The 57029-nt window shown below is 68.4% G+C and carries 52 protein-coding genes and 1 tRNA gene (1 of these 53 only partly in view); 27 read left to right on the top strand and 26 right to left on the bottom strand.

Annotated elements, in window-relative coordinates:
• Positions 1 to 838 carry the 5' portion of an alpha/beta hydrolase gene (locus ACTWP6_RS12275; protein ID WP_443187817.1) on the bottom strand. 116 nt of this gene lie to the left of the window's left edge, so the window shows 838 of its 954 coding nt (coding positions 1-838); the start codon lies at positions 836 to 838; the stop codon falls past the left edge of the window.
• Positions 839 to 1079: 241 nt separating this feature from the next.
• On the opposite strand from ACTWP6_RS12275, the gene ACTWP6_RS12270 reads away from it, so the two are divergent.
• The 8 genes from ACTWP6_RS12270 (at position 1080) to ACTWP6_RS12235 (ending at position 9872) form a co-directional block, all read left to right on the top strand.
• Positions 1080 to 1631 carry a TetR/AcrR family transcriptional regulator gene (locus tag ACTWP6_RS12270; RefSeq protein ID WP_443187816.1) on the top strand — a complete coding sequence of 184 codons (552 nt, stop codon included), beginning with the start codon at positions 1080 to 1082 and terminating at the stop codon, positions 1629 to 1631.
• A gap of 226 nt (positions 1632 to 1857) precedes the next feature.
• On the top strand, positions 1858 to 3087 hold the full coding sequence (locus ACTWP6_RS12265) for an MCE family protein (protein ID WP_443187815.1): 1230 nt from the start codon (positions 1858 to 1860) through the stop codon (positions 3085 to 3087).
• A complete protein-coding gene (locus ACTWP6_RS12260) occupies positions 3084 to 4109 on the top strand; it encodes an MCE family protein (protein WP_443187814.1) in 1026 nt (341 codons plus the stop codon). Before ACTWP6_RS12265 ends, ACTWP6_RS12260 begins: the two co-directional genes overlap by 4 nt.
• Positions 4109 to 5203, top strand: coding sequence for an MCE family protein (locus tag ACTWP6_RS12255; protein WP_443187813.1), 1095 nt, complete (start codon positions 4109 to 4111; stop codon positions 5201 to 5203). The genes ACTWP6_RS12260 and ACTWP6_RS12255 overlap by 1 nt, the downstream gene beginning before the upstream one ends.
• Positions 5200 to 6567: an MCE family protein gene (locus ACTWP6_RS12250; RefSeq protein ID WP_260751013.1), complete on the top strand. Its 1368-nt coding sequence runs from the start codon at positions 5200 to 5202 to the stop codon at positions 6565 to 6567. Before ACTWP6_RS12255 ends, ACTWP6_RS12250 begins: the two co-directional genes overlap by 4 nt.
• 14 nt (positions 6568 to 6581) lie before the next feature.
• On the top strand, positions 6582 to 7757 hold the full coding sequence (locus tag ACTWP6_RS12245) for an MCE family protein (protein WP_443187832.1): 1176 nt from the start codon (positions 6582 to 6584) through the stop codon (positions 7755 to 7757).
• Positions 7757 to 9325 (top strand): MCE family protein, encoded by a 1569-nt coding sequence (locus tag ACTWP6_RS12240; RefSeq protein ID WP_443187812.1) that lies wholly within the window; start codon positions 7757 to 7759, stop codon positions 9323 to 9325. The genes ACTWP6_RS12245 and ACTWP6_RS12240 overlap by 1 nt, the downstream gene beginning before the upstream one ends.
• Positions 9326 to 9362: 37 nt before the next feature.
• Positions 9363 to 9872: a hypothetical protein gene (locus tag ACTWP6_RS12235; protein ID WP_443187811.1), complete on the top strand. Its 510-nt coding sequence runs from the start codon at positions 9363 to 9365 to the stop codon at positions 9870 to 9872.
• A 180-nt stretch (positions 9873 to 10052) separates the two neighbouring features.
• Here the strand turns inward: ACTWP6_RS12235 and ACTWP6_RS12230 are convergent.
• The 6 genes from ACTWP6_RS12230 to ACTWP6_RS12205 all read right to left on the bottom strand — a co-directional run bounded on the left by ACTWP6_RS12230 (position 10053) and on the right by ACTWP6_RS12205 (position 20223).
• Positions 10053 to 10126 (bottom strand) — tRNA-Met (locus ACTWP6_RS12230).
• 146 nt (positions 10127 to 10272) lie between these two features.
• Positions 10273 to 11661 (bottom strand): FAD-binding oxidoreductase, encoded by a 1389-nt coding sequence (locus ACTWP6_RS12225; protein ID WP_443187810.1) that lies wholly within the window; start codon positions 11659 to 11661, stop codon positions 10273 to 10275.
• A gap of 194 nt (positions 11662 to 11855) precedes the next feature.
• Positions 11856 to 12476, bottom strand: a complete 621-nt coding sequence (locus tag ACTWP6_RS12220) for a hypothetical protein (RefSeq protein ID WP_443187809.1) — start codon at positions 12474 to 12476, stop codon at positions 11856 to 11858.
• A gap of 178 nt (positions 12477 to 12654) precedes the next feature.
• Entirely contained in the window at positions 12655 to 16080 is a 3426-nt protein-coding gene (locus ACTWP6_RS12215) for a BTAD domain-containing putative transcriptional regulator (protein ID WP_443187808.1), read from the bottom strand.
• Positions 16081 to 16092: 12 nt separating this feature from the next.
• The gene (locus ACTWP6_RS12210) at positions 16093 to 19113 is read right to left on the bottom strand and encodes a UPF0182 family protein (RefSeq protein ID WP_443187807.1); all 3021 of its coding nucleotides are present in this window, start codon (positions 19111 to 19113) and stop codon (positions 16093 to 16095) included.
• A gap of 87 nt (positions 19114 to 19200) precedes the next feature.
• Positions 19201 to 20223 carry a YlbL family protein gene (locus ACTWP6_RS12205; protein WP_443187806.1) on the bottom strand — a complete coding sequence of 341 codons (1023 nt, stop codon included), beginning with the start codon at positions 20221 to 20223 and terminating at the stop codon, positions 19201 to 19203.
• Between the two features lie 113 nt (positions 20224 to 20336).
• Here ACTWP6_RS12205 and ACTWP6_RS12200 point away from each other — a divergent pair, with 113 nt between their 5' ends.
• The 3 genes from ACTWP6_RS12200 to ACTWP6_RS12190 all read left to right on the top strand — a co-directional run bounded on the left by ACTWP6_RS12200 (position 20337) and on the right by ACTWP6_RS12190 (position 24189).
• Positions 20337 to 21743 carry a zinc-dependent metalloprotease gene (locus ACTWP6_RS12200; protein WP_443187805.1) on the top strand — a complete coding sequence of 469 codons (1407 nt, stop codon included), beginning with the start codon at positions 20337 to 20339 and terminating at the stop codon, positions 21741 to 21743.
• 247 nt (positions 21744 to 21990) lie between these two features.
• Positions 21991 to 22809 carry a cyclodehydratase gene (locus ACTWP6_RS12195; protein WP_443187804.1) on the top strand — a complete coding sequence of 273 codons (819 nt, stop codon included), beginning with the start codon at positions 21991 to 21993 and terminating at the stop codon, positions 22807 to 22809.
• A 42-nt stretch (positions 22810 to 22851) separates the two neighbouring features.
• Positions 22852 to 24189, top strand: coding sequence for a macrolide-binding ATPase MABP-1 (locus ACTWP6_RS12190; protein WP_443187803.1), 1338 nt, complete (start codon positions 22852 to 22854; stop codon positions 24187 to 24189).
• Between the two features lie 20 nt (positions 24190 to 24209).
• Here ACTWP6_RS12190 and ACTWP6_RS12185 read toward each other — a convergent pair whose 3' ends face one another.
• From ACTWP6_RS12185 to ACTWP6_RS12175, 3 genes are all read right to left on the bottom strand, one after another.
• On the bottom strand, positions 24210 to 24485 hold the full coding sequence (locus ACTWP6_RS12185; protein WP_260757767.1) for a WhiB family transcriptional regulator: 276 nt from the start codon (positions 24483 to 24485) through the stop codon (positions 24210 to 24212).
• Positions 24486 to 24615: 130 nt separating this feature from the next.
• A complete protein-coding gene (locus ACTWP6_RS12180) occupies positions 24616 to 24789 on the bottom strand; it encodes a hypothetical protein (protein WP_443187802.1) in 174 nt (57 codons plus the stop codon).
• 107 nt (positions 24790 to 24896) lie between these two features.
• On the bottom strand, positions 24897 to 27002 hold the full coding sequence (locus ACTWP6_RS12175) for an ATP-dependent DNA helicase UvrD2 (RefSeq protein WP_443187801.1): 2106 nt from the start codon (positions 27000 to 27002) through the stop codon (positions 24897 to 24899).
• Positions 27003 to 27084: 82 nt separating this feature from the next.
• Between ACTWP6_RS12175 and mrx1 the strand changes: the two genes are divergently transcribed.
• Positions 27085 to 27336, top strand: coding sequence for a mycoredoxin Mrx1 (mrx1, locus tag ACTWP6_RS12170; protein WP_260757764.1), 252 nt, complete (start codon positions 27085 to 27087; stop codon positions 27334 to 27336).
• A 25-nt stretch (positions 27337 to 27361) separates the two neighbouring features.
• Here the strand turns inward: mrx1 and nudC are convergent, their stop codons facing one another.
• Together nudC and ACTWP6_RS12160 are read right to left on the bottom strand one after the other, a co-directional pair.
• Positions 27362 to 28288 carry an NAD(+) diphosphatase gene (gene nudC / locus ACTWP6_RS12165; RefSeq protein WP_260757763.1) on the bottom strand — a complete coding sequence of 309 codons (927 nt, stop codon included), beginning with the start codon at positions 28286 to 28288 and terminating at the stop codon, positions 27362 to 27364.
• 126 nt (positions 28289 to 28414) lie between these two features.
• Positions 28415 to 29494 carry a potassium channel family protein gene (locus ACTWP6_RS12160; RefSeq protein WP_260757762.1) on the bottom strand — a complete coding sequence of 360 codons (1080 nt, stop codon included), beginning with the start codon at positions 29492 to 29494 and terminating at the stop codon, positions 28415 to 28417.
• A 46-nt stretch (positions 29495 to 29540) separates the two neighbouring features.
• On the opposite strand from ACTWP6_RS12160, the gene ACTWP6_RS12155 reads away from it, so the two are divergent.
• On the top strand, positions 29541 to 29945 hold the full coding sequence (locus ACTWP6_RS12155) for a DoxX family protein (protein ID WP_443187800.1): 405 nt from the start codon (positions 29541 to 29543) through the stop codon (positions 29943 to 29945).
• Here ACTWP6_RS12155 and ACTWP6_RS12150 read toward each other — a convergent pair.
• Positions 29930 to 33220, bottom strand: a complete 3291-nt coding sequence (locus ACTWP6_RS12150) for an ATP-dependent helicase (RefSeq protein ID WP_443187799.1) — start codon at positions 33218 to 33220, stop codon at positions 29930 to 29932. The two genes, ACTWP6_RS12155 and ACTWP6_RS12150, sit on opposite strands and share 16 nt — an antisense overlap.
• Positions 33217 to 36336, bottom strand: coding sequence for a PD-(D/E)XK nuclease family protein (locus ACTWP6_RS12145; protein WP_443187798.1), 3120 nt, complete (start codon positions 36334 to 36336; stop codon positions 33217 to 33219). Before ACTWP6_RS12145 ends, ACTWP6_RS12150 begins: the two co-directional genes overlap by 4 nt.
• A 78-nt stretch (positions 36337 to 36414) precedes the next feature.
• On the opposite strand from ACTWP6_RS12145, the gene ACTWP6_RS12140 reads away from it, so the two are divergent.
• Together ACTWP6_RS12140 and ACTWP6_RS12135 are read left to right on the top strand one after the other, a co-directional pair.
• Positions 36415 to 37197 (top strand): alpha/beta fold hydrolase, encoded by a 783-nt coding sequence (locus ACTWP6_RS12140; protein ID WP_443187797.1) that lies wholly within the window; start codon positions 36415 to 36417, stop codon positions 37195 to 37197.
• A 2-nt stretch (positions 37198 to 37199) separates the two neighbouring features.
• Complete coding sequence (locus ACTWP6_RS12135) at positions 37200 to 37496, top strand: MGMT family protein (RefSeq protein WP_443187796.1); 297 nt, start codon at positions 37200 to 37202, stop codon at positions 37494 to 37496.
• Positions 37497 to 37575: 79 nt separating this feature from the next.
• On the opposite strand, the gene ACTWP6_RS12130 is transcribed toward ACTWP6_RS12135, so the two are convergent.
• The 3 genes from ACTWP6_RS12130 to ACTWP6_RS12120 all read right to left on the bottom strand — a co-directional run bounded on the left by ACTWP6_RS12130 (position 37576) and on the right by ACTWP6_RS12120 (position 40799).
• A complete protein-coding gene (locus ACTWP6_RS12130) occupies positions 37576 to 38430 on the bottom strand; it encodes a TIGR02569 family protein (RefSeq protein ID WP_260757756.1) in 855 nt (284 codons plus the stop codon).
• A 36-nt stretch (positions 38431 to 38466) separates the two neighbouring features.
• Entirely contained in the window at positions 38467 to 39645 is a 1179-nt protein-coding gene (gene moeZ, locus ACTWP6_RS12125) for an adenylyltransferase/sulfurtransferase MoeZ (RefSeq protein WP_443187795.1), read from the bottom strand.
• A 122-nt stretch (positions 39646 to 39767) separates the two neighbouring features.
• Positions 39768 to 40799 (bottom strand): DUF3152 domain-containing protein, encoded by a 1032-nt coding sequence (locus ACTWP6_RS12120; protein ID WP_443187794.1) that lies wholly within the window; start codon positions 40797 to 40799, stop codon positions 39768 to 39770.
• A 186-nt stretch (positions 40800 to 40985) separates the two neighbouring features.
• Here ACTWP6_RS12120 and ACTWP6_RS12115 point away from each other — a divergent pair, with 186 nt between their 5' ends.
• Complete coding sequence (locus ACTWP6_RS12115; protein WP_443187793.1) at positions 40986 to 41660, top strand: TetR/AcrR family transcriptional regulator; 675 nt, start codon at positions 40986 to 40988, stop codon at positions 41658 to 41660.
• 81 nt (positions 41661 to 41741) lie between these two features.
• Here the strand turns inward: ACTWP6_RS12115 and ACTWP6_RS12110 are convergent, their stop codons facing one another.
• Positions 41742 to 41990: a DUF3107 domain-containing protein gene (locus tag ACTWP6_RS12110; RefSeq protein WP_260757753.1), complete on the bottom strand. Its 249-nt coding sequence runs from the start codon at positions 41988 to 41990 to the stop codon at positions 41742 to 41744.
• A gap of 238 nt (positions 41991 to 42228) precedes the next feature.
• Here ACTWP6_RS12110 and ACTWP6_RS12105 point away from each other — a divergent pair, with 238 nt between their 5' ends.
• Positions 42229 to 43026, top strand: coding sequence for a hypothetical protein (locus ACTWP6_RS12105; protein ID WP_443187792.1), 798 nt, complete (start codon positions 42229 to 42231; stop codon positions 43024 to 43026).
• An 84-nt stretch (positions 43027 to 43110) separates the two neighbouring features.
• Here the strand turns inward: ACTWP6_RS12105 and ACTWP6_RS12100 are convergent, their stop codons facing one another.
• Positions 43111 to 43824 (bottom strand): ferritin-like fold-containing protein, encoded by a 714-nt coding sequence (locus ACTWP6_RS12100; protein ID WP_443187791.1) that lies wholly within the window; start codon positions 43822 to 43824, stop codon positions 43111 to 43113.
• 248 nt (positions 43825 to 44072) lie between these two features.
• Between ACTWP6_RS12100 and ACTWP6_RS12095 the strand changes: the two genes are divergently transcribed.
• Complete coding sequence (locus ACTWP6_RS12095) at positions 44073 to 45566, top strand: DEAD/DEAH box helicase (protein ID WP_443187790.1); 1494 nt, start codon at positions 44073 to 44075, stop codon at positions 45564 to 45566.
• Positions 45567 to 45575: 9 nt separating this feature from the next.
• Positions 45576 to 46787, top strand: coding sequence for an Rv3212 family protein (locus ACTWP6_RS12090; protein ID WP_443187789.1), 1212 nt, complete (start codon positions 45576 to 45578; stop codon positions 46785 to 46787).
• Here ACTWP6_RS12090 and ACTWP6_RS12085 read toward each other — a convergent pair.
• Complete coding sequence (locus ACTWP6_RS12085) at positions 46784 to 47587, bottom strand: ParA family protein (RefSeq protein WP_260757748.1); 804 nt, start codon at positions 47585 to 47587, stop codon at positions 46784 to 46786. The genes ACTWP6_RS12090 and ACTWP6_RS12085 overlap by 4 nt on opposite strands.
• Positions 47588 to 47668: 81 nt before the next feature.
• Between ACTWP6_RS12085 and ACTWP6_RS12080 the strand changes: the two genes are divergently transcribed.
• Genes ACTWP6_RS12080 through ACTWP6_RS12070 form a run of 3 tightly spaced genes read left to right on the top strand, consistent with a single transcriptional unit; the run spans position 47669 to position 49868 of the window.
• A complete protein-coding gene (locus ACTWP6_RS12080; protein ID WP_443187831.1) occupies positions 47669 to 48280 on the top strand; it encodes an acid phosphatase in 612 nt (203 codons plus the stop codon).
• Positions 48277 to 49374: an isochorismate synthase gene (locus ACTWP6_RS12075; RefSeq protein WP_260757746.1), complete on the top strand. Its 1098-nt coding sequence runs from the start codon at positions 48277 to 48279 to the stop codon at positions 49372 to 49374. Before ACTWP6_RS12080 ends, ACTWP6_RS12075 begins: the two co-directional genes overlap by 4 nt.
• On the top strand, positions 49371 to 49868 hold the full coding sequence (locus ACTWP6_RS12070; protein WP_260757745.1) for a GNAT family N-acetyltransferase: 498 nt from the start codon (positions 49371 to 49373) through the stop codon (positions 49866 to 49868). The genes ACTWP6_RS12075 and ACTWP6_RS12070 overlap by 4 nt, the downstream gene beginning before the upstream one ends.
• Here the strand turns inward: ACTWP6_RS12070 and ACTWP6_RS12065 are convergent.
• Both ACTWP6_RS12065 and aroQ read right to left on the bottom strand, forming a co-directional pair.
• Positions 49805 to 50254 carry a hypothetical protein gene (locus ACTWP6_RS12065; RefSeq protein ID WP_396885302.1) on the bottom strand — a complete coding sequence of 150 codons (450 nt, stop codon included), beginning with the start codon at positions 50252 to 50254 and terminating at the stop codon, positions 49805 to 49807. The genes ACTWP6_RS12070 and ACTWP6_RS12065 overlap by 64 nt on opposite strands.
• Complete coding sequence (gene aroQ, locus ACTWP6_RS12060) at positions 50251 to 50694, bottom strand: type II 3-dehydroquinate dehydratase (RefSeq protein ID WP_260757744.1); 444 nt, start codon at positions 50692 to 50694, stop codon at positions 50251 to 50253. Before aroQ ends, ACTWP6_RS12065 begins: the two co-directional genes overlap by 4 nt.
• 49 nt (positions 50695 to 50743) lie before the next feature.
• On the opposite strand from aroQ, the gene ACTWP6_RS12055 reads away from it, so the two are divergent.
• Complete coding sequence (locus ACTWP6_RS12055; RefSeq protein WP_260757743.1) at positions 50744 to 51700, top strand: diacylglycerol/lipid kinase family protein; 957 nt, start codon at positions 50744 to 50746, stop codon at positions 51698 to 51700.
• Between the two features lie 277 nt (positions 51701 to 51977).
• Positions 51978 to 52232, top strand: a complete 255-nt coding sequence (whiB1, locus tag ACTWP6_RS12050) for a transcriptional regulator WhiB1 (protein ID WP_260757742.1) — start codon at positions 51978 to 51980, stop codon at positions 52230 to 52232.
• Between the two features lie 103 nt (positions 52233 to 52335).
• Here the strand turns inward: whiB1 and ACTWP6_RS12045 are convergent, their stop codons facing one another.
• Positions 52336 to 53826 (bottom strand): sensor histidine kinase, encoded by a 1491-nt coding sequence (locus ACTWP6_RS12045; protein ID WP_260757741.1) that lies wholly within the window; start codon positions 53824 to 53826, stop codon positions 52336 to 52338.
• 47 nt (positions 53827 to 53873) lie between these two features.
• On the bottom strand, positions 53874 to 54089 hold the full coding sequence (locus tag ACTWP6_RS12040; RefSeq protein WP_006245864.1) for a biotin/lipoyl-binding carrier protein: 216 nt from the start codon (positions 54087 to 54089) through the stop codon (positions 53874 to 53876).
• Between the two features lie 172 nt (positions 54090 to 54261).
• Between ACTWP6_RS12040 and ACTWP6_RS12035 the strand changes: the two genes are divergently transcribed.
• Complete coding sequence (locus ACTWP6_RS12035; RefSeq protein ID WP_006245863.1) at positions 54262 to 54357, top strand: 50S ribosomal protein bL37; 96 nt, start codon at positions 54262 to 54264, stop codon at positions 54355 to 54357.
• A 66-nt stretch (positions 54358 to 54423) separates the two neighbouring features.
• Here the strand turns inward: ACTWP6_RS12035 and rsrA are convergent, their stop codons facing one another.
• On the bottom strand, positions 54424 to 54690 hold the full coding sequence (rsrA, locus tag ACTWP6_RS12030; RefSeq protein WP_260757996.1) for a mycothiol system anti-sigma-R factor: 267 nt from the start codon (positions 54688 to 54690) through the stop codon (positions 54424 to 54426).
• Between the two features lie 38 nt (positions 54691 to 54728).
• The gene (locus tag ACTWP6_RS12025) at positions 54729 to 55391 is read right to left on the bottom strand and encodes a sigma-70 family RNA polymerase sigma factor (protein ID WP_260757740.1); all 663 of its coding nucleotides are present in this window, start codon (positions 55389 to 55391) and stop codon (positions 54729 to 54731) included.
• A 228-nt stretch (positions 55392 to 55619) separates the two neighbouring features.
• Here ACTWP6_RS12025 and ybaK point away from each other — a divergent pair, with 228 nt between their 5' ends.
• Both ybaK and ACTWP6_RS12015 read left to right on the top strand, forming a co-directional pair.
• Positions 55620 to 56111, top strand: coding sequence for a Cys-tRNA(Pro) deacylase (gene ybaK / locus ACTWP6_RS12020; protein ID WP_260757739.1), 492 nt, complete (start codon positions 55620 to 55622; stop codon positions 56109 to 56111).
• 9 nt (positions 56112 to 56120) lie between these two features.
• On the top strand, positions 56121 to 56966 hold the full coding sequence (locus ACTWP6_RS12015) for an SDR family oxidoreductase (RefSeq protein WP_260757738.1): 846 nt from the start codon (positions 56121 to 56123) through the stop codon (positions 56964 to 56966).
• The last annotated feature ends 63 nt before the right edge of the window (positions 56967 to 57029 follow it).

Genomic DNA, 57029 nt, shown 5'->3' with positions numbered 1-57029 from the left:
AGGTTTTGGGGACAATTGCATCAAAGCCGTGAAACGCTCCGCCGATCACCTCAAGCGCAGCGGTGACGCCGGCGGCGCGCAATCGCTGTGCGTAGGCGACGCATTCTTCGTAGAAGAGATCCAACGACCCGACTCCGATCCACGCGGGCGCGACGCCGGCGAGATCTTCGTGACGGGCGGGTACCGCTTCGGCGGGGTCAGCCCCGGCGAGGTAGGCGCGCCAGGAGAATCGGTTCGACGTCTGATTCCAGAAGCGGTACCGCGAGGCCAGAGGGTGCGGCGCGGCAGAGGAGCGGTCATCGAGCATCGGATACGCGAGCAGTTGCAGTACCGGAGCGGAAGCGTCGTGGTCGCGGAGACGGAGCGCCAGCGCGGCAGCCAATCCCGCCCCCGCGCTGAGACCACCGATCGCCATACGTTCCGGATCAACGTCGGGAAGAAGGGCAAGACGATTCCACGCGGCGTGGCAGTCGAGTAGTGCGGCGGGGTAGGGATGTTCCGGTGCGAGGCGATAGTCGACCGAGGCCACCGTGATGCCCAACGCGGCGGCAAATGATCGGCAGAGCCGGTCGTCGAGATCGGCGCGGCCCATCACGTACCCGCCCCCGTGCATCCACAACAGTGCTGGGGCAGGCACGTCGCTGGCACCTCGGTAGATACGCATGGTGGCGGCGGTACCCAGTCGCTCGATGCTGACACCATCCCCGCGCGGCCTCCGCATCGTCGTCAATCGACGCATGATCTTGAGGGCTACGGCGTTGGGGATCGTGCCTCTCGGCGCCACGCGCGCAACGCCGCGCAGTTCCGGATGGATGACCCCCCGGTCGACCTTCGTCACATCCGTCGAACGCCAGGGCGGGGTCGCAGTGCGCAATCACACATGCCGTCAGGCTGCGGGGTGTGACGCCGCTGCGTCAATACGCGAGGACCAGGTTGAGAAGGCCGTGTCCGACAGTCGGGTTAGCCCGCTTCTCTTGGCAGCTACCCGAACTCGCGTTACTGTGAGAATTTCTGCCCTGAAGTTCTCACGTCGATAATTCAATGATCGGTGTGATCGTTCGCAGAAGGAGTCCGGTGACATGGTCCGGCAAGACTGGCTGGTCGGTACGGATCGCCGCGCGGAAGCCGTCGAACGAATCCACACGGCCGCCGCAGAACTGATCTCGCGACACGGGTTCGAGGCTTTCAGCATCGATGCGCTCGCGGCCAAGGTGCACTGTTCACCGGCGACGATTTATCGCAATGTCGGTGGCAAGTCGGTCATCATGGAGGGCGTCATGCGCCGGATGTCGGTGCGCATCGTCGAACGGGTGAAGACGGCAATCGACGGTCTGGAGGGAGCGGAGCGCGTCGAGAAGGCCGTCCTCGTCGCGCTGGACCATATCCGCGCCGAACCGCTGGGCCCTCTGATCATGGGCACTATCCGGCCCCACCACGACACCGGGTGGCTGACATCATCTCCGCTGGTGGTGGCACTCGCCGAAGAGATGATCGGTCGGAGCGACCCGATCGCGGCGCAGTGGCTCCTTCGTGCCACGCTCGCGCTGTGGTACTGGCCGGTCAAGAACCGCGACGACGAGCACGCCATCGTCGCGCGATTCATCGGTCCCTGCTTCGCCGCAGCGGAGTAATGGTCGGGTCCGGCTCATCGGTTTTTGCACGGTGAGACAAATAGAGGAGTTTTTCTCATCAATCCCGGCTGGTGGTCCCGGTGCGACCCTGTATCGCACATCGAAGGGGCGTCTTCAGGACTTGTCGACTTGCGCAAAGCGGATTGACCCCGTACCGCGGCGACTTCAAGCTGACCCTGTGTGCTCGACAGCGGTGTGCCTGCAACCTGTCGGCTCGGGCTGAGCAGTGGCCGCGCACCAGAGGTCTCGCAGACCGGGGCGGCTCCACGCCTCGGCAGTCAGACCGTTGACCGGGCTCATCTCCGTGCTGGCGTTGGGCGCGGTGATCGCGTTATGTGTCGGATTGTTTCGGGGCACGTTCACCGAAACGGTTCCGGTGACGGTGCTTTCGCCGCGCGCCGGCCTCGTGATGGATCCCGACGCCAAGGTCAAGATGCTTGGGGTGGAGGTGGGGCGCGTCGCGTCGATCAAGTCGACCGCTCACGGCGACGCAGTACTTCATCTGGCGCTCGATCCCCGACAGCTGGCGACCATTCCGGACAATGTTGAGGTCGACATCGCCTCCACGACCGTCTTCGGCGCCAAATACGTTCAACTGATCCTTCCCGAAGTTCCCTCGTCGCAACCACTGCGGCCGGGACAGATCCTGGCCGCCCAACAGGTCACCGTCGAGATCAACACGCTGTTTCAGAGATTGACCTCGCTGCTGTCTTCCGTCGAGCCAGGAAAGCTCAACGCGACGCTGGCCACAGTGTCCACCGCCCTCGTTGGTCGCGGGGAACAGATCGGCCAGACCTTCGTGGACCTCGACACCATGCTCGCACGCCTGGAACCGAGCCTGCCGACGCTTGAACACGAATTGTCAGTAGCGCCCTCAGTTGTCGGAGCCTACGCTGACGCAGCACCGGACCTCATGACGGTCGTGTCGACGACGACGCGAGTCGGCCGCACCCTGGTCGACCGGCAACGCGACCTCGACACCATGCTCATGTCAGCAGTGGGTTTGGCCGATGTCGGTTCGGAGGTGGTGGGGGCCAATCAGCAGCCACTGACCGAAGTACTGGATTTGTTGGCGCCAACCACGGACCTGACGAATCGCTACCGCGAGGGAATCCATTGCGGTTTGGCGGGTTTGATCCCGATCACTGAGAGCCCGCCGTCTCCGGTGCCCGGCGTGGTGGCCAGCCTGGGGTTCTCGTTCGGACTCGACCGCTACCGCTACCCGTCGAACCTGCCGAAGGTGGCTGCCACCGGCGGCCCCTACTGTGCCGATATCGGGCTGCCGGACATGCCGGCCGGATTCAAGCCGAAGTTCGTCCTCGGCGACATCGGCGCCAACCCCAATCAATACGGGAACCAGGGCATCATCCTGAATTCCGACGGGCTCAAGCAATTCCTGTTCGGACCACTGGACGGGCCCCCACGCAACACCGCTCAGATCGGGCAACCCGGATGACGCGATCGACAAGGACGCTGATCAAATTCGCGGCGTTTGCCACCGTCATGACGCTGCTCACCGCCGCGTTGTTCCTCGCCTTCAGCGAGTACCGCGGCGGTTCAGCCAACAGTTATTCAGCGGTGTTCACCGACTCGTCAAGCCTCAAAGAGGGCGATTCGGTCCGTGTGTCGGGCATCCGCGTGGGTGCGGTGTCGTCGATCTCGCTACAGCCCGACAAAACCGTCGTCGTGGAATTCGACGCCGACCGCGACGTGGTTCTGACCACGGCGACCAAAGTGGCGGTGCGTTATCTCAACCTCGTCGGTGACCGCTATCTGGAGCTTCTCGACTCCCCCGGACAGATGCAGATCCTTCCCCCGGGCGCCCAGATCCCGCGGGAGCGTACCGAACCCGCACTGGACCTCGATCTGCTCCTCGGTGGGCTCAAGCCGGTGATCCGCGGATTGAATCCGCAAGACGTCAACGCGTTGACTTCCTCGCTGATCCAGATCTTCCAAGGACAAGGCGGCACGCTCGAGTCCATCCTGTCGAAGACCTCATCCTTCTCAGAAACCATTGCCGACCGCCACGACGCCGTCGAGCGACTCATCGACAATCTCAACACCGTCGCCAAGGCGCTCGCCGACGACGGTCCTGCGTTCTCCGCGACGATCGACAAACTTCAGACGCTCGTCGCCGGCCTGACCGCCGACCGCGACCCGATCGGTACGGCCATCGAAAAGCTGGATCGCGGCACCGCCTCGGTGGCTGACCTGCTCACCCATGCCCGGCCGCCGCTGAAGGGAACCGCCGACGAACTAAACCGTCTGGCACCGCTTCTCGACACGGACAAGGAACTGATCGACACAGCGCTTCAGAAGGCGCCCAACAATTACCGCAAGCTGGTGCGTCTGGGGGCATACGGCAGCTTCATCAACTACTACATCTGCGCGGTTCAGTTTCGGGCCAGTGACCTGCAGGGCCGCACCGTGGTCTTCCCGTGGATCAAGCAGGATACGGGGAGGTGCGCGGAGCCCTGATGCTGAAATACCGTGGAACGCAGCTCGTCCGCGCCGGGTTCATCGGTGTGGTGCTGGTGGTGTTGACGATCGCTGTGGGGCTCAACCCCGAACGTCTGCTCACCTGGGCCACCAGCGTGCGCTACCAGGCGCAGTTCACTCACGCCGGCGGGCTCGTTGCAGGCAATGAGGTCAAAATCTCCGGAGTCACGGTCGGGTCGGTGTCCGACATCGTGCTGCGGGACGGTGCAGCGCTCGTCACGTTCACCGTAAGGGGCAAGGTCGGTCTGGGCTCAGAAACCATCGCCCACATCCGCACCGGATCTCTCTTGGGCCAACGCGTCATGACCTTGGAGTCCAGCGGCACCTCGGCGCTGTCGCCCAACTCGGTCATTCCGGTGTCGCGCACCGGTTCGCCCTACTCGCTGACAGACGCCATCGGCGAGCTGACCAGCAACACCGCCGCTACTGATACGTCGACCCTCAACCAGTCACTGGACACCCTCTCGGCAACGCTTGACCAGATCGCTCCGCAGCTGGGACCCGCCTTCGACGCGATCGCGCGGCTGTCACGGTCGATCAACAGCCGCGACCAAACCCTCGCCGAGCTGCTGCGCCACACCAGCGCAGTCACCGATGTGCTGGCAGACCGCAGCCAAGCGCTCAATGCGCTCATCCTCAATGCCAACGATCTGGTTGGCGCCCTCACCGAGCGCCGTCAAGCCATCGTCGACCTGCTGGCCAACACCACCGCTGTGGCTCAACAAGTCTCAGGTCTGGTCGCCGACAACGAAGTTCAGCTAGCACCCACTCTGGAGAAGCTGAACTCGGTGGCAGCCATGCTGGAGAAGAATCGCGACAACATCGCCAAAGCGCTGCCGGGGCTGGCGAAGTATCAGGTGACACAGGGCGAAACCGTCGCCAACGGCTGGTACTACAACGCCTACATTCCCAACCTGGCGCTGCCCGAGGTGTTGCAGCCCTTCCTCGACTACGCGTTCGGATTCCGGCGCGGCACCGACCAGGGACAACCCCCCGACGACGCCGGTCCACGCGCAGAAATTCCGTTCCCCTACAACGGAATACCCCAGCCAGGAGACCTTTCGCCGCGATGAACCGACGACGACTGCTCACCCTCACCGCACTCGCGCTCGTAGCCGGCTTGGTCGGCGGCCCCGCCGTGCTCGTCCACCACACCTTCTTCGGCGCGCATACCCTCACCGCATACTTCACCAAAGCGATCGCCATCTACCCCGGTGACACCGTACAAGTCGCCGGTGTCACCGTTGGGCGCATCGACGCCATCGAGCCGGACGGAACCCGGACGAAGATGACGATGACCGTGGACCGCGACGTCCCGATTCCGGCCGACGCCCAGGCGATCATCGTCTCGCAGAACCTCGTCGCAGCACGTTATGTCGAGCTCACTCCGCCCTACGCTCCCGGAGACGGACCTCTGCTGCCCGACGGCGGGCAGATACCGATCAACCGCACCGCAGTGCCCGTGGAGTGGGACCAAGTCAAAGACCAACTGATGCGGCTGGCCACCGATCTGGGCCCCCGCGCCGACGCTCCACCGTCGATCTCGCGCTTCATCGACAGCGCCGCCACCGCACTGGAGGGCAACGGCCCTAAACTCCGCGAGGTCCTCACCCAACTCTCCGGCGTCACGCGGATACTCGCCGAAGGCAGCGGCAACATCGTCGACATCATCGCCAACCTGCAGACCTTCGTCACGGCACTGCGGGACAGCAACACTCAAATCGTGCAATTCCAAGACCGTTTCGCGACACTGACCAGTGTCCTGGACGAAAGCCGCTCCGACCTCGACGCCGCCGTCACCACCCTCTCCGAGGCCGTCACCGAAGTTCAGCGCTTCATCGCCGGCAGCCGCAACCAAACCTCCGAACAAGTTCAACGGCTGGCCAATGTCACCCAGAATCTCGTCGACCACCGCACCGATCTTGAGAACATTCTCCACGTCGCACCGAACGCCGTCGCCAACGCCTACAACATCTGGAACCCGGACTCCGGTGCCGTCAACGGCTCCTTCGTCTTCACCAACTTCTCCAACCCGGTGCAGTTCATCTGCGGGGCCATCGGCGCGGTGGAGAACACCACTGCCCCCGAGACCGCGAAACTGTGTGCCCAATACCTCGGCCCCGGCCTGGACCTGCTGAACTTCAACGGGCTGCCCTTCCCGGTCAACCCGTTCCTGGCGCCCTCCTACGCACCGGAAAACATGATCTACACCGATCCCAAACTCGCCCCCGGCGGTACCGGTCCCACCCCCACCGCGCCCGAACACCCACCGACCTTATCGGCCTATCCCCCGGCGAACCCCACCTCGCTCCCCGGATTACTGTTACCCGCCGCCTCACCCCCCCTCCCCCCGCCGGCACCTGCTCCCGCTGCGCCGTTGCTGCCTGCCGAAATCCCCGGCGCCGCAACACCCGTCGCCTCGGGAGCCGGAGGATGACCCTCCGCGGCCCCCTGGTGCGCGTGCTGACACCGGTCACCTTCGCCCTGACCGTTGCCGGCTGCGCTTTCGGTGGGGTGACATCCCTGCCGCTTCCCGGAACACCCGGACGTGGACCCGACGCCGTCACCTACCACGTCGAAATCGGCAATGTCGGCACGCTGGAATCCAACGCGCCCGTCCTCGTCAACGACGTTGTCGTCGGAAGCGTCTCGACGATGCGCGTCAACAACTGGCACGCTGACGTCAAGGTCACGATCAACCCCGGCGTGGTCATCCCCGCCAACGCCGTCGCGACCGTCGGGCAGACGAGTCTGCTGGGCTCGATGCATCTGGCCCTCGATCCGCCCCCCGGCGAGGTCCCGACCGGAAAACTGGCCCCCGGTACCACAATCGGCCTGAGTCGTGCATCGACGTACCCCTCGACCGAACAGACCCTCTCGGCCCTTTCTCTGCTGATCAACTCAGGCGGCCTCACCCAAATCGGCGACATCATCCACAACACCAACGCCATCCTCGACGGCCGCCAAACCCAGATCCGTGACGCGCTGACCCGCCTGGACACCTTCATCAGTGCCATGGATCGCCAACGCGACAACGTCGCGGCCACCATCGGCACACTCGACCGCCTCACCGGCATCCTCGCCGGCCAAACCGACACCATCACCGAGGCCCTGCGCGACATCCCGCCCGCCCTCGACGTCCTCGAGCAGGCACGTCCGCGCCTCACCGAGGCACTGACCAAGCTGGGCGCGTTCAGCGACGTGACCACGACGCTGATCAGCCAAAGCCAAGACGACCTCGTGACCAACCTGCGCAACCTGCAACCCACCCTGAAGGCCCTGGCCGACATCGGGCCCAAACTCGATGCCGCCCTGGCCCTGGCACCGACCTTTCCGTTCCCGCAGAACGTCATCGACCGCGGCGTACGCGGTGACTACCTCAACCTCTACGCTGTGGTCGACCTGACGTACCCCCGCCTCAAGCGCACCATCTTCCGTGGCACCCGCTTCGCCGACATCGACGCCGACCTCATTCCGGCCCCCGGGGATCCCTACTACCTCCAATACACCTACGACCCGCTCAACGCACCGCTGACCAAGACACTGCCCACCGGCGCCCCCGGATCCGGACAACCAGCGCCCACGGCCCCGCCAGTCCCCCCGGCGCCCTCGAATGGGGGCGGCTGATGTTGACCCGATTCGTTCGTATCCAGCTCGCGATCTTCACCCTCGCGTCGGTGGTCGGCATCGCGGTGATGGTGCTGAACTATCTCCAGCTGCCCACGCTGCTCGGCGTGGGTCGGATAACGGTGACCGTCGAGTTGCCCAACAGCGGTGGGCTCTACCGTTTCGCCAACGTCACCTATCGCGGCGTCAGCGTCGGCAAAGTCAGCGAGATAACTCTCGATCCGGGACCACCCCGGCACGCCAAAGCCGTTCTGTCGCTTGACGGCTCCACACAGATTCCGGCAGCACTGACCGCCGAGGTCCACAGCATCTCCGCCGTCGGTGAACAGTACGTCGACCTCGTCCCCCGCACCGACAACGGACCCTACCTGCGCGACGGCTCGACCATCGCGATGGCGAATACCACCGTCCCGCAACAGGTGGGCCCCGTCCTCGACCAGACCAGTGCGCTACTGGCGAGCATCCCCAAAGACAAACTCAACACACTGCTCGACGAAACATTCAGCGGCCTCAACGGTGCCGGCTACGACCTCGGTTCACTCGCAGACTCCACCTCCCGACTCTCGGCAGACCTCAACAGCGTCGCCGATCGCACACGCACCCTCATCGACGACTCCGCACCGCTGCTCGACGGACAGGCCGCCACCACCGACGCGCTACGCACCTGGGCCCGCAGCCTCGCCGGCGTCACCACCCAGCTCGACGACAACGACCCACAGATGCGGCAGCTGCTCGCGGCCGGTCCCGGTGCCTTCGACGAGGTCTCCGCGCTGCTGACACAACTCAAACCCACTCTGCCGGTGCTTTTGGCCAACCTCACCACGGTCGGGCAGATCGGCCTCACTTACAACCCGTCGCTCCAACAGGTTCTCGTGCTGCTACCGCCGTTCGTGTCGACCATCCAGGCCGCCATGCCCCGCAACAACGCCACCGGCATCCCGACCGGCGGTGAATTCGCCATCACTGCAGGCGATCCCAACCCCTGTACAGTAGGGTTCCTGCCGCCGTCCCAGTGGCGCTCGCCGGGCGATCTCACCGAGGTCGATACCCCCGACGGTTTGTACTGCAAACTCCCGCAGGATTCACCGGGAACGGTGCGCGGCGCCAGAAACTACCCGTGCATCGCCCATCCCGGCAAACGCGCACCCACCGTAGAGCTTTGCAACGACCCGCGGGGCTTCCAACCACTGGCCGCCCGCCCCCACATTCTGGGCCCCTACCCCTTTGACCCCAACCTCATCGCCCAAGGCGTCCCACCCGACTCGCGAGTCTCCCGCGACGAGAACATTTTCGCACCACCGGCCGGCACCCCGGCGCCGCCGCCCGCCCTACCTCCACCGTCGCCCCCAGCACAGCAGCCCGCCGCGCCACCTGCTCCCCCGGTCCCCGCGTCGCCGGCTGCGACCCCCAACGCGTTCACCGGGAGTCCTTCGACGCCCAAAGCGGCAGTCGCGCAATATAATCCGCGAACCGGAAGCTACGTCGGCGCCGACGGGAACCTGTACACCCACACCGACTTCGCCGACAAACCCGCTCCCGCCTCGTTCGCGGACCTTCTGCCCCACTAATCGCCGCCAACGTCCCCGCGAACATGAAGGAGCCACGGTGAAGACCGTTTCGATGGCCGCAGCCACCACGGCGCTGGTCCTGGCCGGCGGAGCCACCGCCGCCGCGGACTCACCCGAACTGAAGGGCGCCCTCAACGGCACCTTCCGCGCTGTTTCCAACGGCGACTTGGCCAAGAGCAACGAGATGTACTACAACCAACCAACCGTCACCGCGACGTGGACGATCACCAGCACCTGCACGAACCCCACCGACTGCACCGGAACCGTCATCAGCGACCAAGGATGGAGCGCACCGATCTACAAGATGTCGGGCCTGTGGAACGTCAAGCACGTCGTGCCGAACTGGGCGCCCTGCCCCGACGGGACCGCCCCCGACGGCCTCCAGCACTACCGCTTCTACGCCGTCAACGCTCACACCGGGCAGGCCGACAACAGCCAAGACGATCTGTTCGCCGGCCTCGACGACACCACCGGCCCCAGTGGAGCATGCGGGGTCAACAAACCGCTCCTCATCTCGATGCCCTTCAAACTGAGTCGCATCCCTTAACAACCAAGCTGCCCTGCGAGTCCGTGCTGATAGCGAAGCACCCCGACTCGCGGCGCGGGACCAGACAGCGTGAGCCTTAGCTTTAGGGCGAGCGACGCCCCAGCGGGAGTATTAGGCTGCGACGTCTCATCGGCAACGAAAACGGCCCCCGGAGTGTCCTCCGAGGGCCGTTTCACCTAGTAGCGGGGACAGGATTCGAACCTGCGACCTCTGGGTTATGAGCCCAGCGAGCTACCGAGCTGCTCCACCCCGCGATGGTGAACGCTACGTTACCGGGGCGGCCGCTTCGGCTCCAAATCGCCTGCTCAACGCCACTGTCGGCCTCCCGCGAGCGTGCGCTTTCTCCGGCTTTCTCCCGGTGTGGCGGCCGCAGACACGCACGCTCGCGGCGAGGGGGCGTCTACCGGGGTGTGCGGATCACCTGGCCGGTGGCCAGGACACCGGCGGGGTCGTATCGGTCGGCGAGGGCAGCCAGCCAGTGCAGCGTGTCCTGGTTGTACACCCGCGCCGGGCGGGCCGGGTCATAGGACGGCGCGAAGTTCGGCATCTGCCCGCCGGTGGCCCACGGCGCCACAGCTGCCGTCACCGCGCGGGCGTGCTCGACCACCACGGCTGCGTTCTCCGGCATCGGTGCCCCGATCACCGCGAGCGAGAACGCCGCGTCGCGATGGCAGAACGCGCTGCGGTGCTGCGGCTCACGGGCCAGCGCTCCCCCGAGCAACCGCAACTCGACGAGCACCTGCGGGGAGCCCGAGCCGGGCCCCGCGACTGCCAGCAGCGCGTCGATCGCCTCGGCCGGCAGCTCGGATAGCAGCGCCTGGTCCTCGTTGATCGGCATCGGGTCCACCGGATCCGCGTGCACGGCCCCGATCGCCGCGTACGGCAGCACCCCGACGCTGTCCAGGATCGGGGTCGCGGCCGCCCGCATCGGCGCGAGCAGCCTCTCCGCATCGGCGAAATCACCGACGGCCGTGTATCGCACCGCGACCGTCATGCGACCGGCCAGCGGTTCGGGCACGCCCGGCAACGGCGGCAGCTGTTGCACCGCGATCGACGTGTTCACCGTCTCGGGCAGTCCGACACTCCACGCGCGCCAGGCGTGCAGCACCTCAGCCGTCGCGGCACCGTCGAAAAACACTGCGCCACCGTAGAACTCAGGAATAGGTAGCAGGTCCATCTCGACCGCGGTGACGATACCGAGGGTGGCTTTGCCGCCGCGCAGGCCCCAGAACAGGTCCGCGTTCTCATCAGGGGTGGCGCGCAACAGCCGTCCCTCACCGGTCACCACGTCGAACGCCCGGACGTGATCCGACGACAGCCCCGCGGTGCGGACCAGCGGACCGATCCCACCGCCGGTCAGATACCCCACCACGCCGACCCCGGGCGCCGAACCGCACAGCGGCGCAAGGCCGTGCGGGGCCGCGACATCGATGACGTCCTGCCAGCGCGCCCCCGCGCCCACCCGCACCGTGCGATTGAGGACGTCGACCTCGCAGTGCTTCATCGCCGCCGTCAGCACCAGGATGGTGCCGGGCCCCACCCCGACCGCGCCGTGGCCGGTCGCCTGCACCGCGACGGTGAACCCGTGCGTCGCGGCGAACCTGACCGTGCCGGCGACGTCCTCGGCCGAGGTCGCCAACACCACCGCTGCTGGGGTGACCGGTGCGGCCACGTTCCACGGCACGCATCGCTCGTAGCCCGGCTCGCCGGGCAGCGCCACATGGGTGGCGACCTGGTCGCGCAGGGTGCGCAGCGCCTCGTCGCGGCTCAGATCGGTCGGTACGGTCATCGGAGTCCTTTCTCGGATGCTTCGTGTCGCGGACAAGCATCACCGAGCGGCCTTGGCGACCGCTTGGCCGAGAACACCAAGAAAAATCCAAGCGGAATTTACCGCGCGACCAGGGAGTTCGCCCGCGCTACGACGTCGCAAACGGCGCGCACTGCCGCAAATCGCGGCCTGTACGCGTTCTCACGCGCGCGCTGTCAGACCATCTCCGGCACCCGCAGATGTGCCAGCACCAGGTCGCAGTCGCAGGCGTCAAGCACCTCGGCCCCGGCCTCGCGCACCGCGGCCTTCTCGAGCGCGTCGATCGCGGCGTGGTTGTGCCGCAGCGCCTCGGCGCTGTCGAACGTCAGCGACGCGACACCGAATCCCGAATCGCGGTCGACCATCAGGCTGGCACTGCAGAAGCCGTCCATTTCCTCCAGCGCCGGGATGGTGGCCAGCCGGAAGCCATCGATGGCGCGTTCCGCGCCTTCGGGAGCGACGCGGGCCCACGTGACCCGCACGCAGGCGCCGGGTGCCGAGCGGTGGTCGCGGTGCAGCGCGGCGATCTCCCACTCGTCGACCGTGGGGCTGCCACCGAGGATCTCGGCGGCGCGGTTGCGGTACTCGTCGGCAACGCGCCGGCTGGCGTGCATCGCCGTCTCCGATTCCCACGCCGTGGTCACGATGCAGCGGCCCGACTGGCGGTCCACCAGCAGCGACAGACCGACGTAGCCGTCGAGTTCGGTCAGCGCGGGCCACACCGTGTCGTGGATATAGGTGATCCCGGCGTCGATCGCCGAGGACCGCGCGTGGACTGTTGAACTACGCGCATACATGTCTGCCTCCGTCGTCGTTGGCAGCGTCCCAGCGGCGCCGCCGGACCAACCCATCGTCCTCTCCGGCCTGCCTGAGGGCAATGGCCGCGGCAGCCGCGCGCTCGCGAAAGCGCCACCACGGTCGCGGATCCGGCGCGGGAACTACCGTGAAGGCGCTTTCGCGACAAACCGGGGGCGTTCAGCCCAGCCGCGACGCCGCGGCCGCCACCGCCGCCATACCGACCTCGGCGGCCTCTGCCGCCAGCGCCGCGGCGGACGCCGCCCGCCCGGGCGACGGGTCGGTCAGCTCGCACTCCAGCAGGCGGCAGCGCAGCAGCGCGGGGACGCCGGCGGTGCGCTCGGCGATGCCGCGGGCCACCGCCAGATCCTCGAGCGCGCCCGCCCTGTCGCCGCGCAACGCGCGCAGGCGTGCGGTCGCCAGCGCCACCGGCCCGGCCATCCCGACCTGTCCGATCACCGCAATCCGGTCGCGATACGGGTCCAGCTGGGCCAGAAGAGGTTCGGCGAACTCCCTCAGATCGTGGTCGGCGGCCAGATGTGCCAGCAGCGCATGATGGCCCAGCGTCGTCCAGATATGGGCCCGGTCGGTATTCCGCGCCCACTGCCTCAAGGTGGCCAGCGCTTCGGCACGGGCTTGCGAGCCGGTCAGCAAGGTCAGCACCCCGGTCCGGACCACGCCGACCATGCCCAGGCCGCCGGCCTGCCGAGCGTTCAAGTCCGTCCAGCTGGGGTCGACGGGTCCGCCGCGCTCGCGCAGCAGGGTCGCCCGCGCCAGCAGTCCGCTGCCCGCCTCGTACAGTTCGGTCTGCTCGTGCACGTGCGCCGCGATCGCATGGTGCCGTTCGGCTTCGGCGAAGTCTCCGTGCCACACCGCCAGCACCGCCTCCATCCACCGCAACTGCGCGCGCAGTACCGGCAGCTGCAGCTCCTCACTACCGGCGATACCGGCCTGCACATGGCGCCGGGTGCCCTCGACGTCGCCGAGGTTCATCGCCGCCATCGTCGCCACCGAATGCGCGATCACCGCGTCTTCGCGGGACCTGGTGTGCCTCAATGAGTTCAGACGTTCCGCCCACTCCAGCGACTGGGTGCTCAGCGTCGCCACCCCGGAGAAGGTGATCAGCCGGCCGGTCAGGACGTCAGCGATGACATCCGGATCGCCGGTGGCTTCGGCCAGTCGCTCAGCCCGGTCGAGCAGTTCGGGCGCGACCGTCGCGTCGGGGTGGTAGCAGTGCCCCACGGCCAGCGCTGAGAGCACCCGCGCCGCCGAGGCCGGATCGCCCTCCGACAGCGTCGCCGCCCGCGCCAGCAAGGTCAGCAGCTCTCCGGGGTCGTTTCCCGGTGCCAGCCAAGGCCATCCGCCGCTGGCCCGCAACAGCGCGCTCGCCACGCGCCCGGCGCTCGCGGCCCGACCGGTGCGCAACGCCTCCCCGAGGTAACGCTGCACGCTATCGAGCACCAACTGGCCGCGACCGGCCCGCGAATGCGCCTCCAGCAGTTCGACGGTCAGCCCGTCCCGCTGCGCATCGTCGCGTTCGGACACCGGAAGACGGTCGTAGGCGTCCAGTGCCGCCTGCCACCATCGGGCGGCGATATCCGAGCTCCACTGCGCAGTGGCGTGTTCGGCCGCCACTCGGCAGGCCTGCACCACCGTCGCGGGCTCCGCCAGCGGTTGCGCCGCCACCAGGTGCTGCGCGCGCCAGGTCGGCGCATCCGGCAGGGCGCTGTCGGCGAGCACGTCGGCGACCTTGGCGTGCAGCCGCTGTCGACGCAGCGCCGGCATCCCGGTCAGCAACTGCTCGCGCAGCAGGCCGTGGGCGAACACGTATCCGTCACCGGTGTGGGAGGTGACGATGATCCGTTCGTCGGCGGCCTCGTCGAGATAGTCGGCGAGGGTGTCCAGATCCAGCGCCGTGGCCTGTGCCAGTAGCGGGACGGTGACGGAGTCGAGGACGTCGGCGATGACCGCGGCGGTGCGCAGCACCTGCATCACCGCCGGATCCAGCGCGGCCAGCCGGCGGTCCAGCACCGAGCGCACGGCGTGCGGAATCTCGTTGCCGGCGCGCTCTTCCCGGGGCAGGCGCGCGTACTCGGAGACGAAGAACGGATTGCCGCCGGTGCGGTCGGCGAGTTCGGCGGCCTCGGCGGCGGTGACGGCCTCCTCGGCGACCTCGTTGGCCAGCGTGGCGACGTCCTCCGACGACAGGGCCGGCACCTCGATGAGCCGATTGTCCTTGCCCCGTGCGACGGTGCTGAGCAATCGCGCGACCTCCGACGTGTGCTCACCGTCGCGCACCGTGACGATCACCAGGACGGGGTGATCGCGCAGGGCCCCTGCGATGTAGGCCAGACAGGCCGCCGAGGTGGTGTCGGACCACTGCACGTCGTCGACGACGACGGCCAGCAGTCGCGGCGCGGATTCGAGCAGCCGCTGAATGCGTTCGTAGACGAGGAATCTCGCGGTGTCGGGGTCGGCATGCGGCGGGATCTCGAGCACCTCGTCGGCGTCGGCCCCCAATGCCCGGACCAGGTGCCGCATCGGCCACCACGGCGGGGTGCCTCGCTCGTCGGGGCAGTTGACCCACACCACGTCGCCGCCGTCGGCGTCGACGAGCCCGGCGATCTCCTCGGCGAGCCTCGTCTTGCCGATGCCCGGTGGACCCGACAGCACCAGCCAGCGAGTCGCCCCGGCGGTGACCCGCGCCAACATCTCCGCCGCCGTTGCCAATTCGCGGTCACGCCCAACCAACGGGGCGCGGTGCGGCGCGGCGTCGGCCACAACCGCCGACACCGTCGTCACCTCCGGCTGTGGCAGCGTCGTCGCGCCCGTCCACTCCGGCGAGCGGGGCCAGCCGGTGAGCTCGGGCGCCTGTCGCAGCACCGCGGTGTGGAGTTCCCGGAGCTCGGAGCCGGGGTCCAGGCCGAGTTCATCGGCCAGCAACCGCGCATGCCGGGCGTAGACCTCCAGCGCCTCGGGTGCGCGTCCGGCGCGGTAGAGCGCCAGCATGTGCAGCCGGCAGCCCCGGTCCGCCAGCGGGTCGAGTTCGCGCAGCCGCAACACCTCGGTCAGCGCGGCCGGCACCTTGCCCAACGCCAGCAGCGCCGTCACCTTGCAGGTCACGCATTCGGTGCGCATCTCGGCGATCCGGGCGGCGTCCTCGCGCACCCAGTCCGCGTCGGCCATGTCTTCGAGCAGCTCGCCCCGCACCAGGCTCAGCGCGGCGTCGGCCTCGGACAGCGCCTCCTCCCACCGCTCCCCCTCGATGGCGGCGCTCGCGCGGGCGCAACCAGCGGCGAACACCGCGACGTCGACCTCGTCGGGGCCGACGTCGAGGTAATAGCCCGGCGGCTGACGCACTATGGGCGACGCCATCTGCGAATCGCGCAGCGCCCGGCGCAGATTCGAGATGTACACCTGCAGGCTGGCCGTCACGCTGGCCGGAAGGTCATCTCCCCATACCGCGTGAGCGAGCCGGTCGGTGGACACCACCCGACCCTGCGCCAGCAGCAGGGCGGCAAGCACCGCCCGCTGCTTGCGCGGACCGACATCGATCGGGCTACCCCCGTGGACCACCTGCAGTGGCCCGAGCAACCGATAGCGCACCGGCGTCGATGGTCAGTTGGCCGACTGGTATTCGCTCACCGCGTCGTCGAGGCGTTCCAGCGCCTCGCCGAACTGCGCGAAGTCACCGCTGCGCTGAGCTTCCCGCAGCGCGTCCAGCGCCGCGTTGACATTCTGCAGCGCAGTGGCTTTCGCCGCGGACAGCTGGGTCGGACCGCTCGGCGGCACCGCCGCCGGCACCTCCGGCTGTTGCGGCGCCGGCGCCTGACCGGGACGGTTCGGCTGCGCCGCGGGCGGCTGCTGATTGTTGTTGGCCTGCGGCCTCTCGGGTGCCTGCCCGGCGGGCGGTTCGGTCGCCGCCGGCCCGGTCGCGGTGGCGTCCGCGCCGGGGCCGAACAGATCGGTCAGCGCGTCACGCACCGTCGGTCCGTAACCGATCTGGTCGTTGTACATCATCGCGACGCGGATCAGACGCGGGTACGACGACGCGGCGTCCGTGGATCCCGGCGACGCGTACACCGGTGCGACATAGAGCAACCCGCCTTGCCCGATCGGCAGCGTGAGCAGGTTGCCCCACCGGATCCGGTTCTGGTTGTCGCGGCCGATGACACCGAGGTCCTGGCTGACCGCGGTGTCGGTGCTGATCGCGTTGAACGCCAGCTTCGGACCGTTGACCTGCCCGGGAATCGTCAGCACCGTGAGCCTGCCGTACGTCTCGGGATCCGAGCTTGCGCTGATGTAGGCCGCGAGGAAGTCGCGACGGAACCGGTTCATTGCACTGGTCAGCTGGAATGAAGCCGAATTGCTGTTCTGCGCAAGGTCTTTGGCAACGATGTAGTACGGCGGCTGGTAGCTGCTGGCCGTCGGGTTCGGGTCCAGCGGGACGTCCCAGAAGTCCGACGTCGAGAAGAACGTCACCGGGTCGTCCACGTGGTACTTGGCCAGCAGCGCGCGCTGCACCTTGAACAGGTCCTCGGGATAGCGCAGGTGCTCCTGCAGCTCCGGGGAGATCGCGCTCTTGGGTTGGACGGTGTCCGGGAACACCTTCATCCACGCCTGCAGCACCGGGTCCTGCTCATCCTGGGCGTACAGGGTCACGGTGCCGTCGTAGGCGTCGACGGTGGCCTTCACCGAGTTACGGATGTAGGACACCTGCTTGTCGGGTTGCAGCCGGTTCAGCGCCACCTCGTTGGAGTCGGTGGTCGCCGAGGACAGCGACATCAGCTCCGAGTACGGGTAGTTGTCGAGGGTGGTGTAGCCGTCGACAATCCACACGATGCGCTCGTTGACGATCGCCGGATAGATGGCGGTGTCGGTGGTCAGCCACGGCGCCACCGCCTCCACCCGCATGGCCGGATCGCGGTTGAACAGGATCTTGCTGTTCTCGTTGATCACGTTGGAGAACAGGAAGTTGCGTTCGGCGTACTTCGCGGCGAACACGCTGCGGGTCAGCCAGTTGCCGATCGGGACACCGCCGCTGCCGGCGTAGGTGTAGTTGCGGGTGGCGGTGTTGGTCTCGTAGTCGTACTCGCGCGGGGCGCCGTTCTCGCCGACGATCGCATAATCGGCGGCGGTGTTGGCGATCACCGGGCCGAAGTAGATGCGCGGCTGGGCCAGCGGGGCCGGGCCGGGTGAGACCACCTCGCCGTTGGGACCCACGACGCTGGCCAGGAACTCCGGGTAGCCGCCGTTCTGGTTGGGGTCGTTGGCGATTCCGCGCACCGTGTTGGCCGGCGAGGCGATGAACCCGTTGCCGTGGGTGTACACGGTGTGCCGGTTGATCCAGTCGCGCTGGTTGTCGATCAGGCGGTCGGGGTTCAGCTCGCGCGCGGCGACCACGTAGTCGCGCAGGTTGCCGCCCTCGTCGCGGTAACGGTCCATGTTCAGCTGGTCGGGGAAGTAGTAGAAGTTCTTGCCCTGCTGGAACTGGGTGAACGCCGGGCTGACGATGTTCGGGTCGAGCACCCGGATGTTCGACGTGGTGGCCCGGTCGGCGGCCACCTGCTGCGCGGTGGCGGCGGCGTTGCCCGGATAGTCGCGGTATTCCACCGCTTCGTCGGTCAGACCGTACGCCTGTCTGGTCGCCGCGATGCTGCGGCTGATGTATTCACTTTCCTTCTGCGCGGCGTTGGGACGCACGCTGATCTGCTCGACGACCAACGGCCAGCCCGCGCCGACGATCAGCGACGACAACAGCAGCAGCACCACACCGATCGCCGGGATGCGCAGGTCGCGCAGCACGATCGCGGAGAACACCGCGGCCGCGCAGATCACCGCGATCGCCATCAGGATCAGCTTGGCCGGCAGCACTGCGTTGATATCGGTGTAGCCGGCGCCGGTGAACGGTTTGCCTCCGCGGGTGTGGCTGAGCAGTTCATACCGGTCGAACCAGTAGGCGACCGCCTTGAGCAGCATCAGGATGCCGACCAGCGTGATCAGTTGGATACGGGCCGCTCGGCTCAGGGCGCCGCTGCGGCCGGCCAGCCGGATACCGCCGAACAGGTAGTGGCCCAACAGGTTCGCGATGAACGCCAGGAACGTCGCAGCGAACAGGTAGGTCAGCACCAGCCGATAGAACGGAAGATCGAACGCGTAGAAGCCGAGGTCGATGCCGAACTGCGGGTCGGCGACGCCGAAGCTGCCGCCGTGCAGGAACAGCTGCACCTGCTGCCAGTAGTTCTGAGCGATCAGGCCGGCGAGCAGGCCGATCACGACCGGCACGCCAACCCCGACCAGACGCAGCCGCGCCATCACCGCGGTGCGGTAGCGGGCGACCGGGTCGTTGGGGCCGGCGGTCGGCACGAACACCGGCCGGGTGCGGTAGGCCAGCGCCAGCGCCGCGAACACGACACCGCCGATGACCAACGCGACGGCCAGGAAGATGACCAGCCTGGTCACGATCTGGGTGGTGAACACCGACCGATAACCGAGCTCGCCGAACCACAACCAGTCGACATAGGTGTCGATGAGCCGCGGGCCCAGCAGCAACAACACCACCACGACCATCGCGATGGCGATCAGAACCCGGCTTCGTCGGGTCAGACTCGGCATTCTCGCCGCGGGCCGCATCCCCACTCGTTACTCCACTCTCGGAAATTCCCAGCAGATCTTCAGGTGTGACAACTTAGACATCACTCTACGCACCGGCCCTGTGCCCGTGATTCAGCAGCGGGGGGGTTCACCACCAGCGGAAAGCGTGCGCATCCCGTCGATCGCATGCTCCAGAGTGTCCACCTTGAGCAGCTCGATGCCGTCGGCGTCGGCGGTCTTGGCTTCGGCGCAGTTGTCGGCGGGCACCAGGAACGCGGTGGCGCCGGCATCCCGGGCGGCGGCGATCTTGTGGGTGATGCCGCCGATGGAGCCGACCTTGCCGTCACCGCTGATGGTGCCGGTGCCCGCGACGAACTTGCCGCCGTTGACGTCGCCGGTGGTCAGCTTGTCTACCACGGCCAGGCTGAACATCAGCCCTGCTGACGGTCCGCCGATGTTGGCGAGATTGAAGTCGATGGCGAACGGCGCCCAGGGCGCGTCGAGCACGTTGACCCCGAGGAAGCCCTGGGCGCGTTCGGGGTGGGAACCCAGCGTGATCTCGGTGCTGCCCATCGGCGCGTTCTTGCGGCGATAGTCGACGACAATGGTGTCCCCCGGCTTGGTGTCCTTGAGCAGCCCCTGGAACTGCTCCAGCGTCGCCACCGGGATGTTGTTGACCCCGTCGATGGCGTCACCGGCCTGCAGCTTGCCCTTCGAAGGGCCGTCCTCGTCGATGCTCTCCACGGTGACGGCCATCGGGTACTTCAGGTACTGCAACGCGGCGTACTCGGCGCTGTCCTCGGACTGGCGGAAGTCCTTGGTGTTCGCCTCGTCGATCTCTTCCCTGGTCTTGTCCGGCGGATACACCAGCTCGCGCGGGACGAGTTGATCGCGGCCCGAGGCCCAGAAGATCAGCGCCTGACCGAGCGTCAGACCGTCCCGCTGGGCCACCGTGGTCATGTTCAGGTGCCCGGAGGTCTTGTGAACGTCGGCGCCCTCGATCGCGACGACCTCCTTGCCGTCGACCTCCCCGAGCGTGTCGAAGGTCGGCCCCGGGCCGAGCGCGACGTAGGGCACGGTCACCACGGTCAGCAACACCCCGAAGATCAGGATGGGCACCAGCGCGACGACCAGCGTGGAAATCCGCCTGTTCACGCCGCCCACAGTAAAGGTCGGCGACCGCGGCCGGCCGCGAAGACCACCCCGGTTCACTCTCAGCGTGACCCGGCCACCCGCACGCTGCGTCCCGGGTGAGTACCGTTGAGGGCATGGCTGACCTGCCTTTCGGCTTCTCCGCCGGGGACGACCCCGACCGCGACAAACCCAAGAAGGACCCCAACTCGGGTGGGGACCCGTTCGGCGGCGCCTTCCCCGGCGGCGAGTTCGACATGTCGCAGCTGGGCCAGATCTTCTCCAAACTCGGCGAGATGTTCAGCGGGGCAGGCACGTCGATGGCGGGCGGCAAGTCCGCCGGCCCGGTCAACTACGACCTGGCCCGCCAGCTGGCGTCCAGCTCGATCGGTTTCGTCGCGCCCGTGCCGGAACAGACCGCGTCCGCGATCACCGACGCGGTGCGGCTCGCCGAGACCTGGCTCGACGGTGTCACCCCGCTGCCCGCGGGCACCGTCCGCACGGCGGCGTGGACACCGACCGACTGGATCGACAACACCATGGAGACCTGGAAGCGGTTGTGCGATCCGGTGGCCGAGCAGATCTCGACGGTGTGGGCGCAGGCCCTGCCCGAGGAGGCCAAGGCGATGGCCGGGCCGCTGCTGTCGATGATGTCGCAGATGGGCGGGATGGCGTTCGGCTCACAGCTCGGTCAGGCGCTGGGCACGCTGTCGAAGGAGGTGCTGACCTCCACCGACATCGGTCTTCCGTTGGGCCCCAAGGGGGTCGCCGCGCTGATGCCCGAGGCGGTGGAGTCGCTGGCCGAGGGACTGGAGCAGCCGCGCAGCGAGATCGTCACGTTCCTGGCCGCCCGGGAGGCGGCCCACCACCGACTGTTCAGCCATGTGCCGTGGCTGTCCACCCAGCTGCTCAACGCCGTGGAGGCGTTCGCCAAGGGCACCAAGATCGACATGTCCGGGATCGAGGAGTTCGCGCGCGGCTTCAACCCGGCGTCGCTGACCGATCCGTCCGAAATGGAGCAGCTGCTCAACCAGGGCATCTTCGAGCCGAAGGCCACCCCGGAGCAGACCGCGGCGCTGGAACGGCTGGAGACCACCCTCGCGCTGATCGAGGGTTGGGTGCAGACCGTGGTGTCCGATGCGCTCGGCGACCGCATCCCCGGCACGTCGGCGCTGTCCGAGATGCTGCGCCGCCGGCGTGCGACCGGAGGGCCGGCGGAGCAGACGTTCGCCACCCTGGTCGGCCTGGAACTGCGTCCCCGCAAGATGCGCGAGGCCGCCGACCTGTGGCGCAAGCTCACCGAGGCCGTCGGCGCCGACGCCCGCGACAGTGTGTGGCAGCACCCCGACCTGCTGCCCAGTGCCGCCGACCTCGACGAGCCGGCCGCCTTCATCGACCGGATGATCGGCGGGGACACCAGTGACATCGACAGCGCGATCGAGCAGGCTTTCGGCGAGGCGCTTTCCGGGGGACAGGACGAGGGTCCCCGCGAAGAAACCGGCGACGGCGGACGTGACGAGGGGCACGACGACCCGAAGGCCTGACCCCTCAACCCGTCCGCCCCTGGTCGAAGTCACAACCGTCACAAATTTCCACGCTCTGCAGGGAAAGTCCGAGTAGACCCCTGAAAAACGCGGATAGTTGTGGCTCTTGGGGCTGGTGTGCCCCTCCTACGAGGTGGGTGATCCGTAGCCCATGCGTTCTCGCCGCCTAGGCCAGGGCGACCTCGCGGGTGAGGCCGGCCTGTGGATAACTGCGCCCGCCGACGTCGCGCCATGACACTGTCAATGCATGACGCGGTACGCGCTGAGCACCGCCACCCCGGTGCTGTCCCGCCCAGACGGCACCGTGCAGGTCGGGTGGGATCCGCGGCGCGCGGTCATCGTGCACCCGCCCGCCGGGCTGTCCGCCGCGGTCCTGGCCGAATTGCTGCGGGCGCTGCAGGGTGCGGCGACCGCGCCGGAGCTGCAGAGGCTGGCCGCCGGTCGAGGCGTGGCCGAAACCGTCGTCGCGGGTCTTCTCAGCCATCTCGTCGACCGCGGCGTCGTCACCGCTGCCCCGGCCGACGCCCGCGCGGCCTCGGTGCGGGTGCACGGCGACGGCCCGTTGACCGATCTGCTCACCGCATCGCTTCGCTGCTCGAATGTGCGGGTCAGCCTCAGCAGCCGGACCCACGCCTCGACCACGCAGGTCGATCTGGTGGTGCTGGCCGACTACCTGGTCGCCGATCCGCGGGTCGTGCGTGAACTGCACGACGGGGGTGTGGCGCACCTGCCGGTGCGGGTGCGCGACGGCACCGGGCTGATCGGGCCGCTGGTGATTCCCGGCGCCACCAGCTGCCTGCGCTGCGCGGACCTGCACCGCAGTGACCGTGACGCCGCCTGGCCCGCCGTCGCCGCGCAGCTGTGCCGCACAGTCGGCAGCGCGGACCGGGCCACGTTGCTGGCCACCGCCGCGCTTGCGCTCCACGAGATCGACCACGTCATCCGCGCGGTGCGCGGTGAGCGCGCCGACAGCCCCGCGACCCTGGACACCACACTGGAGTTCGAGGTGACCAGTGGATCGGTGACTGCGCGTCGCTGGTCGCGGCATCCGGACTGCGCATGCTGACATCGCGCGTTGCCAAGTCGTTGGTCGAAGTTCAGCGGCGTCATGGATGATGGACCGGTGAGTGAGATCAAGCGCGGGCGCGCGGCGCGCAACGCGAAGTTGGCGTCGCTGCCCGTCGGTATGGCAGGACGTGCCGCGCTCGGCATCGGCAAGCGGTTGACCGGCAAGTCGAAAGACGAGGTCAACGCCGAGCTGATGGACAAGGCGGCGCAGCAACTGTTCACCGTGCTCGGCGAGCTCAAGGGTGGCGCGATGAAGGTCGGCCAGGCCCTGTCGGTGATGGAAGCCGCCATTCCCGAGCAGTACGGCAAGCCCTACCGGGAGGCACTGACCAAGCTGCAGCGCGAGGCGCCACCACTGCCGGCCGCCAAGGTGCACCGGGTTCTCGACCAGCAGCTGGGCACCAAGTGGCGGGAACGCTTCCAGTCCTTCGATGACAAGTCGGTGGCATCGGCCAGCATCGGCCAGGTGCACAAGGCCGTCTGGTCCGACGGCCGCGAGGTCGCGGTCAAGATTCAGTACCCCGGCGCCGACGAGGCGTTGCGCGCCGACCTCAAGACCATGCAGCGCATGGTCAGTGTGCTCAAGCAGCTTTCCCCCGGCGCCGACGTGCAGGGGGTGGTCGACGAGCTGATCGAACGTACCGAGATGGAGCTCGACTACCGACTGGAGGCCGACAACCAGCGCGCGTTCGCGAAGGCCTACGAGGGCGACTTGCATTTCGTCGTGCCGCGCGTGGTCGCCAGCGCGCCCAAAGTCGTCATCCAGGAGTGGATCGAGGGCATCCCGCTGTCGCAGATCATCCGGGAGGGAACTCAGGAGCAGCGCGACCTGATGGCCACCCGGCTGTTCGAGTTCTGCGACGACGCACCGACGCGGCTCGGGATGGTGCACGGCGACGCCCACCCCGGGAACTTCATGCTGCTGCCCGACGACAAGATGGGCGTCATCGACTTCGGCGCCGTCGCCCCGATGCCCGGCGGCTGGCCCGTCGAGCTCGGCCAGATCCTGCGCTACGCGGTGGACAAGAACTACGACAAGTTGCTGCCCACCATGGAGAAGGCCGGCTTCATCCAGAAGGGTCAGCGGGTCTCCACCCGCGAGATCGACGACATGCTCAAGCAATACGTCGAACCGCTGGAGGTGCCGGTGTTCCACTACACCCGGCGCTGGTTGCAGAAGATGACCGCCCTGGAGCTGGACAAAGCTGCCGGCCAGATCAAAACGGCCCGGCAGATGGACATCCCGCCGAAGCTGGCGATCCCGATGCGGGTGATCGCATCCATCGTCGCGATCTCCTGCCAGCTCGACGCGCACGTCGACACCCGGCGTATCGCCATGGAGAAGGTGCCCGGATTCGCCGACCCCGACGCGGTGTGAGCGCCGGGGCCAGCTGAATCTCACGCGGCCACAGTTTCTTTGGCGTCCTTCCGGGGCCGTCCGCGGGGCCGCTTACGGGCGATGACCGCACCCCGGTCGAGGATCTCACCGCCCCAGACGCCCCACGGCTCCTGACGCTGCAGCGCCGCGTTGAGGCATTCGCGCCGGATCGGGCAGTCCGCACACAGCCCCTTGGCCCGTTCCAGATCCTGGGGATCCTCGGCGAACCACAGATCGGGGTCCTCGACATGACACGGCACCGTTAACTTCGTCTTCTCGCATGTCGGCGAAGACATGTCGCTCCTCTGCTTCCTGGTCGTTGGTGCTGTCTGTGCTGTGAACTTCTCGGGGATCTGCGACCAGAAACGACGAAGGCCACGGATCCGTGATTGCGGGTCCGTGGCCTGGTTGGCGGTTGGGGCTTACCTAGAGGTGGCCCCCCACGGACGCAATCGCACCGGCGGCGGCGCGGCGCTTACGCGGCGCGGCGGCGACGGCTGCGGCGGTGATGGGATGAGCGGGACGTGCCCAGAACTGCGCAGGGAGGGTCCGCGACATGGCGGCAGCTACGCCGGCAACCGTGAAAACGTTGCTGTTCATGATGGGCACCCTCCTCTCGCACAAGGCCGTGGTCTGCGTGTTCTGAGGCTAGAGGTTAGCAGCAAAATCGCACAACACATTTTTGACCAGCGCTTTTGGCGCGATCTTTACGCTTTTTGGCGGCCTTTGACCAGTGCGAGGATGTCCGGCCCGTACTGCTCGAGCTTGCGGGCGCCGATACCGGGGATGGCCACCAACGCGGCGTTGTCGGACGGCAGCGATTCCGCGATCGCGATCAGAGTGTTGTCGGTGAACACGACGTACGCGGGCACACTCATCTCCTTGGAGACCCGCAGCCGCCAATCCTTCAGCTCGGCCAGCAATTCCTCGTCGATGTCCGAAGGGCAGCTTTCGCACCGGCGCAACATGATCGCCGGCGGTGTGGTCAGCGGCGCGTTGCACACCCGGCAGCGCGGCGCCGGTCCACGAGGCTTCCGCGGCTTGCTGGGCCCGTCATCCCGCTGGGACTGCGGCGCGATGCCGTTGAGGAACCGGGACGGCCGCCGCCCCTGCCGACCGCCCGGGTTGCGGGCCAGCGCCCAGCTCAGCGTCAAATGCACACGCGCCCTGGTGATTCCGACATAGAGGAGGCGACGCTCCTCCTCCACGGGCTCGCTGTCGGGGCCGTGCGCAAGCGCGTGGCTGATCGGCAGGGTGCCGTCGGCCAGCCCGACCAGATACACCGCGTCCCACTCAAGGCCCTTGGCGGCGTGCAGCGAGGCCAGGGTGACGCCCTGCACCACAGGTGGGTGGCGGGCGTCGGCGCGCTGCCGCAACTCGGTGAGGAGTCCCCGAAGATCCAGATGCGGACGTTGGGCCACCTCGTCGTCGACGAGCTCGGCGAGCGCGGCCAGCGCCTCCCAACGGTCGCGGGCCTTGACGCCTGCGGGTGGCTCCGCTGTCAGGCCCAGCGGCTCCAGCGTGGCGCGCACCAGTTCGGGCAGCGGATCCTCGATGTGGCCGCGCTCGGCGACGCGCTGCAGCGCCAGCAGTGCCTGCCGGATCTCCTGACGGCTGAAAAACCCCTCACCGCCGCGCACCTGAAAGGCAATGCCTGCCTCGGTGAGAGCTTCCTCGTAAACTTCTGACTGAGCGTTGATGCGGTAGAGCACGGCGATTTCCGAAGCGGCAGTACCGGATTCGATGAGCTTGCCGATGCTGCGGGCCACCGCGGTCGCTTCGGCGACCTCGTCGGGATACTCCTTGAACACCGGTTCGGGCCCCGGCGGGCGCTGGCCGATCAGGTGTAGCCGGCTGCCCGCCATCCGCCCGCGCGCGGCCGCGATCACCCGGTTGGCCAGCGAGACGACCTGCGGGGTGGAGCGGTAGTCGCGCTCCAGTCGCACCACCGCGGCCTCGGGGAACCGTCGCGAGAAGTCGAGCAGGTAGCGCGGTGAGGCGCCGGTGAACGAGTAGATGGTCTGGTTGGCGTCGCCGACGACCGTCAGGTCGTCGCGGCCGCCCAGCCAGGCGTCGAGCACGCGCTGCTGCAGCGGCGTGACGTCCTGGTACTCGTCGACGACGAAGCAGCGGTACCGGTCACGGAACTCCTGGGCCACCGCGGGGTCGTTCTCGATGGCGGCGGCGGTGTGCAACAGCAGGTCGTCAAAGTCCAGCAGCGCCATGCCTTCTCGGCGGGACTTGAGGGTCTCGTAGTTGGCATAGGCCGTCGCGACCTTCTCCGCGTCGAACGGGATGTCGCGGCCGACCTCGGCGACGGCCTGCGCGTAGGCCTCCGGAGTGATCAGTGACGCCTTGGCCCACTCGATCTCCCCGGCGAGGTCACGGACATTGTCGGTGCCGGTAGGGAGCCCGGTGCGGTTGGCGGCCTGGGCGACGACGGCGAACTTACTGTCCATCAGCTGCCACTCGGTGTTGCCGACCACGCGCGGCCAGAAATACGACAGCTGGCGCCGGGCGGCGGCGTGAAACGTCTGCGCCTGCACCGCGCCGGTGCCTGCGCCCTCGTCAAGGGCGCGCAACCGGCCCCGCATCTCCCCGGCCGCGCGCTGGGTGAAGGTGACCGCCAGCACCTGACCGGGGGCGACGTGGCCGGCCGTCACCAGATGAGCGATGCGGCGGGTGATGGTGCGTGTCTTTCCGGTGCCCGCACCGGCGAGTACGCAGACCGGGCCCCGGGGCGCCAGCACCGCCTCGCGCTGTTCGGAGTCGAGGTCACCCAGCAGCCGGTCACGAGAGGCTGTCGAGGGCATGCCGACCATCATGTCAGCGTGCCCCGACAAGCGCGGACCTCGGGACGGGCATGTCGGGCGCGTCGGCTACGTTGATGGGCTTATGAGCGCTGACGAAGCCACCCTGACCATGTACACGACCACGTGGTGCGGCTACTGCTCGCGTCTGAAGATGGCGTTGAAGTCCGAAGGCATCAGCTGGACCGAGGTCGACATCGAGGCCGATCCCTCCGCCGCGGAGTTCGTCGGGTCGGTCAACGGAGGCAACCACGTCGTGCCGACGGTGAAGTTCACCGACGGCTCCACGCTCACCAATCCGAGCATCAAGCAGGTCAAAGCCAAGCTGGCCGGATAACTCGCACGGCCCGGCTCCGGCGACGTCAGTCCAGCGCGGCCCAGGATTCGATGATCTCCCGCGCGATCGAGATCGACCCGGGCAGCAGTAGTTTCGAGGTGCTGCCCGAACTCCAGTCCCCCTGGTCGAGCGCCTCGCGGATCTCGGCACGGGTGAACCATGCGGCTTCGGCGATCTCGCCGTCGTTGAAGGAGAACGGTTGCTCGGGGTCACCGAGGGCGTGAAAACCGACCATCAGCGACCGCGGGAACGGCCACGGCTGAGACCCCAGGTACTCGACGTCGGTGACGGTCAGGCCGATCTCCTCGGCGATCTCACGCACCACGCAGGACTCGAACGACTCCCCCGCCTCGACGAAGCCGGCCAGAATCGAGAACAGCCGCGGCGGCCACACCGTCTGTCGGGCCAGCACCGCGCGGTCGTGCCCGTCGTGCACCAGGCAGATCACCGCGGGGTCGATGCGCGGGAACTCCTCGTGACCGGTGACCGCGTTGATCCGCGCCCAGCCGCTCTTGATCGGCGTGGTCGGGGCACCATCGACCGGGCTGAAGCGGGCATGGTCGTGCCAGTTCAGCAGCGCGGTCGCGGTGGCGACCAGTTGAGCGCTGACGTCGTCGAACACCTCGCCGGTGCGACGCAGGTCGAGCACTTCGAGCGGGGCGTCGGAGTCCTCCGGGGGTTCGAGCTCCGAGCGCAGCGCCCACACGTGGGTGCCATCGCCGAGCTTGCCGAGAAACACGGCGTCCTCGGGCGGGGCGGCACCGGCGGACACGGCGCGGTTCAGCACCGCGCGGCCGCCGGAGATCAACACCTGGTTACGCCGGTCTACCCGCAGCAACAGCGCGTCGGGCCATCCGGCGACCGCGGCGTCGACATCGGTGCGCAACGTGTCGGCGCGGTCGGCGCCAACCCGGGACAGCAGCGGGACATTGCGTAGCCGGAAAGGTGTCATCGCTGCCTTCTGCTCTTCGCGCAAGCGCTTTTCGCCCGAGGGCTCGTCGCGGCGCAAGCGCTCATCGCTGCCTTCTGCTCTTCACTCGACGGCTCCTCGCCCGAGGGCTCGTCGCGGCGCAAGCGCTCATCGCTCCTCGTCCGCGGACCTGATGTAGAGCAGCCTGTCTCCCGGCTCCAGAGCGTCGACCTCGGGGTCGTCGACCCGGATCAGCCTGTTGCCGCGGACCACACCGAGCACGATGTCGGGCAGATGGCGTGGCGAGCCACCGACCTCCTTCGGCGTGACCTCCCGTTCGGCGATCGCGAAACCGCGGTCGGGGGTGAGCAGATCCTCCATCATCTCGACGACGCTGGGGGTCTTTACCGCGATGCCGAGCAAACGGCCCGCCGTCTCGGAGGTGACGACGGTCGAGTCCGCCCCGGACTGCTTGAGTAGGTGTTCATTGTCGGTTTCGCGCACCGCGGCGATGATCTTGGCCTTCGGCGCGAGTTCGCGGGCGGTGAGGGTGACCAGGACAGCGGTGTCGTCACGGTTGGCCGCGACGATGATGGTCCTGGCGTGCTGAGCGCCGGCCAGGCGCAGAACCTCGGAGTCGGTGGCACTGCCGCGAACGGTGACCAGGCCCGCGCTCTTGGCGCGTTCCAGGGCCGCGGTGTCCTCGTCGACCACCACGATGTCGCCGGGTGCGATCTCGTCGCCGACCATCGCCGCGGCGGCGGTGCGGCCCTTGGTGCCGTAGCCGACGATGATGATGTGGTTGCGCAATCTGCTCCTCCAGCGCTGGATTTGATAGACCTGACGCGATTGCGTGGTGAGGGTCTCGACGGTGGTGCCGATCAGCACGATCAGGAAAGCCACCCGCAGCGGCGTGATCACCAGGACGTTGACCAGGCGCGCCTCCGGGGTGATCGGGGTGATGTCGCCGTAACCCGTCGTCGACAGGGACACCGTCGCGTAGTACAGGCAGTCCAGGAAGGACAGTGGATTCTCTTGGCTGTCGCGGTACCCGTCGCGGTCGAGGTAGACGATCAGCACCGCGGCGAACAGCGCCCCCAGCGCGTAGATGACGCGTACGGTGATGCGCCGCGCCGGGCTCACCGTCTCGGTCGGGATCTGCACGCGGTCGGTGAGCGCGTGAACCGGCAGATCGGCCAGCGCCTGATCGAACCGGCGTACCCGCCGGCGTAGACGTCCCTTAGCCACGAGGGCCGGTCAAGGAGTGAGGCAGCCGCACCAGCACAATGTAATCATGACCACGTCCCCAACGGCACGGCAGCAGATCACGAAGTCCTCACGTGGCGCCCGAATGGGCGCCTGGCTGGTCGGCATGGGCATCCTGCATTTCGTCGCCCCGAAGCCCTTCGACTCGATCGTGCCCGCGGAACTCCCCGGCACGCAGCGCTTCTACACTTACGCCTCCGGTGCCGCCGAGGTCGGTGTGGGCGCACTGCTGCTGGCGCCGAAGACCCGCAAGGCCGGCGCGCTGTCGGCGATCGCGTTGTTCGTCGGCGTGTTCCCCGGCAACGTGAACATGGTGCGGCTGTGGTTCAACGACCCGACCAAGTCACTGCCCATGCGGTTGGGTGCGATCGCCCGACTGCCGTTGCAGATCCCGATGATCACGCAGGCCTGGAAGGTCTACCGCGACAGCTGAGCCACCTCCCCGTCCCGGGACCGGTCGGTCAGCAGCGCGATCAACTCGTCCTCGTCGGGCAGGTGGTCCGGGATGACCGTGCGTCCGGACCGCACATAATGGAACGCTGCGCGCACCGAGGACAGCGGGCAGTCATGCAGGCGTGCCCACGCCAACCGGTACACCGAGAGCTGAACAGCATTGTGCCGCAACTCCTCTTCGGTCGGCGGCAGCTCGCCGGTCTTCCAGTCCAGCACCGTGACCCCGCCGTCGTCGTCGGCGAAGACCGCGTCGATGCGGCCGCGGACCACCCGTGCGCCGATCATCATGTCGAACGGCACCTCCACATCGATCGGGGTGCGAGCAGCCCACGGTGACACCACGAACGCGTTCTGCAGCTCCTCCAGCTCGCCACGATCGTCACGGTCGGCGTCCACCGCGCCGGGCAGGTCATCGAGATCGAACAGCTTCTCGGCCTGGAAGTAGCGTTGCACCCAGTCGTGAAATGCGGTGCCCAGCAGGGCCTGTGCATCCGGGCGCCGGGGCAGCCGGCGCTGGAGACGTGCGGCGACCGCCTCCGGGTCGCGGCAGAGTTCGACCACCGCGCTGACCGACAACTGCTGCGGCAACGGACGCACCGGCCGCCGGGCGGCACGTTCGCGTTCGGCCAGCAGTGCGTCGACGTCGGCGGCCCATTCGTGGACATCGGGTGTCGGATCCGGTGGTGACTCGGCGGACATCGCCGAGGCGACCAGCTGCGCGCCCCGGTCGGTGTGCGCACGCCGACCGCCCAGCGGATCTTCCGGCCACACGGCCTCGACCACCCGGTCGCGCAGCGGGTTGGACTCACCGCCGGCGGGGGCGTCAGTCCAGATGTCGACGGTTCCACACGGAGTTCCGTCGGCGATCGACGCGTCGATGACGTCCTTGAGTTCGGTCAGGAACGTCGACGGACCTCTGGGCTTGGACTCGGTCGCACCCCAGTGATGGCCCGACACCAGCAGCGTGTCCTCGGCGCGGGTGATGGCCACGTACAGCAGGCGGCGCTCTTCGTCGGTGCGACGTTGGTCCAGGCTGCGCTTGTGGTCATAGATCTTGTCGGACAAGCCTTTCCGGTCGCTGACGTCGGAGGTGTCGAGCACCGGAACGCCGTGTTCTGACACCGCCGCGCAGTCACCGCGCAGCAGCGGGGGCAGGTCGGCGGCGTCGGTGAGCCAGGTGCGCGGGGAGGCGGTGGACGGGAAGATCCGAGCGGACAGGTGCGGCACGGCGACGAGCTGCCATTCCAGGCCCTTGGCGGCGTGCACGGTGAGGATCTGCACGCGGTCCGATGACACCGTGACCTCGGCGGGCGCCAGACCGTTCTCCACCTGCTCGGCGGTGTCGAGATAGGCCAGCAGCGCCGACACCGTGGTGGCGCCCCGGGACGCGAAGTCGGCCACCACGTCGGCGAACGCGTCGAGGTGCTCGGTGCCCGACCATCCTGCCGAGACCGGTTGTGCGGCACGGACTTCGGTGTCGATACCGAGGACGCGGCGGACCTCGGCGAGTAGCTCGGGCAGCGGGCTGTCCAGATGGGCGCGCAGCGCGGTCAGTTCACGCCCCAGCGCGACGATCCTGGCGTGCCCCTGCGGGGAGTACGCCGCGGCCGGGCCCGGATCGCAGATCGCGTCGGCCAAGCACGCGGCGTCGGCGTCCGGACCGAGTTGCGCGACGATCCCCGCGGTCGCCGACACCGCATCGGGCGCGGGACCGCCCGCGTCGACGAGGGTGACCGCCCGCCGCCACAGCGCCGCGACGTCGCGGGCGCCCAGCCGCCACCGTGGCCCGGTCAATACCCGCACTGCCGCCGCCCCGGCGGTCGGGTCGGCCGCCAGCCGCAGCATGGCGACCACATCGGAGACCTCCGGCACCGCCAGCAGGCCCGCGAGGCCGACGACCTCCACCGCGACTCCCCGACGGGTCAGCGCGTCGGCCATCGGTCCGGCGTCGGCGTTGCGGCGCACCAGCACCGCGGCCGTCGGCGCCGCGCCACCGGCAGCGGAACCGGCGTGCCACCGCGACGCGATCTGCTCGGCGACCCACTCCCGTTCGGCCTCCACGTCGGTCAGCAGCGCACACCGCACGCTGCCGGGCTCGGCGCCCGGGCGCGGCTGCAGCGCGCGGACCGAAACCGACCGGCGCCGGGCTTCGACGGACACCTCGTTGGCAAGGTGCAGGACTTCGGGCGGGTTGCGCCAACTGGTGCGCAGCTCCAGCGTCGGCGCCGGGCTGCCGTCCGCCAGCGGGAAGTCGGTGGTGAACCGCGGCAGGTTGGTCGCCGAGGCTCCGCGCCAGCCGTAGATCGACTGGATCGGGTCCCCGACGGCGGTCAGCGCCAGCCCGTCGTCGGCACCGCCGCCGAACAACGAGGACAGCGCCACCCGCTGCGCATGCCCGGTGTCCTGGTACTCGTCGAGCAGGACCACGCGGTAGCGTAGCCGCAGCTGTTCGCCGACCTGCGGGCACTGCGCGGCCAACCGCGCGGCCGAGGCCATCTGCATCCCGAAATCCATCACCCGCTCCTGCCGCATCCGCTGGTGCAGCGCGTCGATGAGTGGGACGAGCATGGTGCGCTCGGTCTGGGTGGCGAGCATGCGGAGCAGCCACTGGCTGGGCCCGCGATCGCGCTGGTAACGGCCCGCGGGCAAGTGGTGCACCAATCGCTCCAGCTCGACATGGGTGTCGCGCAGCTGAGCAGTGTCGACGAGGTGTTCGGAAAGCTGCCCGGCCAACCGCAGCACCATGTCGGTGATCGAGGCCGGCGACTTCTCGGTGTCGAGGGCCGCCGGATGTTCACACACCACCCTGAACGCCAGCTGCCACAACTCGGTTTCGCCGAGCAGCCTGGTGTCGGGTTCGGCGGGGAGCAGCAGACCGAACTCGCGGAGCAGATTCCCGGCGAATGCGTGGTAGGTGCTGATCGTGACGGGGTCGTCGGCAAGATCCGCACTGCCCGCCGGGAGCATCAGACCCGCCCCAGCCAGCCGGGCCAGCCGGGCACGGACCCGGCGCAGCAGCTGCCCGGCCGCCTTGCGGGTGAAGGTCAGACCGAGCACCTCCCCGGGCCGGGCGTACCCGTTGGCCACCAGCCACACCACCCGTGCGGCCATCGTCTCGGTCTTGCCCGCCCCGGCGCCGGCGATCACCACGAGTGGTCCCGGCGGGGCCGAGATCACGGCGGCCTGCTCGTCGGTGGGCTCGAAAAGACCCAGCGCTGTGGATAATTCGGCGGGACTGTACCGCGGACCCGTCATGCGTCCCTCCTGGTGTTCTGCGCCGGGCACATGGCGCGGACCGGGCAGTGCGCGCAGCCGTCGTTGATCCGGGCGGCGAACTCCGGCCCTTGCGTGGCTGCGGCTGCCTCGTGGACCTGGGCTTCCCACTCGCTGCGGCCGTCGGCGGTCAGCGCGTCCTGGTGGCGTTCGGTCGCGCCGCCACCGGTGGTCTTGCCGAGGTAGACCAGGCGTCCGCCTCCCTGTTCGTCACCGTCGGGCAGCAGGCCGGCCGCCACCGCCAGCTGGTACAGCGCCAATTGGGCGTGGCTCTGGGCGTCGTCCTTGCTCACCGGGCTCTTGCCGGTCTTGATGTCGATGACGACGAGCCGGCCTTCACTGTCGCGTTCCAGGCGGTCCAGTCGCCCGCGCACCCGCACGGCCGGCCGCTCGCCGTCGGCCTCGCCGACCTTCCCGTCGACCTCGACCTCGGTGCCGACCTCGGTGAGCTCCCCGCGGGTCTCCTCCCGCCACCGCAGAAAGGTACGCAGCATCTCCAGGTGCCGGGCCCGTTCGTTGTCGGCATACCATCGGGCATCGAAAGGAAGCTCGCCCCACACCTTTTCGAGTCCATCGAGCAGCTGGGCCTCGGTGCGGCCCGCTTCGGAGATCAGGGCGTGCACCAGCGAGCCGAGGCTGGAGCGCACGTCACGGCCACGGGATCCGCCGTGACGCTCCAGCAACCACCGCAACGGGCAGTCCGAGAGCATCTGCAGTGTCGACGGCGACAGCGTCACCACGTGGTCGTCGCCCTCCCACAGCGGTTCGGCGCTGGACAGGTCGCGGGCTCCGTACCACGTCGCCGGATCCGCGCCATGCACCCCGGCCTCGGCCAGACGCGCCAGTTGCGCTGCGGCGCAGGCTCTTTCCATGTCATCAACTGCGTCCGGCGCTGCGCACACCACCGACCGCAAACGACCGACGACGGCCGACGGCGCCAGCACCCTCGGAGCGCGGATCGGCGGCGGCGGCTGAGGTGCCGGTTCAGTGGCCAGCGCGGCGATCTCATGGCAGAAGGAGGACGGCAGCATCGCAGCGTCCCCGCTGTCGCTGTCGACCGCCGTCACCAGCAGTCGGCCGCGGGCGCGGCCGATCGCTGCGATCAGTAGCCTGCGCTCCTCGGCCAGCAGCGGTGCCCGGCTCGACAGGGCGCGGTCCCCGGCGTCGACGACGCCGTCGATGACATCCACCAGCTGCTGGGTGCCCAACACCCCGCCGCGCGGAGCGACGTTGGGCCACAAGCCTTCCTGCAGTCCAGCGAGCACCACGAACTCCCACTCCCGGTCCAACGCGGAGTGCGCGCTCAGCAGCGCGACCGCCTCCGGCGCCTGCTCGACGGACCGGGCCGGCGGCAGCGACAACGCGCCGATGTGATCGACCAAGCCGCGCAGCGACGCGCCGGCGGTCCGCGCGACGTACTGTTCGGCCACGTCGAACATCGCGGTGATGGCATCGAGGTCGCGATCGGCCTGAACCGCGGCCGGGCCGCCCCGTTCGCTGGCGGCCAGCCAGCGCCGTTGCAGGCCGCAACGGTGCCAGGCCTGCCAGAGGGTGTGGCGCGGGTCGCGTCCCTCGTCGGCGCTGCGCCGGGCGGCGGCCAGCACCGCGGCGACCCGCCGCGGTGCCCGCGCCTGCTCGTCGGGCAACGAGTTCTCGTCGCGGTGCAGAGCGTCGACCAGCAGATCACCGAACGCCCCGGGTGCGCCCGGGGCCGCCCGGCGCAGCGCTCGGCGCAGCTGCCGCAGCGAGACGGGGTCGACGCGCCCGATCGGTCCGGTGACCAGTGCCAGCGCCCGGCCACCGTCGAGGCCGTCGGCGGTGGCCTCCAGAACGGTCAGCAGTGCCCGCACCGCCGGCTGGTCGGCCAGCGGAGAATCGTTCTGCGGCAGGTCCACCGGCACGCCCGCTGCCGCCAGTGCGCGGCCCAGCGCGGCGCCCGTCCGCGGCACGGAGCGGACGATCACCGCCATCTGTGACCACGGCACGCCGTCGACCAGGTGCGCCCGGCGCAGGGCGTCGGCGATCAGCGCCGACTCGGCGTGCTGGGATGCGGCGATGCGCACCGCGACCGAACCTGCCGCGTCGGTGCCGGTGAACTCCCGCACGGCGTCGGGACCGGGCAGTCGGCGCCCGACCGCGGCGATCAGCTCGGCGATCGGAGCCGCACTCCGGTAGGAGCGCGTCAGGGCCAGTGCGGGCCCGTCGCCGCGCAGCAGCGCGGGATCGGCGCCGCGGTAACCGAACACCGTCTGGTGGGGATCGCCGGCGATCACGGTCAGCTCGGCGCCGGCGGCGAGCACCTCGACCAGGCGGGCGGCCTGGGGGTCGAGGTGCTGGGCGTCGTCGACCAGCAGCAGCTGCACCCGCGCCCGCTCGGCGGCCAGCAGGTCGGCGTCGGTGGCGAACGCCTCCAGCGCCGCACCGACGAGTTCGGCGGCGCCCAGGGCCGGCACGGTGGCCTGCGGGGCGGCCATACCCACCGCCGCCCGCAGCAGCATGATCTGCTCGTAGGCCTGGGCGAACCGGCCCGCGGCCTGCCACTCCGGCCGGCCTGCGGACCGGCCGAGGCGTTGCAGCGCAAGCGGATCGACGCCGCGCTCGCTGCAGCGGGCCATCAGGTCGCGCAGTTCGGTGGCGAATCCGACGGTGCTCAGCGCCGGCCGCAGCCGCTCCGGCCACCGGACGGGTGACGCGTCGCCGTCCTCGAGGTCACCGGTCAGCAGCTCACGGATGATGCCGTCCTGCTCGGCGCTGGTGATCAGCCGCGGCGGCGGGCTGCCGTTGCGCTGGGCGGCCAGCCGCAACACCGCGAACGCGTAGGAGTGCACCGTGCGCACCAGCGGCTCGCGCACGGCGCTGCGTCCCCCGGCGCCGAGCAGGGCGGTGGTGATGGCCGCCCTGGCCTGCGTATTGAGCCGGGCCGAACCTGTCAGCAGCAGAACCGATTCCGGGTCCCGCCCGGCCTGGATGTGGGCCGCGGCGGTGTCCACCAGCAGCGTGCTCTTACCGGTGCCGGGCCCGCCCAGCACGCGGAATGTGCCCCGCACGTCCGGTCGACTGAGGACTTCGGCGGTGAGTTCGGTGTGCGGCGCGGACATGCACGCATCAGATCACGGGGGTCCGACAACACCGCTCGGATAGACCCCGGCCCCGTCGACCTGGCAGCATCTGCACGTGTGACCGATGTGTTGTGCACCTACCGTTTCGGATCGTCCGGCCCTGCCCGTGTGCTGGCGATCCACGGACTGACCGGCCACGGCAAGCGCTGGGAGAGTCTGTTCACCAGGCATCTGCCCGACGTGCCGGTGATCGCACCGGATCTGCTGGGGCACGGCCGTTCGTCGTGGGATGCGCCGTGGACGATCGAGGCCAATGTCGCCGCGCTGGCCGCTCTGGTGGACGCCGAGGCCGACGGACAGGTGGTGGTGGTCGGTCACTCGTTCGGCGGGGCGATCGCGCTGAACCTCGCCGCGCAGCGCCCCGACCTGATCAAAGGCATCGTGCTGTTGGATCCCGCGGTGGCCCTGGACAGGCGCTGGATGCGTGAGGTCGCTGACGAGATGTACCGCTCCCCCGATTACACCGACCGCGCGGAGGCCCGCGACGAGAAAGCCGGCGGCTCCTGGGGCGAGGTCGCCGAGGAGGAGCTGGACAGGGAACTCGACGAACACCTCGTCGACCAGCCCAACGGGCGGGTCGGGTGGCGCATCAGCATCCCGGCGATGCTCTGCTACTGGAGCGAGCTGACCCGCGCGGTGCCGCTGCCGCGGGACGGCACACCCACGACGTTGGTGCGTGCCCTGCACACCGACCCGCCCTACGCCGGTGACGAGCTGATCGCCGCGCTCGATGCCGGCCTCGGCTCGGATTTCACACTGCTGGAATGGGATTGCGATCACATGGTGCCGTTGGCCAAGCCGGCCGAGACCGCCGCGGTGATTCGCGACCACCTGGGCTGAGCATGCCGGCGATCACCGAGGAGCAGGTCGAGACGGTCCGCGGACTCGTCGCGTCGATACCCTCGGGCGCGGTCGCGACCTACGGTGACATCGCCGAAGCCGCCGGGCTGTCGAGCCCGCGGATCGTGGGCTGGATCATGCGGACCGACTCGTCGGATTTGCCGTGGCACCGGGTGATCTCGGCGTCCGGCCGACCTGCGGCGCACCTGGCCACCCGCCAACTGGAACGGCTGCGCGCCGAGGGGGTGCTCGCAGTGGACGGACGGGTGCAGCTCCGCGAGTACCGGCACGCGTTCTGATCACCGAGTGAGCGGTCACGGCTGCGATCGTGGGACGAATCGCTGCCGGGAATGCTATTCCGCGGGAGACGTGGCCCGGTCAGACTGCCAGCCGCACCAGCGCCGCGGTGCGGGCCAGACCGGGAAACGCCGCCGACGTCGACCGCGGATGCAGCGCATGCACCGCCAGCCGGAACATCAACGCGCGCAACAGCATCTGCGGCCACTCCGGCAGCGCCGACCACCGCTCGATCAACGCGTCGTCCGCTTCGCCCCAGGCCAGCGCATCCACCACGACCACACCGGCCGCCCAGGCCGGGGGCCGCCAGTACGGGGTGATGTCGGTGATGCCCGGCGCTGCGGTGCCTGCGAAAAGCACTGTGCCGTAGAGATCTCCGTGCACAAGCTGACTGGGGCTCTTGGTCGGCCGGCGTAGCGTCGCGAGCTGGTTGATCAACTCGATCGATTTCTGCCCGTCGGTGGTGGCCGGCGCCACCCGCGCGCCCGGCGGCAGTGAATGCAGCGGACGCTCTTCCCACGCCGCCCGGTCGGCGGCGGTGAACACGTCGACGTCACCCCACGGCGCGACGGGCGGCTGGGTCAGGAACCTGGGCCGCTCCAGCTTGGCGGTGGCCTCGTGCAACCGCACCGCGGCCGAGACCACTTCGTCGTGCCTCGGTTCGGGCGTCCCGGCCACGTAGGTGTCGGCGCGCCAGCCGGCGACCACGTACCGCCCGTCGGTCGACCGCACCGGACGGGCCAGCCGCACACCGTCGACGAACAACGTCTCGCGCACCTTGGCCGACCACGCGGCCCGCGCGTGGTCGGCGACCACCGAGAGCACCACCTCGCCGCAGCGCCAGCCGCCCTCCCAGCTGGATCCGAGCGGCGCAGGCTGCACTCCGGACAGCCCGAAGGCTGTGAGTACGTGCTCTGGCGGTCGCTCGGCGGTCACCGCCACAGCCTAATTGCCGCGAGCGCCAACCCAGCGTTAGTACATGACCATGTCGGGTTCGAGTTGCCTGCCCCAGGCCACGATCCCGCCCTGCACGTGCAGTGCGTCAGAGAATCCGGCCTTCTTCACGATGGCAAGCACCTCGGCCGAGCGGATCCCGGTCTTGCAGTAGAACACCGGCGTCCGGTCCACCTTCAGTTTCGCCAGCGCCTCGCCGGATTCGAACGCGCCCTTGGGAATCAGCTCGGCGCCCTGGATGTGGTTGATGTCCCACTCGACCGGTTCCCGGACGTCGATCAGCGCGAGCGGCTTGCCCGAATCGATCAGCTCACGGAGCTCGCGCGGGGTGATCGTCGACTCGGCTGCCGCCTCGGCCGCAGCGTCGGACACCACGCCGCAGAACTCCTCGTAGTCGATGAGCTCGGTGATCTTCGGGGTCGACGGATCCTTGCGGATCTTGATGGTGCGGTAGGTCATGTCGAGCGCGTCGTAGACCATCAGCCGGCCCAGCAGCGGTTCACCGATGCCGGTGATCAGCTTGATGGCCTCGGTGCCCATCACCGACGCGATCGACGAGCACAGGATGCCCAGCACGCCGCCCTCGGCGCACGACGGCACCATCCCCGGCGGCGGCGGCTCCGGGTACAGGTCGCGGTAATTCAGGCCAAGTCCGTCCGGGGCATCCTCCCAGAAAATCGAGACCTGCCCCTCGAAACGGTAGATCGATCCCCACACGTACGGCTTGCCGGCCAGCACGGCGGCATCGTTGACCAGATACCGCGTCGCGAAGTTGTCGGTGCCGTCGAGGATCAGGTCGTACTGGGAGAACAGGTCGACGGCGTTATCGGGCTCCAGTCGGAACTCGTGCAGATTGACCTTCACCAGAGGGTTGATCTCGGCGATCGAGTCCTTGGCGCTCTGCGCCTTCGATCGGCCGATGTCGGAGACTCCGTGGATGATCTGGCGCTGCAGGTTGGATTCGTCGACGACGTCGAACTCGACGATGCCGATCGTGCCGACACCCGCGGCGGCCAGGTACAACAGCGTGGGCGAACCCAGCCCGCCCGCGCCGATGACCAGCACGCGGGCGTTCTTCAACCGCTTCTGCCCGTCCAGCCCGAGGTCGGGAATGATGAGGTGGCGGCTATAGCGCGCGACCTCGTCGCGAGTGAGTTCAGCCGCTGGCTCGACCAGCGGCGGCAACGGTGAGGACACCGACTATCTCCTTGGTTGGCGGTATGACCCATCTCAGCAGGTAAGGGTTTCAACAGCAACGAGGGCCCGACGCTTCCCCGCTGCTCGCAGACGACAGGCGCAGCCGGGCGCGGCCGCGGTGATCAGGCGATCGGATACGGCCAGGGGTTGAACCGGCACGTCAGCCCGTCCGGGGTGACCGTGCCGGGGTCGAACTTGGCGGCGTCGCTGTTGTTGGTCGAAAACGTCTGCTGCATCATGATCGGCGCGAGCGCGCCGTTCTCGGTGCACTGTTCGTGGCGCTGGTAGCCGATGGCGTGGCCGACCTCATGGTTGACAACGTATTGGCGGTACGAGCCGATGTCGCCCTGGAACGGCACCGCGCCGCGCACCCACCGGGCCTCGTTGATGAACACCCGCGGCTGCCCTTCGAAGGCGGGGTTGTAGCAGGACGCTTCGAGTTGGATGTCGTAACCGCAGCCGTCGCGGATCGTCATCGGCGAGGTCAGCGACACCCGGAAATCGGGCACCACCCCGGAGGCGGCGTCGACGCGGGTGAACGCGAACTGCGGGTTGTGGGTCCAGCTCTTCGGGTTGGCCAGGGTCTCACTGACCATGCGGGCGAACCCCTCGTCACCGCCGAAACTCGTGGTGTCGAGCCCGTCTTCCACCTCGACGGTGTAGGTGAAGACCTTGGTGGTGCCCTGCCCCACCTGCGGGGTGGCGCCCGGCACGACGTGCCAGGTGCGGGCGCCTGCCTGGGTGAACGGCCCGCCGTCGGGCAGGATCCCGGTTGGCAGGTTGGCGTCGAACTGGGTCAGGCCTTTGGGCGGGGCGCCCACGATGGACGTGCTCGGGACGCCGATCGTGGGCGGTCCCTGCACCGGCCCTTCGTCGTCGACCGCCTGCGGAGCGCTGGTGCCGGTGATGGTCTGGTAGACGACCACCGCGGTGAGCACGACGAGCAGCGGCAGCGCGTACGCCCGCCATCCGTACGTGGAGACGAACCGACCGAGCCAGGTCTGCTTGCGCCAGCGCTTGCGGTCGTCCCGGTTGGAGCGGACCCGGCCCGGCTGCTCGGCCAGCGGGTCACGCTGGGCACGTAAGGGCTCTCGCCACTGGTCGCGAAGCACCGGAACGCGACCGCCCTCGCGACGCCCCGGTCCGTAGGTCACCGGAACAGGATGACACAGCTCAGAGGACATCCCGTGCTGGCACGCCACCGGATCACCGCAAACGGCGGGACGCGCGAACCGGCGACGTGACACCTGTCATGACACGTATGGTCGCCCGACGGTAGTAGTGTCAGTGCGAGCGAATTCAAGACGCCGGTCGCGCCGGCTGTAGATCTCGAGGTTCTGATGAGCGAACTGGCAAAGACGGCGCAGCGACGAGGGGGGCAGCCGGCAAACGGCACCAGCGCCTCCGGCGCAGCCCGGCGTGGCAACCGTCTGCCGCGTGATGAACGCCGCGGCCAGTTGTTGATCGCGGCCAGCGAGGTGTTCGTCGACCGCGGCTACCACGCCGCAGGCATGGACGAGATCGCCGACCGCGCCGGTGTCAGCAAACCGGTTCTCTACCAACACTTCTCGTCGAAGGTGGAGCTCTACCTGGCGGTGTTGCAGCGCCATGTCGACAACCTGGTCTCCGGCGTGCGCCAGGCGCTGCGCACCACCACCGACAACCGGCAGCGCGTCCGCGCCGCCGTGCAGGCGTTCTTCGACTTCATCGAGCACGACAGCCAGGGCTACCGGCTGATCTTCGAGAATGACTACGTGACCGAGCCGCAGGTCGCCGCGCAGGTCAAGGTGGCCACCGAATCGTGCACCGACGCGGTGTTCGATCTGATCAGCCATGATTCCGGGCTGGAGCCGCACCGCGCGCGGATGATCGCCGTGGGGCTGGTCAGCATCAGCGTCGACTCGGCGCGCTACTGGCTCAACGCCGAGCGCCCTATCGACAAGGACGACGCCGTCGAGGGTACGGTCCAGTTCATCTGGGGTGGGCTCTCACACGTGCCGCTGACGCGGTCCTGATCCGGTTTCGGGCCGAAACTGCATCCGGGCCGGGGGTTTCTCGAACTTTCCCGGCGCGGATGCGGTCTCGGCCCGCGACGATCAGCTCTTGGTGACCTCCGCGCCGACGACCCCGAACCCGACCCGACGCGAATCCGCCGCGCCGATCTCGACGTAGGCGATCCGTGCGGACTGCACGAGGAACCGGCGACCCTTCTCGTCGGTCAGACCCAGGACGCTCGGATCGCCGCTGAGCGCATCGGTGACCAACTTCTCCACCTCGGCCGGCGTCTGCGCGCTGGACAAAATCAGCTCGCGCGGGCTGTCGGTGACACCGATCTTGACCTCCACGGTGGAAACCCTTCTGTTCGTGTGCTCGTACTCCAAGGAGGCTAATGGACGTGGGCCCACAGAGGCGGTCCCGGGACCCGCGTACGCGACGAGCGAACGAACGCGCACGGTCATAACGCCGGAGCGATCCAACCGAGTCCCGAACGTGACCGCCTGCAGGGCCTCGTCAGCCCCATCTGTCACTTCTGCCTCAGTAGCATCGGGGCCGAAATCGGAAAAGACGACTGGGACAAGCTGAATGAACAGGCCATACACCGCTACTTCACCGTATTCCCTGACGCCGACCGAGCGGATCCGAAGCCCGCGGGGCAGTGGGCGATACGGCTCCTACGGGAGCCCTGGCGACGACGATCCGGACCGTTACGGGGACCTGGACACCGACGCACTGCCGCCGTTCCCCGGTGACGGCTACACCGAGGACTACGACCAGTACCTCGACGAGGAGCAGCTCGACCGCCGCTGGATGTGGATCGCCGGAGTGGCCGGGGCGATCCTGTTCGTCGCGGTGATCACCGCGAGCATGATCCTCGGCGGCGGTGACAGCGGCTCGGTGTCGGCGACGGTGGCCGCTCCGGTGCCGTCCAGCTCCGCACCGGAGCCCTCGTCCACGCCGTCACCCCGCGCCGCCGCGCCCGTGTCGCCGTCCCTGCCGGCCGAGACGGTCACCACGGTGACCCCCACCGCCGAGGCACCCACCCCGGCACCGGCCGCGCCCGCGCCGGTGCTGCCGGCCCCGCAGGCCGCACCGCCCCCACCGGCCGCGGCGGCGGGCACGGTGACCTACCGCATCACCGGCAACCGCCCGCTGCTCGATCTGGTCACCGTGATCTACACCGACGCGCAGGGTGCGTTGCAGACCGACGTGAACGTCGCGCTGCCGTGGTCGAAGACGGTGGTGTTGAACCCCGGGGTGACGCTGAGTTCGGTGACGGCGACGAGCATGTCCGGTCAGCTCAACTGCGCGATCATCGACGCGAACGGATCGTTGATCGCCGCGCAGAACAACAACTCGATCATCACCAACTGCACCCGCTGACACTCGACCGCCGACATTGCATTCCAGCCGCCGAAGTTCGAGTGGCGACCTACCGGAATGCGATTTCGGCGGGAGAAGCGGATTTCAGGCCAGGCCGAGTTCCTCCATGCGGCTGGCGTGCGTCTTCTGCAGCCGATCGAAGAAATCGGTCATGTGGGACAGGCCGCCGCCGGACATCACCAGGTCGACGAGTTCGTCGTGGTCGGCCAGCACGAACTGGGCCTGCGTGATCGCCTCGCCGAGCAGGCGCCGCGACCACAGCGCCAGCCGGTGCCGTTGCCGATCGCTGGCCGTCACCGCGGCCCGTACCTCGGCCACCACGAACTGCGAATGGCCGGTCTCGGACAGCACGGACCGCACGACGTCGGCCACCTCGGCGGGCATCACGTCGGCGATCTCCAGGTAGAAGTCGGCGGCCATCGCATCGCCGACGTAGGTCTTGACCAGTGCCTCCAGCCATGTGCTGGGGGTGGTCAGGCGGTGGTAATTCTCCAGAGCGGACGCGTACCTGGTCATGGCCGGGACGACGTCGACGCCGCGGCGCTCCAGCGCGTCGCGCAGCACCTCGTAGTGGTTCATCTCGGCCGCCGCCATGCTGGCCATGTTGATCCGCCCGCTCAGGTTCGGCGCCATCCGCGCCTCCTCGGTCAGGCGGTAGAACGCCGCGACCTCACCGTAGGCGAGCAGCGCGAACAGTTCGTTGATGCCCGGATGCTCCGTGGTCACGGGCGAACCGTTCGAGACCACCGGTTCGCTCGCCTGGGCGGAGGAAGCGGCCGCTGACGGCGTCGAAGACATGGCCCAACTCTAGACTCCGGGGCCGGCGATGCCGCTTCTGCGGGATCGACCGGTTACCATGGAGTCGGTGTCGGCGCTCGAGCCGACTGATCGAACCAGGTCACGCCGGCCGTTTTGGCCGCAGGCACCTTGGAAATGTGCGTGCACGCGGCGGCCCGCCTCCTCAGCGCAGGGCCCGGCGAAGTTCTCTTCACAACTCGTGCGCGCGTGGAACGCATGAGGAATAAGTGAAAGGCTCCGTTTCCTGCATGACACCTGTAACTACACATCCGAATCCCACATTCGCCGAGCTCGGAGTACGTGACGAGATCGTCCGCGCGCTGGCCGACAACGGTATCGAGCACGCCTTCGCAATCCAGGAGCTGACGCTGCCGCTCGCACTGGCCGGCGACGATCTGATCGGCCAGGCTCGCACCGGCATGGGCAAGACCTTCGCGTTCGGCGTGCCCCTGCTGCACCGGATCACCACCGACACCGCTCGCCCGCTCGCCGGCGCGCCGCGCGCCCTGATCGTCGTCCCGACCCGCGAGCTCTGCATCCAGGTCTACGAAGACCTGGTCGGCGCGTCGAAGTATCTGATGGCCGACGACACCCGCAAGCTCACGGTCACCGCGATCTACGGCGGCCGACCCTACGAACCCCAGATCGAAGCACTGCAGAAGGGTGTCGACGTCGTCGTCGGCACGCCCGGCCGGCTGCTCGACCTGGCCCAGCAGGGGCACCTGCAGCTCGGCGGCCTGTCCGTGCTCGTCCTCGACGAAGCCGACGAGATGCTCGACCTGGGCTTCCTGCCCGACATCGAGCGAATCCTCAAGCAGATCCCGGCGCAGCGGCAGGCGATGTTGTTCTCAGCCACCATGCCGGACCCGATCATCACGCTGGCCCGTACCTTCATGACGCAGCCGACGCACATCCGCGCCGAGGCCCCGCACTCCGCCGCCACCCACGACACCACCGAGCAGTTCGCCTACCGGGCGCACGCACTCGACAAGGTCGAGATGGTCGCCCGCATCCTGCAGGCCGAGGGCCGCGGGGCGACGATGATCTTCACCCGCACCAAGCGCACCGCCCAAAAGGTCGCCGACGAGCTCGCCGAGCGGGGCTTCAAGGTCGGTGCGGTACACGGTGACCTGGGCCAGGGCGCGCGCGAGAAGGCGCTCAAGGCGTTCCGCACGGGCGAGGTCGACGTGCTCGTCGCCACCGACGTGGCCGCGCGCGGCATCGACATCGACGACATCACGCACGTCATCAACTTCCAGATCCCCGAGGACGAGCAGTCCTACGTGCACCGGATCGGCCGCACCGGCCGGGCGGGCAAGACCGGCATCGCGGTCACCCTCGTCGACTGGGACGAGCTACCCCGGTGGGAGATGATCGACAAGGCCCTCGGCCTGGACACCCCCGAGCCGGCCGAGACCTACTCGAGCTCGCCGCACCTCTACGAAGAGCTCAAGATCCCGGCCGACGCCGGCGGATCGATCGCCAGGCCGAAGCGCACCGCCGACAAGGAACCGCGCGAACCGCGCGAACGCGCCGAGAAGCCGGCCCGCAACCGCACCCGGCGCCGGACCCGCGGCGGTAAACCGGTCAGCGGACATCCTGAGGGCGCTGCCGAGCAGACCGCTCCCGACGGGGAGAACCAAGGCGCCGAGGCCGGCGAGGGCGGCGCACGCCCCGCCCGTCGCCGGCGTCGACGCCGGCCCGGCAAAGCCGCGACCGCGGGCACCGGCACCACCAACTGACCCACTGCGTTGGTCAGACCCGAGCGCCGCACCCTGGGAGACCTGCTGGCGGCGACGGCCATCGTGGTGGTCATCGTCGTCGTCGGGGTCTTCGTATGGTGGACCAGTGATGCCAGGGCCACCCGGAGCCAACCCGCCGAACAGCCGGTCGTGAGCCTGAAACCGGCTGCGGCCGTTCCTGATTCGCTCGAACAGCGGTGGACGGCCCGCAGCGCCAAGACCACCGCACCGGTCGTCGTCGGCGGCGCCGTCGTCACCGGCGACGGCACGGCGATCCAGGGCCGCGACCCGGCAACCGGGGCCACGCTGTGGAGCTACTCGCGGGATCGCGAGCTGTGCGGCGTCACCTGGGTCTACAACTACGCCGTCGCGGTCTATCCCGACGTCCGCGGCTGCGGACAGGTGAGCACCGTCGACGCCAAGACGGGCCGGCGCGGCCCCGCGCGCAGCAGCTACGCCGACCCGCACGTGACCCTGTCCGGCGACGGCACCACGGTTCTGTCGGCGGGACAGACGCGGCTGGAGATGTGGCGCTCCGACATGGTCCGGATGCTCAGCTACGGCGCGCTCGACGCCCCGATCAAACCGGGCGTGCCGGCCTCACCGCTGTGCCGGTTCGTCTCCGCGGCGGCCGGCTCCAGCGCGGTGTCGGTGCTGGAGTCCTGCGAGGGTCAGGACGATCTGCGGCTGACACTGCTGCGTCCGTCCGACGAGGAGGACACCCCCGAGCTCAAGTACGTCCAGCAGAAGGGTGTCGCCGACGGCACCGGAGCCCGCGTGGTGGCGGTGACGGACACCGCGACCGCGCTGTACGTGCCCACCCCGGCTCCCCGCCTGGACATCATCGACGACACCGGCGCGGTGATCGACAGCACCGTCGTCGACGGCGAACCCTCCCCCGATGCCACCGCGTCGCGGGCCGGCGATCTGATCACCTGGTGGACCGGCGATGCGCTGATGGTGTTTTCCGCCGACACGCTGGAGTACAAGTACACCGTCGCCGCGGCGGGTGAGCACGCACCGGTGGGACCCGCGACGGTAATGGCCGGCCGGCTGCTGGTACCGGTCACCACGGGCTACGACGTGTTCGATCCGATGACCGGCACCGGCGACCGGCACATCCCGCTGCGGCGGCCGCCGGTCGAGGGGCCCGTCGTGCCCGCAGTGGCGGGATCCACGCTGCTGGAACAGCGCGGCGGTGAACTGGTGGCGTTGAGTTAAACCTCGGGGGTGAAGGTGGCCAGTTCCTTGCCGCTCTTCCAGTGCTTGAGCAGCGCCGTCGCGAACTCCCGGTAGGCCATCGCGCCTTTGTTCTTGCGGCCGGTGAGCACCGACGAACCCGAGGCGCTGGCCTCGGCGAAGCGCACCGTGCGCGGAATCGGCGGCGCCAGCACCGGCAGGTTGTAGCGGTCGACGACGTCGAAGAGCACGTCCCGACTGTGCGTCGTGCGCGCGTCGTAGAGCGTGGGCAGCGCGCCGAGCAGCTTCAGGTCGGGGTTGGTGATGGCCTGCACATCCGACACCGTGCGCAGGAACTGCCCCACACCGCGGTGCGCGAGGGTCTCACACTGCAGCGGCACGACGACCTCGTCGGCGGCGGTCAGACCGTTGAGGGTCAGCACGCCCAGCGACGGCGGGCAGTCGATGAGCACGACATCGAAATTCGCGCTGATCTTGTCCAGCGCCCGCTTGAGCGCATGTTCCCGCCCGGCCCGCATCAACAGCATCGCCTCGGCGCCTGCCAGATCGATGTTGGCGGGCAGCAACGTCATGCCCTCCGGAGTTTCGACCAACGCCGCGTCCGGTTCGACGTCTCCGAGCAGCACTTCATGCACCGAGACCGGCAGCTTGTCCGGGTCGTGGCCGAGCGAGAACGTCAGCGATCCCTGCGGATCGAGGTCCACGAGCAACACACTCTTGCCCAGTTCGACCAGCGCCGCCCCCAACGACGCCACCGTCGTCGTCTTGGCGACCCCGCCCTTCTGGTTGGCGACCGCAAGTACCCGCGTCACAGTGCCCATCCTGACATGGTTGATCCTCCCCTGTTCATCTTCACCCGCGCATTGCCGTCGAAACGGCGACGTACGGCAGAATCGGTCGTTGTGGGCCTCCTGCAGCACCGGCTGATCCTGCTCCGCCATGGCGAAACCGAATGGTCGAAATCGGGCAAGCATACGAGCCAGACCGAACTCGAGCTCACTGAGCATGGCCGGACGCAGGCGCTCGCCGCAGCAGACACGCTCAAGCAGTTGCAGTTGTTTGATCCGTACGTGGTGACCAGCCCCCGGGTGCGCGCCCGGGTGACCGCCGAACTGGCGGGTCTCACGGCCGACGAGGTCAACGACCTGATCGCCGAATGGGATTACGGCGACTACGAGGGCACCACCACCGCGGACATCCGCAAGACGGTGCCGAACTGGCTGGTGTGGACGCATGGCTGCCCGGGTGGGGAGACCTCAGCCGAGGTCTGCGCGCGTGCCGATCGCGCGATCGAGCTGGCGCTGCAGCACATCCAATCGCGGGATGTGGTGTTCGTCGGCCACGGTCACTTCTCCCGCGCGGTGATCACCCGGTGGATCGAACAACCGGTCTACGAGGGCGTCCGGTTCGCGATGCCCGCCGCCTCGATCGCGGTGTGCGGCTTCGAGCACGGGGTGCGTCAGCTCAGCGCACTGGCCCAGACCGGTTTCCCCCACCCGGCCGTGTCGACGTGACCCGCGAACCCGCGTTCGTCCTGGCCGGTCCCGACTGTGCCGTCGTCGGCGACGGTGTGCACACCGCGTTCCCCCACATTGCCGACGCCCGGGCCGCGCTGGCCTCGCACAGCGCGCCGATCATTTTGGGCGCCTTGCCATTTGACCTCAGCCGGCCCGCGGCGCTGATACGGCCTCAGTCGGTGCGGTTCACCGACGTGCCGCCGGCGTGGCCGTCCCGCGACCATGTGTCGGCGGAGATCACCGCCACCACGCCGGGCGCCGACGAACATCGCCGCCGCATCGGTGCGGCGCTGACCCGGCTGCGTGATCCCGACGATGCGCTGCAGAAGGTCGTGCTGGCGCGCGCACTGCACCTGACTGCCGACGGCAGGCTCGACGCCCGGACCGTGCTCAACCGGCTCGCCGCCAACGACGCGCAGGCCACCAAGTATCTGGTCGACCTGTCGGCTGCCGGTGAGGGGTACTCCGGGGCCGCGCTGGTGGGGGCGAGCCCGGAACTGCTGGTGGCCCGCCAAGGGCAGCAGGTGATCTGCCGGCCGTTCGCGGGTTCGGCGCCCCGGTCGGCCGATCCAGACACCGATGCCGCCAACGGAGCGGCGCTGGCAGCTTCGGAGAAAAACCGTCACGAGCACCAATTGGTCGTCGACGCGCTGCGCTCGGCGCTGGAGCCGTTGTGCACCGACCTGCAGATCGCCGACCGGCCGCAACTCAGCAAGACCGCCGCGGTCTGGCACCTGTTCACCCCCATGTCCGGAAGGCTACGCGAAAAGTCCACCACGGCACTGGATCTCGCTGTCGCTTTGCATCCCACTCCTGCGGTGGGCGGATCCCCGACCGACCGGGCGATCGCGTTGATCAACGAGATCGAAGGCGACCGCGGCTTCTACGCCGGTGCGGTGGGCTGGTGTGATCGCCGCGGTGACGGCCGCTGGGTGGTCTCGATCAGGTGCGCTCACCTGTCCGCCGACCGGCGCTCGGCCGTCGCGCACTCCGGAGGCGGCATCGTCGCCGAATCCGATCCCGACGACGAAGTCGACGAGACCACAACGAAGTTCCGCACCATTCTGGCGGCTCTGGGGGCGCGACAATGAGCGAGACCATCCGCGCGGTGCGCGCCGGGGACGAAACCGAGCTCACCGCGATGATCCACGAGCTCGCCGAGTTCGAACACGCCGCCCACGAGTGCACCGTGACCGAAAGTCAGTTGCGTGACGCACTTTTCGGACCGGATCCCACGCTGTATGCACACCTCGTCGAGGTCGACGGGCAGGCGGCCGCGGCCGCGTTGTGGTTCCGCAACTTCTCGACCTGGGACGGCGTAGCGGGGATCTACCTGGAAGACCTGTTCGTGCGTCCGCAATTCCGCAGGCGCGGCTTGGCACGCAAGCTGCTCGCCACCCTGGCCCGTGAATGCGTCGAGCGCGGTTATTCGCGGCTGAGCTGGGCGGTGCTGGACTGGAACGTCAACGCGATCGCGCTGTACGACAGCGTCGGCGGCGAACAGCAGAGCGAGTGGACCACCTACCGGGTGTCGGGTCCACGCCTGTCGGAATTGGCCTCCGAGCTGGGGTCGGAGTCCGACTGAGTCAGCCAGTGCAGGCCGGTCGGGCTGAAGAGCAGAGCCAGCACCGCGATCGCCGCGCCGGCCACCACCACGGCGTAGCGCAGCTGGCCCGAGCTGTAGACGTACCAGGCCACGCCGAGCAGCACGAGGTTGGCGAACACCGCGATGCCCCGGCCCCAGCGCCTGCCGGTCCACAGCGCCGCGCCCGCCGCCGTCACCCCGGAGCCCATGATCGCGAACCAGCCCGCGGTGCCGTAGCCGCTGATCGCAACCTCGTGATGCCCGGCGGCCTCCCGCACCACCAGCACGACGGCCATCACGATCCCGAGAACGCCCTCCAGCGCAGCGATTCCACCGGCGATGCGCACCGCCCGGGGCGCCACCGTGCCCCCGGGGCGGGGCGTCACCGTCCGAGCCTGTCCGCGAGGTAGCGCACCGCCATCTCGTAGCCGAGCGGACCCGCGCCGGCGACGACCATGTCGGCCACTGCGGACACGTACGAATGATGCCGGAACGGTTCGCGCGCATGGATATTGCTCAGATGGACCTCGGCGACGGGCAGCCCCACCGAGCGCAGAGCATCGGCGATCGCCACCGAGGTGTGGCTGTACGCGGCCGGGTTGATCACGATGCCGGAGCAGTCGGCGCGGGCGGCGTGGATTTCGTCGACGAGCACACCCTCGTGGTTGCTCTGCACCGCGCGAAGCTTCAGGCCCACCTCCTGTGCCACCTGGGCGGCCCTCGCCTCGATCTCGGCCAGTGTCGTCGAGCCGTACACCTCGGGCTGCCGGGTGCCCAGCAGGTTCAGATTCGGCCCGTTCACGAGTAGCAATCGGCGTTCGGTCACCGTTGTACGGTACCGGCGCCGCCACCTCCGGGCGCTAGGCTCAGGCCCCGTGCGTGCCGTGCTGATCGTGAACCCGAATGCCACATCGACGACGCCGGCCGGCCGTGACCTGTTGGCCCACGCGCTGGAGAGCCGCGTCCGCCTGACCGTCGTTCACACCGATCACCGCGGCCACGCCGTCGAGATCGCCCAGCAGGCCGCTCGCGACGGCGTCGATGTGCTGATCGTGCACGGCGGCGACGGCACGGTGAACGAGGTGGTCAACGGCGTTCTCGGGCAGTGCGGACCGGGCGCCGGCGGGCCTGCCGTCGGGGTGGTGCCTGGCGGCTCGGCCAACGTGTTCGCCCGCGCGCTGGGCATCAGCCCCGACCCGATCGAGGCCACCAATCAACTCGTCGACCTGCTCGGCGACTACCGGCGCAATGGGTCCTGGCGCCGTATCGGGCTGATGGACTGCCAGGAGCGCTGGGCGGTCTTCACCGCGGGTATGGGCGTCGATGGCGACGTGGTGGCCGCGGTCGAGGCTCAACGGGCCAAGGGCCGCAAGGTGACCGCCTCCCGCTACATCCGGGTGGCGATCCGCGAGGTGCTGGCCAGCGCACGCAAGGAGCCGTCGCTGACGCTGCACCTGCCCGGCACCGAACCCATTCCGGGCGTCCATTTCGCGTTCGTGTCGAACTCCAGCCCGTGGACCTACGCCAACGCCCGGCCCGTGTGGACCAACCCGGACACCACGTTCGAAACGGGGCTGGGGGTGTTCGCGACCACGAGCATGAACGTGTGGTCCAACCTCGGCCTGGTGCGGCAGATGGTGTCGCGTAAACCGAAGCTGGCGGCCAGGCATCTGGTTCGTGACGACGACCTGCCGTGGCTGGAGGTGACGAGCGACACCCCGGTCGCGTGCCAGATCGACGGGGATCACATCGGGACGCGCGACAAGATGCGGTTCACCTCGGTGCCCGACGCCCTTCAGGCGGTCGCACCGCTGCCGAAAATGGGTCGATAAGCACCCCTGAGCTGCACGGATAGTCGGTGTGACGAAATTTGCGCGGATGAATTAGGGCGCAGATGGATAGAGCGTAGTACAACGGAGTGAGGGATCGGTTAGCGGTCCTCGGTAGTGAGATAGCCCACGAGTTAACGAAGTTCTATTGACATCTGTTCAGCCTGTGAAAGCATCGGATGCAACAGCGCAGAAACATTTGGTGCGCTTGCGTTAACAGCCGAAGTAAAGCGCGTGCGCTCTGCTGCGCACACATGACATTGACGAGGAGTTTGATCTTATGGATTGGCGCCACAAGGCGGTCTGTCGCGACGAAGATCCGGAGCTGTTCTTCCCGGTCGGAAACAGCGGCCCGGCGCTTGCCCAGATCGCTGACGCGAAGCTCGTCTGCAACCGCTGCCCGGTCACCGCGGATTGCCTGAGCTGGGCTTTGGAGTCCGGACAGGACGCCGGCGTGTGGGGCGGCATGAGCGAGGACGAGCGTCGTGCGCTCAAGCGTCGCAACGCCAGGACGAAGGCCCGCACCGGGGTCTGACCTTTTCCTGCATACGCAGCGACGGCCCCGACGACAGTCGGGGCCGTAACTTTGTGTAATGCCTTGAATTAAAATCAGCAATTAACAGAAATGGCACAGCGCGTCAGTATTGGCTGACTCTGACCCGTCTGCCGATCGGCACTCGCAAAATCACATCGGTGCCTCCGGCGCTCGTGTTGTGCATACCGAGGGAACCGTCGAGCTCGGCCGCGACCAGTGTGCGCACGATCTGCAGGCCCAGCCGATCCGACTTCTCCAGGCTGAACCCGTCGGGCAGTCCCCGCCCGTCGTCGTGGACCACGACGTCGAGCCAGCGGGCCGAACGCTGCGCCCGGATCGTTACGCAGCCCTGCGGCGCCGCCGGATCGAAGGCGTGCTCGATCGCGTTCTGCACCAGTTCGGTGATGACCATGATCAACGCGGTCGCGCGGTCCGCGTCCAGCACGCCGAGGTCGCCCACGCGGTTGATCCGAATCGGGGAATCCACTGCCGCAACGTCATTCATGATCGGCAGGATGCGGTCGATCACCTCGTCGAGGTTGACCTCCTCGTCGACCGACATCGACAGCGCGTCGTGCACCAGCGCGATCGACGAGACTCGTCGCACCGATTCCATCAGTGCCTCACGGCCTTCGGGATTGTTCGTCCGGCGCGCCTGAAGCCGCAGCAGCGCCGCGACGGTCTGCAGATTGTTTTTCACCCGGTGATGGATCTCACGGATCGTCGCGTCCTTCGAGAGCAGCGCGCGGTCGCGGCGCTTGACCTCGGTGACATCGCGGATGAGCACCGCCGCGCCCATACCCACCCCGTGCGCCTCCAGTGGCAACGTGCGCAGCAAAACGGTGGCGCCCCCGGCGTCGACCTCCATCCGCATGCTGGAGCCGCCGGCGAGCGAATCACGGACGTGATTGGCGAGCTCCTGCGCCTCGAACGGGTCCGAGATCAGGGGACGGGTGACGCTGACGAGGTCGTGACCGTCCAGTTCGGCGGTCAGCCCCATCCGGTGGTAGGCCGAGATCGCGTTCGGGCTGGCGAAGGTGACCACACCGGCTTCGTCCAGCCGGATGAAGCCGTCACCGACGCGGGGGCTGGAGCGCGACATCGCGAGGTCGCCGACGTTGGGGAAGGTGCCTTCGGACAGCATCTGCAGCAGATCGCCGGCACAGGCGACGTACGCGGCCTCCAGCGGGCTGACCTGGCGCGGGGCCAACGAGGTCTGGTGGGTCAGCACCGCGACGACGTCGCTGCCGTGGCGCACCGGCACGGCCTCGACGTTCAGGCCCGGCGAGCCGTACTGGCCGTCGATGGTGACGCGTCCGATGTCGCCGGAGCGGAACGCCGCGGCCACGATCGGGATGTCCTCGGGCTCGGCCAGCGTGCCCACCGCGTCGGCCAGCAGCACCGTCGGGGCGGTGTTCGGCCGCACCTGCGCGACACACACCAATCTGTCGTCGTCGCGCCGCACCCACATCAGGTAGTCGGCGAAGGACATGTCGGCGAGCAGCTGCCACTCACCGACCACCGCGTGGAGGTGGTCCACGGCATTGCCGGGCAGCACGGTGTGCTCGGCGAGCAGGTCACCGAGTGTGGACATGGCTTACGACGGTTGTGCGGTGCAGAAGATCCGTCCTCGTCAGGGCGCTAGCTGATGACGGCGATGAGGTCACCGGCCTGGATGACGTCGCCGACGGACACGCTGACCTTGCTGACGGTGCCGGCGACCTCGGCGAGCACCGGGATCTCCATTTTCATCGACTCGAGCAGCACCAGGGTGTCGCCTTCGCCGATCTGATCGCCTTCGTGAACCACGACCTCCAGCACGCTGGCCACGATTTCCGCGCGAACATCCTCGGCCATCTTCACCCCACTCATTTCCACTGGTGCTTGACCGGTCTATCGAACCACACCGCTGCGACCCATGTCGCCGGTCACAGCCCGCGGCGAAATTGGTGTCGGCAAAGCATGCGACAATAGGGTCAACGCACACCGCTGCGCGGCGTGACACCCGATAACCACCTGGAGGTACACCATGGCCAAGCGTGGCCGAAAGAAGCGCGACCGCAAGCACTCGAAGGCCAACCACGGCAAGCGCCCCAACGCAGGCTCGAAGTCCGTAGGCCGCTGACTTCCGCGGAAACACAACCGCCCGGCACTCGTGAAGAGGCCGGGCGGATTTGTGTCCGCGGCAGGTCTAGCCGCGACGGATGATCGTGGTCTGACTGATCTGGATTCGCAGGCGTTCCCGCAAACCCTCCGGGGCCCGCTCACCGCCGCACTTGACGGCGATCAGCTTCTTGATCTTCTCCTCGATGCCGTAATGGCGCAGGCACGCCGGGCATTCTTCGAGGTGCTGGCGGAGCTTGTCTCGCGTTTCGACCGTGCACTCCCCGTCGAGCAGCGTCCAGACTTCGGCGATCACCGCGGCGCATTCCGGATGCTCCGGGTCGACCGGGCCGATCGGTGGCTTCCAGCGCTCCTGGGTGTTCTCAGCGTCGCTCACGAGGTCACCTCCTCCGGCGTACCGGAGCGCTCACCCCGGATGAAGCCGCGGTCGCGGGCCACGCCGGCGAGCAGTTCACGCAGTTGACGTCGGCCGCGGTGCAGCCTCGACATCACCGTTCCGATCGGCGTGTCCATGATCTCGGCGATCTCCTTGTACGGGAAGCCTTCGACGTCGGCGTAGTACACCGCCATCCTGAACTCCTCGGGCAGAGCCTGCAGAGCTTCCTTGATCTCGTTGTCGGGCAGCGTCTCGAGCGCTTCCACCTCCGCTGACCGCAACCCCGTCGAGGAGTGCTCGGCGTTGGCCGCCAGCTGCCAGTCGGTGATCTCCTCGGTCGGATACTCCGCCGGCTGGCGCTGTTTCTTGCGGTAGCTGTTGATGTAGGTGTTGGTCAGGATCCGGTACAGCCACGCCTTGAGGTTGGTGCCCTCACGGAATGAGCGGAACCCGGAGTAGGCCTTGACCATCGTCTCCTGCAGCAGATCCTCGGCATCGGCGGGATTGCGCGTCATCCGCAACGCGCCGCCGTAGAGCTGGTCGAGCAGCGGGATCGCGTCGCGCTCGAATCGCGCGGTCAGCTCGGCGTCGGTCTCCTCCCGGACCTGGGTGTCAACGTCGAGGGTCGCCTCCGCGGCCGACCCGCTGGTGTCAGTCATCCTGGGGAACACCGTCCCTTCTGTAGCGGCGCCGCCGATCACGTCCAGTAAATGCACCGAACCCGATGGGGCCTCCATGGCCAACAATGCCACCATCAATCCCCTTCTGCCGATCCTAAAGGTTGACTCCGACGACAGCCGCTGACCGGGGCTGACGCCCGTCCAGAGCTGTCGTGAACAACACCGGCCACCGGGGCGCTTGTTCCCGCCCCGCCCTACGCTGTGCCGGTGGCACGTGCAGCGACACCGGCGATCGCGGCCCTCGTGGCTGCGGGTATTCCCCACGACGTTCTTCAGTACCGGCACGATTCCCGCAACGACTCGTTCGGTGAGGAGGCGGTGGCCGAACTCGCGCAGGCCGGCGGTATCGACCCCTCGCAGATCCTCAAGACGCTGGTCGTGGCGCTGCCGAAAGGGCTGGGTGTCGCGGTGCTGCCGGTGCCGTCGAAGCTGTCGCTGAAGGCGGCCGCCGCCGCGCTCGGCGCGGCGAAGGCGACGATGGCCGACCCGGCCGACGCCCAGCGCTCATCCGGCTACGTGGTGGGCGGCATCTCCCCCATCGGCCAGCGTCGGGCGCTGCCCACCGTGGTCGATTCGTCGGCACTGCACTGGGACAGGGTGCTGTGCAGCGCCGGGAAACGGGGGTGGGACATCTCGCTGGATCCGCACGATCTGGTGCGCCTGACCAATGCCGTCACCGCCGACATCTGTGCGCTCTAGGGTGGGCCCATGTCTCTAGCCGGCAAAACCATGTTCATTTCGGGCGCCAGCCGCGGCATCGGTCTGGCAATCGCCAAACGGGTGGCCGCCGACGGCGCCAACATCGCGCTGGTCGCCAAGACCGCCGAGCCGCATCCGAAGCTGCCCGGCACGGTCTACACCGCGGCCAAGGAGATCGAGGAGGTCGGCGGGCAGGCGTTGCCGATCGTCGGAGATGTGCGCGACGGGGATTCGGTGGCAGCCGCGGTGGCCGAGACCGTCGAGCAGTTCGGCGGCATCGATATCTGCGTCAACAACGCCTCGGCGATCAACCTGGGCTCCATCGAGGAAGTCCCGCTCAAACGCTTCGATCTGATGAACGGCATCCAGGTGCGCGGCACCTACGCGGTGTCGCAGGCCTGCATCCCGCACATGAAGGGCCGCGACAACCCGCACATCCTGACGCTGTCCCCGCCGGTTCTCCTCGAGCCGAAATGGCTCAAGCCCACGCCGTACATGATGGCGAAGTTCGGGATGACCTTGTGCGCGTTGGGAATCGCCGAGGAGATGCGGGAGGCGGGCATCGCGTCGAACACGTTGTGGCCGCGCACGATGGTGGCCACCGCGGCTGTGCAGAATCTCCTCGGCGGAGACGAGTCGATGGCGCGTGCACGCAAGCCCGAGGTGTATTCGGACGCGGCGTACGTGATCCTGACCAAGCCGTCGAGCTACACCGGCAACACCTTGTTGTGCGAGGACGTGCTGCTGGAGTCCGGGGTCACCGACCTGTCGGTGTACGACTGCGTGCCGGGATCCGATCTCGGCGTGGATTTCTGGGTCGAGTCGGCCAACCCGCCGGGCTACACGGGCCCGTAGCGTTCGCGAGAGCGCCACCACGGTAGCGCCGCGCGCCTGATCACTACCGTGAAGGCACTTTCG

This window comes from Mycobacterium sp. 4D054 (assembly GCF_052245755.1).
In the GTDB taxonomy this organism is placed as follows: domain Bacteria; phylum Actinomycetota; class Actinomycetes; order Mycobacteriales; family Mycobacteriaceae; genus Mycobacterium.
This window is presented reverse-complemented; position numbering and strand designations above follow the sequence as displayed.

What these genes read in the sequence shown, in the direction of transcription:
- ACTWP6_RS12270 (WP_443187816.1), top strand. Translation starts at nt 1,080, where the DNA reads ATGGTCCGGCAAGACTGGCTGGTCGGTACGGATCGCCGCGCGGAAGCC.
- ACTWP6_RS12260 (WP_443187814.1), top strand. Translation starts at nt 3,084, where the DNA reads ATGACGCGATCGACAAGGACGCTGATCAAATTCGCGGCGTTTGCCACC.
- ACTWP6_RS12255 (WP_443187813.1), top strand. Translation starts at nt 4,109, where the DNA reads ATGCTGAAATACCGTGGAACGCAGCTCGTCCGCGCCGGGTTCATCGGT.
- ACTWP6_RS12250 (WP_260751013.1), top strand. Translation starts at nt 5,200, where the DNA reads ATGAACCGACGACGACTGCTCACCCTCACCGCACTCGCGCTCGTAGCC.
- ACTWP6_RS12240 (WP_443187812.1), top strand. Translation starts at nt 7,757, where the DNA reads ATGTTGACCCGATTCGTTCGTATCCAGCTCGCGATCTTCACCCTCGCG.
- ACTWP6_RS12225 (WP_443187810.1), bottom strand. Translation starts at nt 11,661, where the DNA reads ATGACCGTACCGACCGATCTGAGCCGCGACGAGGCGCTGCGCACCCTG.
- ACTWP6_RS12220 (WP_443187809.1), bottom strand. Translation starts at nt 12,476, where the DNA reads ATGTATGCGCGTAGTTCAACAGTCCACGCGCGGTCCTCGGCGATCGAC.
- ACTWP6_RS12200 (WP_443187805.1), top strand. Translation starts at nt 20,337, where the DNA reads ATGGCTGACCTGCCTTTCGGCTTCTCCGCCGGGGACGACCCCGACCGC.
- ACTWP6_RS12195 (WP_443187804.1), top strand. Translation starts at nt 21,991, where the DNA reads ATGACGCGGTACGCGCTGAGCACCGCCACCCCGGTGCTGTCCCGCCCA.
- ACTWP6_RS12190 (WP_443187803.1), top strand. Translation starts at nt 22,852, where the DNA reads ATGGATGATGGACCGGTGAGTGAGATCAAGCGCGGGCGCGCGGCGCGC.
- ACTWP6_RS12185 (WP_260757767.1), bottom strand. Translation starts at nt 24,485, where the DNA reads ATGTCTTCGCCGACATGCGAGAAGACGAAGTTAACGGTGCCGTGTCAT.
- ACTWP6_RS12180 (WP_443187802.1), bottom strand. Translation starts at nt 24,789, where the DNA reads ATGAACAGCAACGTTTTCACGGTTGCCGGCGTAGCTGCCGCCATGTCG.
- ACTWP6_RS12175 (WP_443187801.1), bottom strand. Translation starts at nt 27,002, where the DNA reads ATGCCCTCGACAGCCTCTCGTGACCGGCTGCTGGGTGACCTCGACTCC.
- mrx1 (WP_260757764.1), top strand. Translation starts at nt 27,085, where the DNA reads ATGAGCGCTGACGAAGCCACCCTGACCATGTACACGACCACGTGGTGC.
- nudC (WP_260757763.1), bottom strand. Translation starts at nt 28,288, where the DNA reads ATGACACCTTTCCGGCTACGCAATGTCCCGCTGCTGTCCCGGGTTGGC.
- ACTWP6_RS12155 (WP_443187800.1), top strand. Translation starts at nt 29,541, where the DNA reads ATGACCACGTCCCCAACGGCACGGCAGCAGATCACGAAGTCCTCACGT.
- ACTWP6_RS12150 (WP_443187799.1), bottom strand. Translation starts at nt 33,220, where the DNA reads ATGACGGGTCCGCGGTACAGTCCCGCCGAATTATCCACAGCGCTGGGT.
- ACTWP6_RS12145 (WP_443187798.1), bottom strand. Translation starts at nt 36,336, where the DNA reads ATGTCCGCGCCGCACACCGAACTCACCGCCGAAGTCCTCAGTCGACCG.
- ACTWP6_RS12135 (WP_443187796.1), top strand. Translation starts at nt 37,200, where the DNA reads ATGCCGGCGATCACCGAGGAGCAGGTCGAGACGGTCCGCGGACTCGTC.
- ACTWP6_RS12115 (WP_443187793.1), top strand. Translation starts at nt 40,986, where the DNA reads ATGAGCGAACTGGCAAAGACGGCGCAGCGACGAGGGGGGCAGCCGGCA.
- ACTWP6_RS12105 (WP_443187792.1), top strand. Translation starts at nt 42,229, where the DNA reads ATGAACAGGCCATACACCGCTACTTCACCGTATTCCCTGACGCCGACC.
- ACTWP6_RS12100 (WP_443187791.1), bottom strand. Translation starts at nt 43,824, where the DNA reads ATGTCTTCGACGCCGTCAGCGGCCGCTTCCTCCGCCCAGGCGAGCGAA.
- ACTWP6_RS12095 (WP_443187790.1), top strand. Translation starts at nt 44,073, where the DNA reads ATGACACCTGTAACTACACATCCGAATCCCACATTCGCCGAGCTCGGA.
- ACTWP6_RS12085 (WP_260757748.1), bottom strand. Translation starts at nt 47,587, where the DNA reads ATGGGCACTGTGACGCGGGTACTTGCGGTCGCCAACCAGAAGGGCGGG.
- ACTWP6_RS12070 (WP_260757745.1), top strand. Translation starts at nt 49,371, where the DNA reads ATGAGCGAGACCATCCGCGCGGTGCGCGCCGGGGACGAAACCGAGCTC.
- whiB1 (WP_260757742.1), top strand. Translation starts at nt 51,978, where the DNA reads ATGGATTGGCGCCACAAGGCGGTCTGTCGCGACGAAGATCCGGAGCTG.
- ACTWP6_RS12045 (WP_260757741.1), bottom strand. Translation starts at nt 53,826, where the DNA reads ATGTCCACACTCGGTGACCTGCTCGCCGAGCACACCGTGCTGCCCGGC.
- ACTWP6_RS12040 (WP_006245864.1), bottom strand. Translation starts at nt 54,089, where the DNA reads ATGGCCGAGGATGTTCGCGCGGAAATCGTGGCCAGCGTGCTGGAGGTC.
- ACTWP6_RS12035 (WP_006245863.1), top strand. Translation starts at nt 54,262, where the DNA reads ATGGCCAAGCGTGGCCGAAAGAAGCGCGACCGCAAGCACTCGAAGGCC.
- ACTWP6_RS12025 (WP_260757740.1), bottom strand. Translation starts at nt 55,391, where the DNA reads ATGACTGACACCAGCGGGTCGGCCGCGGAGGCGACCCTCGACGTTGAC.
- ACTWP6_RS12015 (WP_260757738.1), top strand. Translation starts at nt 56,121, where the DNA reads ATGTCTCTAGCCGGCAAAACCATGTTCATTTCGGGCGCCAGCCGCGGC.